Below are 57671 nucleotides of genomic sequence, written 5' to 3'. Positions count from 1 at the left end.
CCAGGAGTGCGGCCCCTGCGTCGAGTGCACCGCCGCCGGCCGGGTCTGCTGGCACCAGGCGCGGATGGTCGTGCTCCTCGACGGCTTCGACGAGCTGCTCCAAGCGACAAACATCGCCCAGTCCGGCTACCTCGACGACGTGCGGACATTCCAGAAAGACGCCCGGGTGCTCGGCGTGCCGGTCGCGGTGGTGGTGACGAGCCGCACGGTGGTCGCCGAACGCGCCGAGATCCCGAAGGGCGCGCCGATCGTCCGCGTCGAGCGGTTCGACGAGGCCCGGATCGAGCGCTGGACGGAAGCCTGGAACACGGCCCGCGCCGGCGTCGACGGGTCCGTCGCACTGTCCCCCGAAGCCTTGCTGGCGAACGACAGCGTGGCCGAGCTCGTCCGCGATCCGCTGCTCCTGCTCATCGTGGCCGTCTACCTGGCCGAGCTCGGCCGGCCGGGCTTCGACGGCGAGGAGCTGACATCCGCGCAGCTGTACCGGCGGCTGCTCGACACGTTCATCGAGCGCCAGGTCGCGAAGGAACACGCCGAGATCTCCGCCGCCGAACGCACCCGCCGGCAGGACCGGCAGCGCCGCGAACTGCAGCTGACGGCGTTCGGCATGTTCAACCGCGGCCGGCAGCACATCACCCACGAGGAGCTCGACGACGACCTCGGGGCGCTCATCAAGGCGCCGAAACGTGAGACGACGCTGGCGGAGCAGCTCACCGAGGCCCGCCGGGTGCTGAGCGAGTTCCTCTTCCTGCACCACGCGGCGATCCACGACCACCGTGGCGTCTACGAGTTCCTCCACGCCACGTTCGGCGAGTACCTGGTCGCCGAGCTGATGACGTCCGAACTGGCGCGGCTCGCGCGGCACTGCGAGGTGGACGCGGACGCGCAGCTGGACGACACGCTGCTGGTCTCGCTGCTGGCGCACGAGCCGATAAGCCAGCGGGCGCCGATCCTGCGCTTCGCCCGGGAGCAGGCCGGTGGCTGCCCGTCCGAGGTCCTCGAAAAGCTCATCCGCGACGCCCGTGACCGACCGGACACCGCGGAGGGGCGCTATCGCCCGGTCCGCTACGACCCGGTCCGCCGCCGAGCCGCCTACCTGGCCAACCTGGTACTCCTGCGCGTGCACCTCGACACCGAACCGGTGCCGATCAGCGCGATGGCCGAGTCGCCCGAGTCATGGGCCGCACTGGTCCGCCTCTGGCGAGCCGGCCTGTCCAACGAATCGTGGTTGACTATCACGGGCGTGCTTAGGCGCACGTATCATGACGATACAATTTTTGTTGCCGACATCGCCGGAGAATTGCCTTATCGCATGGACTCGCGTGAGGCCGTCCTTATTGGTGACCGTCAGACTGCGGCTTCTCGTATTATGGGTGAGCGATTTATAAGGCCGGATGAAACGTGGTCCGGTGACGATGTCACCGTGCATGAGAAGGTGGGAACGCTACTGAAATTCCCAACGACGGCCCACACGACCGGTCATATTCTGCCCTACGATCTTGAGTTTCTTAAGAGCACGATCAGAGACTGCGATGCGGCATTGAAAATTAACTACTCCACTAAACAGCAGCTCGGCAGAATCCTCGCGCGTGACGCTCGCAACCTCTCATTTGATGTTGTGAAGCGGCTTGCGACTCATGCGATACCAGGTGCCGGGTCGTTGGATCTGGCAGCGGCCGTATCCGCTCATCCGCAACTCCTGGATCAGATTCCAGATTTGAGAGGCCTCCTCGCGCTTGATACGCCACATTTCAGCGCCGTGGTCGCAGCCCTCTGGATGGCGGAAGGTCGGGCGTCTATGGAGGACGTAAATCGACTTAAGGAGTGGCGGCAATTTATTGATAGGATTATTGCGGCGAATCCCGAGGCTAGTATTGAGTTCGACTGGTTCGATCCATCGTATTTGACCTATTTGCGACTCGAGCGACCCGGGTACTGGACGGATCTTACTCGACTGAGAAGTAGGATCAGTGGGTTTGGAGCTCACAATATTCGCTATGTAGAACCGGATGATGCCGTGTTCCTGGCCGGCGATGATGGCGCTTATTTTGCCGGACTATATCTCGACGGCCGGGGGGTTGTGTTTGAAGAAGGCGGGGAGATTGCGGCTTTGCGGGCGTATGCGGAGCGGGCTCAGGAGGGCTGAGTCACTGTGACGCGGCTCGGGCGGCCTGTTCGATTTTGTCGTGGAAGGCTTTGAATTCTTCATCCGTGGCGAAGGCCAAACTGTCCTTGCCCGGGCGCCAGCCGACGGCGCCGTCGATGGTTTCGCGGAGGATGTCGGCCTGGCCGCAGTGGCGTTCCACGTCGGCGATCACGTGGATCATGATTTGGGCCAAGGTTACGCCCGGGTCGTCGGGGCTCCACCACGGGACCCGGCCCGTTGACTCCAGGTCCAGCGCGTCGAACGTCTCGTCGGCGTGGGCCCAGACGCGCTTGTAGAGGCCGATGATGTCGGCGCGGGACTCGTCGGGGGTCGTGTACATGTCGAGGTTGACTTCGGCGTCGGGGTCGTCGAACCAGGGGAGGGGTTCGGGGAACTTGCGGCCGAAGGTTTCGCCGAAGTAGCCGGCCTCGATCGAGGCGCAGTGTTTCACCAGGCCCAGCAGGTTGGTGCCGGTCGGGACCATGGGGCGGCGGATGTCGTACTCCGGGAGGCCGTCGAGCTTCCACAGCAGGTTGTCGCGCGCCACCTGCAGGTAGTGGCGCAGGTGGGACTTGGTGGTGGTCACGGGCGCCACCGGGCCACGAGGTCGTCCATCAGCTTGTCCATCGTCTCGTTGACGGTCTGGCGGGCCGGGTCGGCGTCGAACCAGGCCGCGATCTCGGTGGCGCCCTGGTGGAACGGGATCGTGGCGCGCCAGCCCGGGACCAGCTCGCGGATCTTGCTGTTGTCGAAGACCATCGAGTGGGTCTTGTCGCCCAGGAGGCCGGCGCCCCAGTCCGCGTCGGCGGCGGCGATCGCGTCGGAGGGGACGTGGACGATCTTCGCCGTGGTGCCCAGGGCGGACGCTAGCTGCTCGGCGATCTGGTTCCAGGTCAGGTAGTCGTCGCTGGTGATGTGGAAGACGTCGCCGATGGCCCGCGGGTGGCCCAGGAGCGGGACGAAGGCGCGGGCGAAGTCCTCGTGGTGGGTCAGCGTCCACAGCGAGGTGCCGTCGCCGTGCACGACGATCTCCTTGCCGGCGCGCATCCGGGCCGGGACGGTCCAGCCGCCGTCGAACGGGACCAGGGTGCGGTCGTAGGTGTGCGACGGGCGGACGATCGTCGCCGGGAAGCCCTTGTCGCGGTACACCTGGACGAGCAGGTCCTCGCAGGCGATCTTGTTGCGGCTGTATTGCCAGAACGGGTTGCGCAGCGGCGTGGACTCCAGGACCGGCAGGCGGGCCGGTGGGGTCTGATACGCGGACGCGGAGCTGATGAACACGTACTGCCCGGTGCGGCCCCGGAACAGTTCGATGTCGGCGCGCACGTCGTCGGGGGTGAACGCGACCCAGTCGACGACGGCGTCGAACGACAGCCCGGCGATCGCCTCGCGCACGGCGGCCGGGTCGTGGATGTCGGCCCGCAGCAGCTTCGCGCCCTCGGGGAGGGGGCGTTGCCTGGACTCGCCGCGGTTGAGGACGTAGAGCTCGAGACCGTCGTCAACGGCCTGCTGCGAGCAGGCCGAGCTGATGATGCCGCTGCCGCCGATGAACAAGACCTTCACGCCGAAGACCCTAACCGCTTCCCGCTTCCGCACCTACGGCGCGGCGGGGGGTTCCCACCCGCACCCCCATGCCCGCAAGCGGGCACTCGAGCCGGCCGGCTCAGCTTTCCACCCAGCCGTGGCTGCGTGCGAACGCGACCAGGTGCTGGCGGGCCTGGGCGATCTGGGCCCCGGTGAGCGTCGGGACGTGCTGGATGAGCAGCTCGGTCACCTCGGCGGTGAACTCGCGGCTGGACAGCACGTCGCACAGGCCGTCGTCGTCGCCACCGCCCGGGGTGTGGTCGGTGACCGGGGTGAACGGGGCCGCCGCCGAGGCCACCGTGCGGGTGTGCTCGCGCCGCGGCGGGGGCGGGGTGTCGAGGATGCGCACGCTCGAGACCTTCAGGCCGCGCTCGCCCTCCTCGACTTCGTATTCGACGCGCATGCCGGGATGGACCAGGTGCCGCTGGTCGCCGAAGTCGTTGGCGTGGACGAACACGTCCTCGCCGCCCGCGTTGGGCGCGATGAACCCGTAACCCCGCACCTCGTCGAACCGCAGAATCCTGCCCGTCTCCACCACAGACCACCCACCCACACAAGAAACGTCCGGCCTACAGCATAGGGCCGGACAGCCGTTTCTTCTGCACCTTGCCCATGGCGTTGCGCGGAAGGGCGTCGACGAAGTGCACGGCGCGGGGGCGTTTGTGGACGTTGAGGTGGGCGGCGACGAAGTCGATCAGGTCGCGTTCGGGCACCGCGGAAGCGGCGACGACGTATGCGGTGACGGCCTCGCCGAGGTCCTCGTGGGGCACCCCGACGACGGCGGCCTCGCGGACCGCGGGGTGGGCCAGGAGCGCGTCCTCGACCTCGCCGGCCCCGATGCGGTAGCCGCCGCTCTTGATCAGGTCGGTGGAGGCCCGCCCGACGATGCGGTGCCAGCCGTCGGGCGCGATGCGGGCGAGGTCGCCGGTGCGGAACCAGCCGTCCGGGGTGCGGGCGGATCCGGCGGGCTGGGCACGGTACCCCCGCAGCAGCATTGGTCCTTTGACGACGAGCTCGCCGATCGTCTCGCCGTCGCGCGGTGCGTCGGTGCCGTCCTCGGCCAGCAGGCGCGTCTCGACGCCGGCGACGGGGGTGCCGACCTGGCCCGGGCGGCGTTCACCGTCGGACCGGCTGGAGATCGTGATGAGGGTTTCGGTCATGCCGTAGCGCTCGACGGGGCGGTGGCCGGTCAGGGCGTACAGCCGCTCGAAGACGGGCACGGGCAGCGGCGCGCTGCCGGAGACGAGGAGGCGGGCCGGGCGCAGGGCGCGGGCGGCGGCGGGCTCGGCGCAGACGCGGGACCAGACGGTGGGGACGCCGAAGTAGAGGGTGCCGCCGGCGGCGGCGTAGGCGGCCGGCGTGGGGCGGCCGGTGTGGATCAGGGGCGAGCCGACCCGCAGCGCGCCGAGGACGCCCAGGATCAGGCCGTGGACGTGGAACAGCGGCAGGCCGTGCGCGAGCCGGTCCTCGGGGGTCCAGGCCCAGGCCTCGGCGAGGGCGTCCAGGCCGGCCTCGACGGCGCCGTGGGTGAGCTCGACGCCCTTCGGGGCGCCGGTGGTGCCGCTGGTGTACATGACGAGCGCGACGTCGTCGGGGGCCGGGGCCGGCACCGTGAAGTCCGACCGCCGATTCGGGTCGATCGGCGTGGCACCGGGCAACCGGTTGCTCAGGATGACGGTGGCGCCGGAGTCGCGCAGGATGTGCTCGCGCTCGGCCGGGCCGGCGTCGGCGGGCACGGGCACGACCGCGGCCCCGGCCAGCAGCGCCCCGGTCACGGCGACGACCGTCTCCAGGGTGGGGGTGGCGTCGACGGCGACCGTGGCCGCACCCTGGACGTCGGCGGCGACGGCGTTCGCGGCGGTGCGTAACCGCTGCGCGGACAGACCGCGACCGTTCACACTGACGGCGAGTCGATGGCCGGTATCGTGGGCGTGCAGACCGTTCAGCAGGCGCATGGGGCCCATCGTCACACGAGCTTAGCGTGGGGAAACGGCCGGATCACGATCCGATAGCTCGTCTTGACACCCCTCTTTGTGAGCGTTAACACTGTGCCAGCAACGCCCCAGCAACAATTTCGAAACCGCGTCGGTGGCAGCGTTCAACACCCTAACGTCCCGCTAGCCGACCGCTGCACGCTGCCCTGAGGGGGAGAAGTGAAGTTCGCACGTATCGCCGCTTCAGCGATCGGCCTGGCCGTCGCCTTCAGCGTCGTCGCCTGTGGTTCGTCGGAGAAGACGGCCGACAAGGACGCCACCGCGCCCGGCAACAACGCCGGAGCGCTGGTCGGCGTCACGATGCCGACCAAGTCGTCGGAGCGCTGGATCGCCGACGGCAACAACGTCAAGGCGGCGCTGGAGAAGCTCGGCTACAAAGTCGACCTGCAGTATGCCGAGAATGACATCCCGACCCAGGTCAACCAGATCGAGAACCAGATCACCAAGGGCGCGAAGCTGCTCATCATCGCGTCGATCGACGGCACGGCCATCACCACCCAGCTGCAGGAGGCGGCCGACAAGAAGATCCCGGTCATCGCCTACGACCGGCTGATCCGCAACTCGCCGAACGTCGACTACTACGCCACCTTCGACAACTACAAGGTGGGCGTGCAGCAGGCCACCTCGCTGCTGGTGGGCCTCGGCCTGAAGAAGGAGGACGGCTCGGACGGCACCGCCACCGGCCCGTTCAACGTCGAGCTGTTCGCCGGTTCGCCCGACGACAACAACGCGACGTTCTTCTTCAACGGCGCGATGGACACCCTCAAGCCCTACATCGACAAGGGCACGCTGGTCGTCAAGAGCGGTGAGAAGGACTTCAAGACGGTCGCGATCCTGCGCTGGGACCCGGCGACGGCCCAGAAGCGCATGGAGGACCTGATCACCAAGGCCTACGGCGGCGGCGCGAAGGTCCAGGGCGTCCTGTCCCCCTACGACGGCCTCTCGATCGGCATCCTCTCGGCGCTCAAGAGCGCCGGCTACGGGACCGCCGGCCAGGCCTACCCGATCGTCACCGGCCAGGACGCCGAGGTCGCGTCGGTCAAGTCGATCATCAAGGGCGAGCAGTACGCGACGATCTACAAGGACACCCGCAAGCTCGCCGACGTCACGGTCAAGATGGGTGACGCCGTGCTCAAGGGCGGCAAGCCCGAGGTCAACAACACCAAGGACTACGACAACGGCAAGAAGGTCGTCCCGTCCTACCTGCTCGAGCCGGTCGTGGTGTACAAGTCCAACTACAAGTCGATCCTGATCGACGGTGGCTACTACACCGAGGACAAGCTGAAGTAACACCCGCTCCACCGGGCCCGGGTGTCACGGCACCCGGGCCCGATGGGCCCTGAGGGAGATCAAGCATGACCGAGGCGCTCCTGCAGATGCGGGGCATCACCAAGACGTTCCCGGGCGTGAAGGCCCTGGACGACGTCAACCTCACCGTCCGCCGGGGCGAGATCCACGCCATCTGCGGCGAGAACGGCGCCGGCAAGTCGACCCTGATGAAGGTCCTCTCCGGTGTGTACGGCCACGGCTCCTACGAAGGCGAGATCCTCTTCGAGGGCGAGCCCTGCCACTTCGCCGGCATCCGGGACTCGGAGCGGCGCGGGATCGTCATCATCCACCAGGAGCTCGCGCTCATTCCCCACCTGTCGATCGCCGAGAACATCTTCCTCGGCAACGAGCGGGTCGGCCGGGGCCTGATCGACTGGAACCGCACCAACGACGACGCGGCCAAGCTCCTGGCCCGGGTCGGGCTGCAGGAGAACCCGGTCACGCCGGCGATGGACCTCGGCGTCGGCAAGCAGCAGCTCGTCGAGATCGCCAAGGCGCTGTCCAAGGAGGTCCGGCTGCTGATCCTCGACGAGCCGACCGCGGCGCTCAACGACGAGGACTCCGCGCACCTGCTCGGCCTGCTGCGCGGGCTGCGCGACCAGGGCGTCACCTGCGTGATCATCTCGCACAAGCTCAACGAGATCGAGGCGATCGCCGACTCCACGACGATCCTGCGCGACGGGCGGACCATCGAGACGCTCGACATGCACGCGCCGGGCGGGGTCAGCGAGGACCGGATCATCTCCGGCATGGTCGGCCGCGACCTCGAGCACCGGTTCCCGCCGCACGAGCCGAAGATCGGCGAGGAGGTGCTGCGGGTCGAGCACTGGACCGTGCACTCGCCGACCCAGCCGGGCCGCAAGGTCGTCGACGACGCCTCGCTGACCCTACGGGCCGGGGAGATCGTCGGCCTGGCCGGGCTGATGGGGGCCGGGCGCACCGAGCTCGCGATGAGCGTGTTCGGCCGCAGCTACGGCGTGGACATCTCCGGCCAGGTGTACAAGAACGGGCGGCCGATCCAGCTGCGCTCGGTGCAGGAGGCGATCGGCCACGGCATCGCCTACGCCACCGAGGACCGCAAGCGCTACGGCCTCAACCTCATCGAGGACATCCAGCGCAACGTCTCCGGCGCCGCGCTGAACAAGCTCTCGGGCCGGGGCGGCTGGGTCGACGACAACCGGGAGTACGAGGTCGCCGAGCGCTACCGCGGCAGCCTCAACATCAAGGCCAAGAGCGTCGGCACCATCGCCGGGACGCTGTCGGGCGGCAACCAGCAGAAGGTCGTGCTGGCCAAGTGGATCTTCACCGACCCGGACGTGCTGATCCTCGACGAGCCGACCCGCGGCATCGACGTCGGCGCCAAGTACGAGATCTACACGATCATCAATCAGCTCGCGGACCAGGGCAAGGCGATCCTCGTCATCTCCTCCGAGCTGCCCGAGCTGCTCGGCATCTGCGACCGGATCTACGCTCTGTCGGCCGGGCGCGTCACCGGCTCGGTCGAGCGGGCCGAGTTCTCCCCGGAGCGTTTGATGCGCCTCATGACCAGGATCAAGGAGTAACCCGTCCATGACCACAGTGGTCGAACCCGCGGTCGAGCCGACCGTCACGCCCCCGACGCGGTTCTCGGTGAACCTGCGCCAGAGCGGCATCTACATCGCGTTCGCGGCGATCATCGTGTTCTTCACGATCCTGACCAACGGCGCGCTGCTCGAACCGCAGAACCTGTCCAACATGGTCATCCAGAACTCCTACGTGCTGATCCTCGCCATCGGGATGATCCTCGTCATCATCGGCGGCCACATCGACCTGTCCGTGGGCTCGGTCGTCGCCGTCACCGGGGCACTGTCCGCGGTGCTGATGGTGAAGGCCGACATTCCGTGGCCCCTGGCCATCCTGCTCACGCTGATCGCGGGCGGGCTGATCGGGGCGTGGCAGGGCTTCTGGATCGCCTACTTCGGCATCCCCGCCTTCATCGTCACCCTGGCCGGCATGCTCATCTTCCGCGCTCTCACCATGACGACGCTGAGCAACCAGGGCATCGGCCCGTTCGCCGAGGACGTGCGCACGCTGTCGAACGGCTTCATCCCCGGCTTCCTGAACAATGTCGGCCTCGGCCCGCTCGGCGGCGCCGATCTGTTCACGCTGCTCGTCGGCGTCGCCACGGTCATCGGCATCGTGGCGGTGCAGTGGCGGGCCCGCCGCGGCCGGATCGGCTACGGCCAGGCCGTCGACTCGGTGCCGGTCTTCTGGGCCAAGCTCGTCGGTTCGTCGCTGGTGCTCATGTTCGTCATCGTGCAGCTGGCCCGGTTCAAGAACCTGCCGTGGGTCCTCGTCCTGCTGGCCGTGCTCGTGCTGACCTACACGCTGGTCTCCCAGCGCACCGTCTTCGGCCGGCACATCTACGCCATCGGCGGCAACCTGCAGGCCGCGAACCTCTCCGGCGTGAAGGTCAAGTCGGTCACGTTCTGGATCTTCGTCAACATGGGCGTCCTGTCGGCGATCGCCGGCATCATCTTCGCCGGCCGCCTCAACCTGGCCGGCCCGACCGCGGGTAACGCCTTCGAGCTCGACGCGATCGCGGCCGCGTTCATCGGCGGCGCCGCGGTGCAAGGCGGTGTCGGCAAGGTCGTCGGCGCCATCACCGGCGGCCTCATCATGGCCGTCATCAGCAACGGCATGTCCCTCAACAGCGAACCCACCGAGCGGGTCATGCTGGTCAAGGGCCTCGTCCTGCTCGCCGCCGTCGCCTTCGACGTGTGGGCCAAGCGCCGCGCGGGCCGCTCCCGCTGAGAGCGCCCGGCCGGGCGCTCACTGAAGCTTCTCTTCGGTATCTGGTGAGAAAAGAGAGGGTGGACCGCCTTCGGGGCGTCGGCGGTCCACCCTTTCACCTTTGCCGCTAGTGCTTCTCGATGAAGTTCCACAGTGGAGCGATGAGGGCCTCCGGGCGCTCCAGCTGCGGCAGATGCCCCGTCCGCTCCAGCAGCACGAAGTCCGCCCCCGGCATGGCCGCCGCGAACGCCCGCCCATACTCCGGCCCGGCGATGCCGTCGCTGTCACCCCAAACCACAAGAGCCGGCGTCGGTACTCCCACAAGCCGCCCCCGCAACGTCGAGTCCACCATGGACGACGCGCCCGCGTAGTGCTTGAGCGTCTCCCGGTTGGCCGCCATCAGCTTCTGCGCCGCCTCCGGCATGGCGCTGGGATCGATGACACGCCCGGTGGGATCGTAGTAGCTGGCCGCGGCGATCTCCGGAAACGTCAGCCCGAAGAAGTCGGCGACCGGCTGCCCCTCGACCTCGATCCCGACCCCGTCGACGACCACGAGTCCGGCGACCCGCGCCGAGCCGAGCAGGGCGAGCTCCGCGGCGATCCAGCCGCCGATCGAGTTCCCGACGACCACGACGTCCTCGAGCTCGAGCTCGTCCAGGAACTCCCGGTAGGCCGCGGCGAGGTCCCTGACGCCGCCGATGCTCGCCGGCCGCTGCGTCCCGTCGAACCCGGGATGCGTGGGGGTGATGACCCGGACCGGGTGCTCGGCCGCGAACCGGTCCGCGAACCCGCCCACCGACGCCGGCCCGGCGCCGCCGTGCAGGAGCAGCACGGTCCGGCCGGTGCCACGCTCGGTGTAGGTGATGATGCTCATGGGTCGTGCTCCTTCTCGAAAGGTGCGCTGGCTCGATATGTCGGGCGCTCCGCGCCGTGCTGGCTCGATATGTCGGGCGCTCCGCGCCGCGCTTCGCTCGACATATCGGATATTTCGTATTTTTAGGGGTTTGAGACGGGTTGGTGGGCATAGATCAGGCCGGATGCCACGACCGCGGTGGCCAGCAGGGCGACGGTCAGCACGGCCGCGAAGGCGTGCACCGCCGCGGCGATGGTGGCGGTCCCGCGGGCGGCCAGGACGGTGCCCAGCACCGCCGGCCCGAGCGCCGCGCCGATCTGCCGCACGCCGTTGCTGGCCGCCCCGGCCAGCCCCGCGAACTGCGGCGGCACCGACTGCACGGCCACCGCCGAGCTCGTCGCCATGACCAGGCCGGCGCCGAGCCCGAGCCCGGCCAGCCGCCAGGCGAGCTCCAGCGCCCCGCCCCCGCCGACGGTGAGCAGTGACGCCGCCCCACCCCCGGCGACGACCAGCCCGGCGAGCAGTACCGCCCGCCCGTCCAGACGCCGCTGCAGCCACCCGGCCAGGACGCTGCCGAGCGCGTTCCCGGCGAACAGGCACCCGAGCCGCAGCGCGATCCCGAGCGGCCCGACGTGCTGCCGGCTCAGCGCGAGGCTGAGGAAGAACAGCCCGCCCCCGATCGCGAACAGCACCACGGTCGCGGCGAGCGCGGCCGCCGCGAACCCGCGCGAGGCGAACAGCGGCGGCGGCAGCAGTGGCGCGACGGCCCGCCGCTCGATCAGCCCGAGGGCCACGAACGCGAGGGCGGCGACGGCGTACCCGTACCGGCCGGCGATGCCTCCCTCGATGACCGCGAAGACCAGGGCGGCCACCCCGATCGCGGCCGCGATCTGCCCGGCGACGTCGACGGGCACCCGCTCGCCGGTGGGTTCGTCCCGCGCGGACAACCCGAGCGCCGCGGACGCAACGGCAAGGAAAGCGATCGGGGGGTACAGCCACCACCAGCTCGTCACCGCCAGCACCGCACTGGTCAGGAACGGCCCGCCGCCCAGCCCGCCGACGGTCGCCGCGGCCCAGAACGCGATCCACCGGGCCCGGACCCGCGGATCGGGCGCGGCCGCGGTGAGGAGGGCCAGGGTGGCCGACATGACCGCCGCCGCCCCGATCCCGGCGACGGCCTGAGCGGCCCAGAGCAGTGGCACGGAGCGCTGCTGTCCGGCGAGGGCGCCGAGCAGTGAGCCCAGGACGGTACCGCCGAGCCCGACGATCGTGACCCGCCGCGCCCCGGCCCGCCCGGCGAGCGCCCCGGCCGGCAGGACGACCGCCGCGAGCGCGACGGCGAACGCGTCGGAGACCCACTGCAGTCGCAGCGTGCCGGCCCCCGTGTCCGCGGCGATCGCCCCGAGGGCCCCGTTGACCGCCGAGAACGGCAGGTAGGACACGAGCATCGCCGCGGCGGAGAACCCCACAACCCGGAATTTCATGTAAGGAACCTTATATCAGCATGTTGATACAAGCAACCTGAGATACCATGGCGGGCATGACGAGGGCGATCGGGGAAATCGGGTTGTCGGTCAAGCGCCTGCAGATGCGCCATCACCGCGAGGGCAACGCGGCCCTGGCCCCGCTGGGGGTGTCACTGGTGCAGTGGGACGCGCTGCGGCACCTGCACCGCAACCCGGAGGCGTCGCTGCACGACCTGGCTCAGCTCACATTCCAGACCGACCAGTCCTTCGGTACGCTCGCCGCCCGCATGATCGACAGAGGTCTGATCGAACGCATGCCCGGCCCGGGCCGCGCCATCCGCCACCGCCTGACCGACAAGGGCGACGCGATCCGCGCGGAGGGCCAGCAGCTGCTGGGCGAGGTCCTGGAGCGCTCCTTCGCCCGCCTGACCCCGGACGAGCTGGCCACCTTCGACGCCCTGCTGATCCGCCTGCTCAGCTGACGCCCACGCCGCCGCGCAACGTCAGGCCTCCGCGTCGAACTCCATCGGCGACACGGTATCGGAAGGCGGACTCACAGGGGTGTAATTCGATGCGGGCCGTAGCCGATCGAGAACCGTCTACGCCATGATGGGTCCATGGCCGGCCGGCGCAGGTCCACGGCATTGGTCGCCGCGCTGGTGTCGGCCGTGTTCCTGGTGCTGGCCCTGGTGCTGCACCAGCAGGGGCTCGATCGGGCCGACAAGCTGTCCAGCGTCATCGGCGCGTTCAGCGGGATCTTCGCGATCCTCCTGACCATCCTGCAGTCGATCGGCCCCGGCGCCGAGCCGCGGCCGGCCGATCCGGCGATCGCCGAGAGCGGGGCACCGGCACCGGGCGGCCGGGGCCGGCGGTGGCCGGAGCGGCTGCTCACCTTGACCGACCGCCTGCTCGGCGGCCCCGAGCGGCGCGTACAGCGGCTGACGGAGCGGCTCGCCCGGGGCTTCCAGTCGGACGAGGCGTCGCCGTCCCTGGCCCGGCTGTACCGGCGCGCGATCCGCCTGGCCCTCCGGCTCGACCCGGCGGCCGCGCGGTCCGTGCACACGGCCTATGACGACCGCATTGCGGAGCCGCTGTACACGGCCGCCTTCACCGCTCGCGACGCGGCCTGGCTCGGTGCCGCGGTGCCCGCCGGGCCGGCCGATGCGCTGCGGGTCGTCGTCGACATCGCGAACCGCCTGGGGCTGCGGCGCGTGCGGGACGACGCGCGCGACCGGCTGGTGATCGTGACGGCCGAGGGCGCCGACCCGGCCGCCGTGATCGACACGCTCGAGCACCTGCGCCGCCGGAACGTGCTCGACGAGCACACCGTGCGCCGGGCCGTCACCGTCTACGGACGGCGCCGATCGCTGGAAGCCGAGCGCGACCGGTGGTCGCGCCTGTTCCTGGCCCTTCCGGCGCCGCTCGTGCCCGATCTGTTCCCCGTCGCGCTGCTGCTCGACCGGATGGACGATGCGCACCGGCTGATGGCCACCCCGGCGGAGCGGGAGCAGTTCATGGACCGCTGCCTGCGCTCGTCCGACCCGGCGACCGTCCGGCTCGCCCTGGACCAGCCCTACCGGCCCGAGCACGAGGCCTCGTTCCGCAAGCTCAACATCCACATGGGTGCGCTGCTGCTGGCCCGTCACCAGCCGGCCGACGCGCTGCTGTACATGCGCGAGGCCGGTGACACCGCGGGCCAGTCGATCTGCCACGAGCAGCTCCGGCAGTACCGCGAGGCCATCGAAGCCTGCCCGGACGACCAGCCCGACCGGATCGCCGAGCTCGTGGGCCGGCGGCTGGACGAGTTCGACGACATGCTGCGGCGACGGCAGTTCACCGAGGTGGCCGAGGAGACCGTGGCGTTGCGGAAGCGCCTGCGCCAGGTGAAGCCGAAGACGGAGGGGCTGCTGCGCTGCCGGCGCTATCTTGCCCGGCACCTCGAGCAGGTCGTCGCGGCCGGGCGCGGCTACTTCCGGCGCCGGCTCGACGATCAGCCACGCGACGGGCGCGACGAGGTGTATCGCCAGTGGAGCCTGTTCGAGGAGGCGGCCGGCGAGCTGGACGCGGCCGCCGAACGCGCGGTCGACGGCAACCTCGCGCGCCGGGCCAGCGGCCTCTATCGGCGCAACGACCGCTACGGCGACGCCGAGCGCGTCCTGCGGGGAGATCGTTCACCGGAGAGCCTCCGGGAGCGCGCGAAGGCGAGACTCGCCGGCAACGATGTCGTCGGGGCGGCCGAGTGTCTGGCCGAAGCCGGCGACTGGAGCGAGGCGGTCGACCTGTTCATCCGCGACGACCGCCGGTCCGACGCGAAGCAGCTGCTGGTCGACGCGCTCGGCGACGACGCGCTGCAGGATCGGCGGCTGGCCGAAATCCTCCGCGCGAATGCCGAGTTCCGCGAGCTGGCCGAGCTCTGCCTGCGCGGGCTGGCCCGGCCCGACCTCGCCGCCACGGCGACCGGCGAGCTGCGGCGGCTGAGCCGGGAGCGGGCCCTGCCCGACACCGTGCAGCAGCGGGTCGACGAGGCGCTGGACACCATCGACGGCCGCGGCCGCCAGGCGTTCGAGACCAAGGTCGCCGGTTACGTCGCCCGCGCGCGGACCGAGATCGGCCGGGAGTACTCCGACATCTTCGGCCTGGACCTCGGCACCAGCACCTGCGTCGTGGCGATCTACGGCGGCGACCCGCCGGGCGTGCACCTCTGCCGGTGGCGGGGCCGGGACCACTTCCCGTCGACGATCAGCATCGACCGGGACGGCAACGAGCACACCGGCCTGTCCGGCGAGGAGCTCGACGCGAACGGCATCGTGCAGCACTTCGCCGAGACGAAGATGGAGATGGGCACCGATGTCATGCTCGACGGCCGGCCGGCCGGCACCGACGAGCCGGTGAAGGTCAGGTACCGGCCGGAGGAGGTCGCGGCCCGGCTGATCACGCACGGCCGCACCGTGGTCGAGACCTTCCTGGCCGGCCGGGTCCGGCAGCGGGTCGCCGAGCTCGCTACGGCCGACATCGGCGAGGCCCGGCCCGACTGGCTCGGCTGGATGGACCAGAACTACCAGCTCACCGTCGAGCGGAGCCGGGCCATCGTCACGGTGCCGGCGCGGTTCCCGCTGAAGGCGAACAAGGCGACCCGGGACGCCTGCCGGATCGCCGGCGTCGAGCTGGTCCGGCTCATCCACGAGCCGACCGCGGCCTGCCTGGCCGCCACCAGACACGGCGAGAAGGTGGACGGGCGGGTCGTGCTGGTCGACTTCGGGGCGGGCACGCTCGACATCAGCCTCGTCGAGGTCAGTGAGAACTTCTATGACGTGCAGAAGATCCTCGGCCAGTACCGGTTCGGCTCCCGCGATTTCAACCGGGCGATCGAACTCGAGCTGACCCGGCAGCTGGAGCGGCAGGGCCTGCAAGGGCTCGACGCGCAGTCAGTGAAGCGGGCGGTGACCCTCGCCGCGGAGCGGTTCAAAATCCAGCTCTCGAACGTCGAGCGGGTCGAGAGCCCGATCACCGGCCCCGGCGGCACCGCGATCGTGCAGCTGACCAGGGCCCGGCTCGACCAGATTCTCGGCACCGACTACCGGACCCTGCGGTCGTACTGCCGGGAGGTCGAGCACCGGCCGGGCGACCGGATGATCCTCGTCGGCGGCCCGATGCACGCGCCGCCGATCCGGGCGGTGGTCAAGGACGCGCTGGGCATCCAGGAGCTGCCGATCGGCGAGTGGCGCACCGCGGTCGCCTGGGGCGCGGCGCTGCAGGGCGCCGTCCTGTCGCGGCGGCTGCGCACCATCCTGCTGCAGGACGTCACGCCGCTGCCGCTGGGCATCGCGGTCGCCGACGGTCAGGACGGCCAGCGGTTCACCACGCTCGTCGAGGCCAACTCCCGGATTCCGCTGAAGCGCACGCAGGTGTTCTCGACCCACGCCGACAACCAGACGAGCGTCGACATCCAGGTCTACAACGGCGACCTCGAGCCGGAGACCCGGATCGGCTCGTTCGTCCTGGCCGACATCCCGCCGGCCAAGCGCGGCGAGCCCGAGATCGAGGTCGCCTTCGACATCGACGAGAGCTGCATCCTCACCGTCACCGCGACCGATCGCAAAACCAGGCGGGAGCGGTCCGTGCAGTTCACGGACACGACCCTGCTCTCCCCGCCCGACGTGGACGCGATGCGCGACCGGCTGCGCCGCGCCCGCCGGGAGCGCGAACAGCGGGACAAGTTCCGGGAGCTCGCGGCCGCGCTCGGGGCGCTCGCCGACCTGGCCGAGACGTCCCGCGCGGGCCAGGCCTGGCTGGAGCTCGAGGGCCGGCGCGCGCGCTTCGTCGTGCCCCGGACCTCGCGGCCGGCCGAGGTCCAGCGGGAGCTGGCCGCCCTGTTCAACGAGGGCGCGGCGCACAAGGCGCGACTGGACGCCGCCGTGGCCCGGCTCGACCGGTACCGGGGCGACGTGCGCGCGTTCCTGACGGACCGGCCGGCCGATCCCGACCGGGCGCTCGCGACCGGCGCCGCGCTGCTGGAGCAGACCACGGGCGCCCACCAGGAGTTCACGAAGCTCCTCGCCCGCGTCGTCGCCTGGAACCGGCTGCTGGCCCAGGAAGCGGCCGTGAACACCGGGTCGCGGCAACGCTTCCGCCAGCTCCACGACGTCGGCGACTACCGCCGGGCCCTGGAAGGCGTCGACTACGCCCGGCTCGGCGAACCGGCCGATCTCGAGCGGGCCCTGCACTGCCTGGCCGAGACCAGGCAGGCCGCCGAGTACGAGACGCTGCTGCGCCGGTGCGCGGCCGCCCTCGGCCACGTGCTGCTCGACCCGGACCGGCCCGCCGACCTGCTCGCCGAGCGCCCCGCGCTGGTGCTGGCGGTCCGGGCCGTGCGGGCCGACGGCGTCAGCGTTCTGGGCACCGGCACCGCCACCGCCGATCGCACGGCCGTCGTCAGCGCGCACTGGCTGCGCACGGCGGCCGCGGGGGTGGACGGAGCCGAACCGCGGCTCAAGGCCGGCCTCCGGCGCGGCGGCCCGGTCGCCGCCACGCGGCGCGACGGCGGGCCGCCCCGGACCGCCGTGCTGGAGCTCGAACGGCCGCTCGGGACGCCACCGCCGCGCGTCGGATACCACGCGACGGTCCGGGTCGGTGACCGCATCTGGGTGCCGACGCGCGGCAACGGGTCGGCCGACTGGACGGTGGTCAGTGGAATCGTCGACACCTTCCGGCACGACCCGGGCCACGACCGTCCCCTGTACGGGCTGGAGATCGAGCTGTCGCCCCGGTCCCAGGGCGGGCCGCTGATCAACGACCTCGGCGAGGTCGTCGGGCTGGTCGTGGCCGAGGGCGGCAGCGACCGGGCCTTCGCCGTCGGGCTGCACCCCGGCGACTTCCCGGCCGGGACGAGAGGACAGCGGCGATGACCGACGCGGCGGCACTCGAACGGCTCCGCGCCGCGATCCGGCGGCTCGACGGGCCCCGGACCGCCTTCGAGCTCGACCGCTGCGAGGCGGTCCTCGCAACCGACGCCTGGTATCGGTCGGTCGCTGAATACGCGCGGCGGCGGCTCTGGCAGCCGGAGGGCGGGCCCGGCGGCGACGGCGGGCTGGCAGTGGGGCCGTTGCAGCGGGTCCTGCGGTGGCTGCTGCGCGAGGAGATCGAGCTGGCGACCCGGCTGTTCGCGGACGGCCGGTTCGCCGAGACCCGGCAGGTCTGCGAGCGGGCCGCGCGGATCGACGGGCACTGCGCGCCCCTCGCGCTGCTGCGTGGCATGGCGATGGTACGGGAGCACCCGGACCGGTGGGCGACGCTGATCGAGGCCCGCCGCTGGCTGACGGTCGCGGCCACCGATCCGGCGCTGGAGGCCGAGTGCCGGCGGGCCGCCGAGTGGCTCGACGAGGCCCTGGAGCGGCGGGAGCGGGCCGAGGTGACGAGCCTGACCGAGAACTACACCGGCATCCGGAAGGTCTACAACCGCACCACGCTGTACTACGTCGAGGCCGTCAACATGCGGGCCTCCCTGGTCGCGCTCGGCGGCAAGGCGGAGCGCGCCCGCAAGAAGGTCCGGCCCGGCACGCCCGCGGCCCGGTCCCTCGACGCGCTCATCCGGGCGATCACGTCGGACATCGCCATGCTGCGGGCCGCGCTCGGCCTCTGAGCGGCGACCGGCTAGCGGAAGTCGGCGGCGTGGTCGGTGGCCCACCGGGCGAACGTCCGGGCCGGGCGGCCGGTCAGCCGCGGGACGACGCCGGCCCACGCGTCGTCGACGGGGGCGGGGTCGCGGGCGGACCCGGCCCACATGGCGAACATCCAGTCGACGAACGGCTCCGGGTAGCCGTTGCCGATCCACTCGGCTCGGGCGGTGGCCGGTTCCAGGTCGTCGAAGCGGACCGTGGCACCGATCGCCCGGCCGATCGCGGCGGTCTGGGCGGCGATGGTGAGGGCCTCGGGCCCGGCCAGGGTGTAGACGTGGCCGGCGTGGCCGTCTTCGGTGAGCGCGGCGACGGCGACGGCGGCGATGTCGGCCTCGTGGGTGGGCTGGGTGACCGCGGCGCCGTACGGCCGGCGAACCGCACGGTGTTCCCGGATCGACGGCGCCCAGTCGAGCCAGTTCGCCGCGAACTCGCCCGGCCGCACGTGGGTCCACTCCAGACCGGAGTCCTCGACCGCGCGTTCCACGGCCCGGTAGCCGTCGGGACTGTCGTCGGTGTCGGCCAGGGCCCCGGACAGCACGACGATCCGCCGCACACCGGCCCGGGCCGCCGCGGCGGAGACGGCCCGCGCGGCCCGGCCGACGGGGAACAGGTAGAGACGGTCGACGGCCCGCAGCGGCACGGAGTCCGGGTCGGTGAGGTCACCGCCGACGACCTCGACACCGTCCGGGAACGCCGCGGCCGCGGGGTTGCGGGTCAGCGCGCGGACCTGATGCCCGGCCGAGGCCAGCGAGGCGACGACGTGCCGGCCCACCAGGCCGGTGGCCCCCGTGACCAGGATCCTCATGCGGCGCCCCGGAAATCGGCGGCGTGGTCGGCGGCCCACTGCGCGAACGTGCGCGGCGGCCGCCCCATGAGCCGCTCGTAGGTGTCCGTCGGGGGCAGCGTTCCGGCCCCGTCGACCGCGTCGGCGAGGAGCGCGAGGACCCAGTCGGGGGTGTCCGCGGTGGCCGGGTCGAGGGCCTCGAACCGCACCGGCGCCCCGATGGCGGCCCCGATCGCGGCCGCCTGCTCGGCCTGCGTGACCTTCGCCGGCCCGGTGATGGTGTAGGCGGCACCGACGTGGGCGGCGCTGAGCAGGGCCGCCGCCGCGACGTCGGCCACGTCGGCCTCGTGGACCACCGGATACCCGGCCGCCGGGTACGGCTCCCGCACCACCCGCTCCCGCCGGATGCCGTCCGCCCACCGCAGCGCGCCGGCCGCGAGCAGCCCCGGCCGCACGTGGGTCCACTCGGCGCCGGATGCCTCCACCGCCAGCTCGAGCCCGCGGTGGGCGTCCCGCTCCTCGGCCAGGTGCCGCCCGAGGACACCGTCACCGCCGGTCCCGGCCGCGAAACCGGCCGCGGCCGCCGAGTGCACGACGAACCGGCGGACACCCGCCCGGACCGCCGCGGCCACGAAATCGGGGCCCGCGAACGGAAACAGGTAGACCGATCGGACCCCGTCCAACGCCGCCGCCCACGTCTCCGGCCGGGTGAAGTCGCCGCGGACGTCGCCCCCACCGGCCGGCCGCCGGGTCATCGAACGCACCGCCGGCCCGGCCGCCGCCAGCCGAGCCACCACATGGCGGCCGATGTTGCCGGTCGCGCCGGTCACCAGGATCGTCACCCTCCGCACGGTAGGCGGAATCCGCGAAACCCGCACATCGTACATACGTTCTATCCGTCAGATGGCTGCCCCCTACGAACGAGGGCTCTCATCACCGGACGATTTTGCGGGCCTGCCGGGGGGTGGGGGTGTCGGTGGCGAAGGGGTCGAGTTCGATGGCTATGCGGGCGCCGCGTAGGGGGCTGCGTTCGATGATGAGGCGGCCGCCGGCGGTTTCGGCTACGCGGCGGACGATGTCCAGGCCCAGGCCCGTGGAGCCGGCGCCGCTGGAGCCGCGGCGCAGGGCGGCGGCCGGGTCGGCGATGCCGGGGCCGGCGTCGTCGACGTAGAGGCCGCGGGCGGAGACGTGGACCTCGAAGCCGGTGCCCTCGCCGGTGTGCTGGAAGACGTTGCCGAGCAGGCAGTCGACGGCGGAGATGAGGTCGGACTCGGAGACCGGGACGTACACGGGCTCGCGGCCGCCGGTGACCCGCCACGGGCGGTTCTGGTCCTCGGCCAGCACCGACCAGAACGCGAGCCGGTCGGCGACGACCTCGACCAGGTCGTTGGTCTCGGGGCGGCGGTCGGTGACGGACCGGCGGGCCTGGGTGATGATCTGCTCGATCTCGTCGTCGAGCGCGTCGAAGGCCTGGCGCATCCGCTCGCCGATCGGGCCCGGCGGCATCGCGTCGGCGTCCAGGCGCAGCGCGGTCAGCGGGGTGCGCAGGCGGTGGGACAGGTCGGCCGCCAGCTCGCGTTCGGCGTCGGCGAACGCGACCATCTGCTCGGCCATCCGGTTGAAGCTGCGGGCGGCGTCGCGCAGCTCCGCCGGGCCGTCCGGCTCGACCCGGGCGTGCAGGTCGCCGTCGCCGAACGCGCGGGCGCCCTCGGCGAGCTGCCGGGTCGACTTGACGATCCGCGTGCCGAGCCGGTCGGCGACCAGAGTGGAGCCGGCGACGAGGACGACGGCCAGGCCGGCCAGGGCGAGCCAGGCGGCGCCGACCCCGCGGGACAGTTCGTCGTCGGAGACGTAGACCTCGACCACCGCGGTGCGGTCGCCGTCGAGGACGACCGTCTGCAGGTAGGCCAGGCCGCCGGGGGCCTCGACGGTCTGCGAGCGGCGCTGGTGGGCGGTGCGGTCGACGTCGGCGGCGAGGGCGTGGCTGGTGCCGACCGTCGGTTGCCCCGTCAGGTGTACCGCCAGCCGCCCCGACTGCCCCGCCGGGAGCGTGACCACGGCCCGGACCAGCGACGCCGACGTGTCACCGGGGGCGGACGCGAGCGCGGCGACCATCGCGTCGGCCTGCGAGCGGGCCTCGGCGAGGGCGCGGTCGTGGGCGATCTGCTTGGTCACGTAGGCGAGAGGGACGAGGAACGCCAGTGCGATCATCGTGGTGATCGCGAACGACAGGCGCCACAGGGCCGACCTCATGCCGGTGGCTGCGCCGGGTCGACGAGCATCACCCCGACCCCGCGGAACGTGCGCAGGTACTTCGGCTGCGTCGCACTCTCGCCGAGCTTGCGCCGCAGCCAGGACACGTGCACGTCGATCGTCTGGTCCTCGCCGGAGCTGTCCGGGCGCTGCCACACCTCGGTCAGCAGCTCGCGCCGGCTGACGACGCGGCCGGCCCGGGCCGCGAGGTATGACAGGAGGTCGAACTCCTTCTTCGTCAGCTGCAGCGGCCGGCCGTCCAGGGCCGCGGAGCGCTGCTGCGGGTTGACGTGCAGGCCGCCGACGGTGACCCCGGCGGGCGGCTGGGCCGGGCCGGGGGTGCCCTGGCCGCGGCGGAGCACCGCGTTGATCCGGGCCGACATCTGGGCGCTGGAGAACGGCTTGGTCACGTAGTCGTCGGCGCCGGCGTCGAGGAGGCGGATGATGTCGCGCTCGGAGCGCCGCGCGGTGGCCACGATGACCGGCGCGTTGGAGATGCCGCGGAGCATGCGCAGCACGTCGAGGCCGTCCATGTCCGGCAGGCCCAGGTCGAGGATGACCAGGTCCGGCGGGTCGGTGGCGATGACGCGCAGCGCCGAACCGGCGTTGCCGACGGGTCGGACGACGTGGCCGGCGTCGGTCAGCGCCCGCGACAGGGCGCCGGAGACAGCGACATCGTCCTCGACCAGCAGGATCAGCGGCATGCGGGCACCCTACTGCACGACAAATCCCCGCCCAATGGACGTTAAGGCCCCGCTAATTGCCGATTTTGGTGACCTCGCCGTGCGGGCCGCCCTGCCACCACAGGCAGTCGACGAGGTAGGCGGCGCCGCCGTTGCCGTTGACGAACTGCACGACCATCCGGCTCGGCTCGGTCTGGGCCTGTGACACCGAGTAGCCCTGGCGGGGCGTGGCGGTGACGACGGAGACGACCTCGGCCCGGATGCGCATCACGGCGTCGCCGCCGTCGGAGCGGAACGACTTCAGGTAGACGTCGACGCCGTCGTCGCCCGCGGTCACGGTCCAGCCGTCGACGATCCGGGGCGCGGCCGTGGTCTTCTGCGCCGGCGGGGACGCGCTGGTGGTCTTCGCGCCCGCGGTCGTCGGCGGGGCCGAGGCCGTCGACTTCGGGTCGCCGGGGGCCAGGGTGGGCGGCTTGGACGTGGCGACGGCCGGTGGCGGGAGGGTCTGGGTGGTCACCGGCCGGTCGCCGCGGCTGTCGTCGGCCGCGACCGGGATGGTGTCCTGCGGCACGGCGGTGCGCAGGACGGGGCGCAGGGCGAGCGTGGCCACGCCGATGCTCGCCGTGGTGGCCAGGCACCACAGCAGGACCGGCACCGCGCCCTTTTCAACCCGCACCGCGGCATTCTTGCACTGTCGGGTCTCAGCCCGCCATGTGCCGCCGGAACCGGCGGACGGTCGCGGCGTCGGCCACGGCCCCGGCCAGCCCGAGCAGCAGGGTGTAGACGGCGAGGACGGGGACCAGGACCCGGCCCGCGGCGAGCGCGGCGTCGGCCGGCAGGCCGAGGTGGTGCCGGCCGGCCGCGTAGACCGAGGTGGTGAGCGCGCCGACGGCGAGGGGCAGGGCGGCCACGATCGGCCAGGGCCGGCTGGTCAGGCTGCCGAGGGTGCCGGTGACGACCAGTCCGCCGACGACCGCGGCCCCCACCGCGACCGCGACGTCGTCGGCCAGCCAGAGGAAGCCCAGCGCGTAGGATCCCAGGGCCCACATCGCGGCGAACACGAGCACGATCGGGACCCGGAGAAGACGCAGCACGAGATCATTTTCAGGCATTTGCAGCGGCGGCCGTGTCGGGCGATCGGACGGTTCCCTGAAATCCGCTTTAAAAGCGTTATTCGTCGTCGCCGAAAATCATCGGCACAACTTAATGCGGATCTAATAGAACGGGCCCGGGCCTGGCCTTACCGTCGAGCGGTGACCCAGGATGGCGGCGAACCCATCAACGGAGCCAGCGTAGCGCTGTCGAGCGATCCGGCGCCGGAAGAACCGGCCACGGAATCGTCACCCCCAGCCATCGAGCCCGAGCCCGAACCGGCCGGGGCGGGGGTGGAGGCGGAGCCCGAAGAACCCAAACGGGATCTCTGGCGGCGCATTCTGGCCGTCATGGTCGTCGTCGTGGCCGTGCCCGCCGTCGTCGTCCTGTGGGCCCGGCCGGCGCACGAGCCCGCCGCACCGAAGGCCGACGCGGTCAGCACCCTCGAGCCGAACGTCACCAGCTCGCTCAACCCGACCGACCTGGCCTTCCTCAACCTCATGATCTCCCTCGACAACAGCGCGCTGCCGCTGTTCGATCTGCTCAAGGACGACCCCGCGGTCGCCGGCGTGGTGGCCACCGCGGCCGCCGGGCACCGCGACGAACTGGCCGACCTGCGCAAGGCGATGGCCGCCGGTGGAGGCGTCGAGAACGGGGCCGAGCACGCCGGGCACGACCTGCCCGGGATGGTCCTGGAGGAAGACCTCGCCGCGGTCCGCGACGCGCCCGCCGACCAGCGGCCGGCCAAGGCGGTCGCGGCACTGCGGGACCATCTGACCGGCACGACGCATCTGGCGACCTCAGAAGGTACCGCCGGATCCGACCCTGCTTCCAAGGCGGCGGCGGCCAAGATCCTCGACGCCCACAACAAGCTGCTGGCCGCGCTGCCAACAGTGTAAGTTTCGGTCGGCTGTACCGCGCTGAGCGGCGGAAATGCGAGATCGCTCCACGCGGGAAGTGCGGCCTGTGACATGTCTCAATAGAACTTCCCGGCATGAGGAGACTCTGGGCCGCCGTCGCGGCCAGCAGCATGGCACTCGTCGGCGCCGTCGCCGTGATCGGGCTCAACAGCACGGCGAACGCGGCCACCGGCGGCACCGGCTCCGGCTACCTGAGCACCCAGGGGGCGCAGCTCGTCGACGCCTCCGGGGCCAAGGTGCGGCTCACCGGCATCAACTGGTTCGGCATGGAGACCGACAACAAGACCTTCCACGGCCTGTGGGCGCGGCCCTGGAAGGACCACATCGACCAGATGGCGAGCCTCGGGTACAACACCATCCGGGTACCGTTCTCCGAGGACGCCCTCAAGCCCGGCGCGCAGGCCAACAGCGTCGACGGCTACACCAACGCCGACCTCGTCGGGCTGACCCCGCTGCAGATCCTGGACAAGGTCGTCGACTACGCCGGCAGCAAGGGCATGCGCATTCTGCTCGACCGGCACCGCCCGACGTCGGCCGGGCAGAGCGCCCTGTGGTACGTCCCGGCGACCCCCGAGGCGACCTGGATCAGCAACTGGCAGTCCCTCGCCCGGCACTACGCCAACAACCCGACCGTCATCGGCGCCGACCTGCACAACGAGCCGCACGCCGACGGCACCGACCCGAACGGCACCGGCGCCTGCTGGGGCTGCGGCGACGTCAACCGCGACTGGCGCCTGGCGGCTGAGCGGGCCGGCAACGCGATCCTCGAGGCCAACCCCAACTGGCTCATCGTCGTCGAGGGCGTCTCCTGCACCAGCGGCGGCAACGCCAACGCCTGGGACAACATCCCTGACGAGCCGTGCGGCTGGTGGGGCGGCAACCTGTCGAAGGCCGGCGAGTTCCCGGTGCGCCTGAACAAGCCCGGCAAGCTCGTGTACTCCGCGCACGAGTACGCCAACAGCGTGTACCACCAGGCCTGGTTCGACGACCCGAACTTCCCGAACAACCTGCCGGGGATCTGGGACCAGTTCTGGGGCTACCTGCAGAAGCAGAACGTCGCGCCGGTACTGCTCGGCGAGTTCGGCAGCACCCTGCAGAACCCGCAGGACGCCGTCTGGCTGCAGAAGCTCATGGACTACATGGGCACCGGGGTCACCGGCATGAACTTCACGTACTGGTCGTGGAACCCGAACTCGGGCGACACCGGCGGCATCGTCGGCGACGACTGGAAGACGGTCAACCAGCAGAAGCAGTCGATCCTGCAGCCGTACCTGATCCCGCCCGTCGGTGGCGGCACGAACACGGGCTCACCGTCGGTGTCGGTTTCCGTGTCGCGCTCGGCGTCGCAATCGCCCAACCCGACCGGCGGCTGCACCGCCACCGTGAAGATCGACAACGCGTGGCAGGGCGGCTTCCAGGCCAGCGTCACCGTGAAGAACACCGGCACCGCGGCCGTCAACCCGTGGTCCGCCACCTTCACCGTCCCGTCCGGCGTCACGCTGCAGAGCGGCTGGAACGCCACCGTCACCCAGTCCGGCACCACGTTCACCGCGGCCGCCCCGACCTGGGCGCCGGCCCTGGCCGCGGGCGCGTCCGTCACCGTCGGCTTCACCGCCAACGGCCCGTCCACCCCGGCCCCGTCCGGCGTCAAGCTCAACGGCGCCACCTGCGCATAACAGGGGGGATCCCCGGCCGGTCGGGCGACGCGCCCGACCGGCCGGACCGCGCAGAACTGCACTGCGCTCAGGCCAGGTAGAGCTCCAGCCCCGACAGCTGACCAGCGGCCTGGACGGAGTTGGCGGTGAAGACGACGCGGATGTACCGCCACTGCGTCCCCGGCAGCGTGAGCGTCGCCCGCTGGCTCGAGGCGTCGTCGAAGGTGTATGTCGCCGGGCCGGCCACGGTCGTGAAGGTCTTGTCGTCGGTGCTGGCCTGGACCTCGATGCGCTGGGTGCGGGCCGGCCACGAAGCCGGCAGCCGCAGCACCGCTCGGCGGGGCGCGGCCGGGCTGCCCAGGTCGACCTGCACCCAGGCCGGGAACGCGTTGCTGCGGCTCTCCCAGTAGGTGCCCGGGTCGGCGTCGGCGATGTTGCCGGAGCCGTAGACGTCGGCGTGGCCGCTGTCGCGGGTGGCCTTGCCGGCGGCCAGGTTGAAGATGTTGAGGTTGAGCCCGGACTGGTTGGGGCCGGCGCTGGTGCCGCCGTCGGCCGAGGGCGGCGGGGCGGGCGGGGCCGAGGTCGAGGCGCTCGGGCGGGCCGACGAGCGGCTGGCCCGGGCCGAGGCCTGGCCGCGGGCCCCGTTGGCCGAGCCCGACGCGTCCGGTGCGGCACCGGGCCCGGTGTAGCCGTTCGCGGGGGCGCTGCGCTCGCCGTCCCCGGTCGCGCCGTGCGGCCAGACGGCGGCCACGGTCCCGGCGCCGAGGGCGACGACGATCGCGGCCGCGCCGATCAGCAGGCGGCCCGGCCGGCGGCGGCGTGCGGGCTCGTCGGCGGGCACGACCGGCAGCACGACCGTGGCCGTGTGGCTGCCCCCGTAGCGCTCGGCGAGCTCGGCCGCGGCGGTCCGGCCCCACGTCGTCGGCTCCCCGGCCACCTCGATGAGGACCTCGCCGGGCAGGCCGTTGAGCGCGGTGATGAGCAGCGCGGACAGGACCGGCCACACCGGGTCGTCGACGGGCTCGCCGGGCCGGCCCACCACGATCCGGTAGGGCGCGCCGGGCCTGGGTTCGTAGGGTCCGGGGGCCGGGACCGCCGGGCCGGCCGGCATCGCGTGCAGGCCGTTGCCGGAGACGCGGACCAGCCAGCCCTCGTCGAGGGCGTAGGTGGCGGCGTCGATCGCGGCCAGGCCCGGCTGCGGCGGGGTCGACGCCACGACCTTCTCCCGGCCGTCGGGCAGGCACCGCAGCACCGACGCGGGGTTGGTCCAGCCGTCGGCCGGGGTGGTGCGCAGGGTCACGGACTCGCCGAGGTCGGCGGCGGCCTGCGCGGCGACCACCCGGCCGGCGTCGCGGCCCGGGCCGCGGGCGACCACCTCGACGACGGCCGACACCTCCGGCGGGAGGCCGCGCAGCGCTGCGGCGAGTTCGGGTCCGGTGACGGAGGGTTCGAACGTCAGCCGTGGATGGTCCGGATTGGCCGCGTCGTTCGTCAGCTCCCAGCCGGTCGTCACCGGGGCACCCTACCGCGTGGGAAGGGTGCCCCATAATGGACCCTTATCTGACGTAGATGACCGGTTGTTTCGGGGCGGCCATGCCGGAGCCGATGAAGTACGACGGGTGCGGCGGCTGGTTGTACGCGGTGTTCTGCCACGCGATCGCCTGGCGATACTGGCTGTCGTGCATCAACGTGTACAACTTCGTCGTCGTCGGGGTCGTCGTGCTGTAGATGCGCAGCGCGTTGTTGGCGGTCGTGGGCCAGATGACCTCTTCGCGCCAGTCGCCGAACAGGTCGGCCGACAGCGACGGCGTCGACTTCGTGCCGTTGTTGGAGTGCACGTCGGCCCCGGTGAGCAGGCGGGTGTCGCCGCTCGTGCCGTACTTGTCGATGTGCGTGCCGTCGAGGAGCTCACGGGTCGTGTCGGCGTCCCACCAGATCGTGAAGTTCGTCGATCCGGGTTTGCGCGAGGACACCACCGCGCCGCTGGGGGAGCGCACCCCGTCGGCCGCCGACGACCACGACTCGGCGCCGGGGCTGCCGGACCAGATGTCGTCGGAGACGCCGCGGCCGTTGTCGCCGTTGGCCGGGGTCGTCCACAGCACCTGGCCGGTGCGGGCGTCGGCCATCCAGCTCGAGGGCTTGGAGCCGTCCTCGTCGACCTTGAACTCCTCGAGGCCCGGGCGGGACGGGTCGAGGTCGCCGACGTGCATGGCGTCGCCGTGGCCGTTGTTCGTGTTCCAGAGCCGGCCGCCGTTGTCGTCGACGGCCATCGACCCGTAGATGATCTCGTCCTTGCCGTCGGCGTCCACGTCGGCGACGGACAGCTGGTGGTTGCCCTGCCCGGCGTAGGCGCTGTTGCCGGAGGCGTTGCTGTCGAACGTCCAGCGTTTCGTCAGTGACCCGTTGCGGAAGTCCCAGGCGGCGATGACGGAGCGGGTGTAGTACCCCCGTGCCATGATCAATGACGGTCGCTTGCCGTCGAGGTAGGCGGTGCCGGCGAGGAACCGGTCGACCCGGTTGCCGTAGCTGTCGCCCCAGGAGGAGACCGTCCCGCGCGGCGGGTCGTAGCTGACCGTCGACAGGGCGGCGCCGGTCTGCCCGCTGAACATCGTCAGGTACTCCGGGCCGGACAGCACGTAGCCGGAGGAGTTGCGGTAGTCGGCGTTCGCGTCGCCGATGACCCTCCCGGTGCCGTCGGTCGTGGCGTCGGCCGTCTTCATCGCGACCTCGGCCTTGCCGTCGCCGTCGTAGTCGTACACCTGGAACTGCGTGTAATGCGCCCCGGCCCGGATGTTGCGGCCGAGGTTGATCCGCCACAGCCGGGTCCCGTTGAGCTTGTACGCGTCGACGTACACGTTGCTGGTCACGCCGGACTGCGAGTTGTCCTTGGCGTCGGACGGGTCCCACTTGAGGACGATCTCGTACTGCCCGTCGCCGTCGAGGTCACCGACGGACGCGTCGTTGGCCGAATAGATTGATCCAGGACTCTGAATTGGTACGTCGAGATAGGCGCCGCCGGTGAAGCGGAGCGAGGCGGGGGACGAGGCCTGCTCCGCGCCGTTCACGACCGCCCGGACCGTGTAGGAGGCGTCGGCCGCGGCCCCGCTGTCGAGGTAGTTCGTCGAGTTCGTGACCGATGCGATCCTGGTCCCGGCGCGGTACACGTTGAAGCTGGTGTCGAACGCCTCGGTGCCCAGCAGCCGCCAGGACACCAGGTTGCCGCTGCCGGAGCGCACCGAGATCAGGCCCCGGTCCAGCTTCTCCAGCTGCCGCCCGTTCTCTCCCGCCGGTGGGGGTGAGGTGCTTGTGGAAGGCGTCGGGGAGGCCGGCCCGGTGGTCGGCGTCGTTGTCCCCCCATTGCACGCGGTGCCGTTCAGGGCGAAGGCGGTCGGCACCGGGTTCGTGCTGGTGAACGCGCCGTTGAACCCGAAGGAGACGGTCGCGTTCGTGGCGATGGCCGCGTTGTAGCCGGCGTCCTTGGCGCTCACCGCCGTGCCGCTCTGCGTCACCGTCGCGTTCCACGCCTGGGTCACCGACTGGCCGCTCGCGAACGTCCACGTCAGCGTCCAGCCGTTGATCGCGTCGCCGAGGTTGGTGATGTCGACGCTCGCGCCGAAGCCGCCCTGCCACTGGTTCGTCACCGTGTAGTTGACCCGGCACCCGGCCGCCGCGGCGTTCGCCATCCGCACTGCCGCCACGGCACCGGCTCCGGCCGCCAGAATCGCCGCCGAGGCGGCCACTGCTCTTCGCACCTTCGCTCCTCGTCCACCCAGGGCCTTGTTTCGGCGGACGGTAGACCGGGTCGCGGAGGTTTCGAAAGTGGTCGATCCCGGGGCCGCGCAGGACGGCTCCGGGATCGTGAAACTTACGGGAAAGCGTTTACCTGTGTGCTTTTATTGCAGCCGGAAGGACTGCGCGCCCGTGCCGTTGCAGGCGTACTGCACCAGCTGCACGCTGTCGGCGGTGGAGGCGCCCGGCGTGTCCAGGCACTTGCCGGTGGCCCGGTTCACGAGGTGGTAGTACCCGCCACCCTCCGCGACCGGCTGCCACTGCTGGTTGGTGCCGCCGCTGTACGCCCACAGCTGGATCGGCGCGTTGTCCGCGGTGGACTTGCCGGTCACGTCCAGCGACTGGGCCGGGTTGCCCTGGTTGTCGACGCGGTAGTAGCCCGAGTCGGTGCTCTGGAACCGGTAGTGCTGCGCGTTCGTGCCGTTGCAGGCGTACTGCTGGATCGCCGTGCCGTTCGCGGTCGCGGCCGCCCGCGCGTCGACGCATTTACCGCTGGTCTTGTTCACCAGCTGGTAGTACGTGCCCGGCTGCAGCGGCCCGGTCGACGTGGGCGGCGTCGAGGTCGGCCCGCCGGTGGTGGGCGGCGTGGTCGTGGCCCCGGCCAGCCACTGGATGCCCTGCAGGATCCAGCGGTTCTGGTTCGCGCTCTCGAACGTGCTCGACGTGCGCGTGTTCGTGCTGTAGTTCATGCCGTTGTGGCCGAAGTTGGCGTACAGCATCTTGTAGTTGCGGTTCGTCCACAGGATCGGGTAGTAGCCGCTGTACCACGACTGGTTCGGGTCGGTGCCGACCGGGAAGCTGCTCGGGTCGACGGACGCCAGGATGTCGATGTTGGGGTTCTGGCGCAGGTCGTTGCTCCACGAGTACCACTCGGAGACCGCGGAGGAGAACGTCGCCGGCAGGCCCGCGGTCGAGGGGTGGTTGCGGTCCTCGACCTTGTAGGTGATCTTCGTCGGGCCCCACGTGTTGGTCTGGAACGACCCGGAGCCGAGGAACGTGTTGTAGTACCAGCTCCAGGAGCCCGGATCGGTGGTGAACGCGGACACGTGGAAGCCCATCCACGCCCCGCCGTTCTGCATGTACTGCTGGAACGCGGCCCGCTGCCCGCTGGGCGGGGCGTCGTCCAGGAACATGATCACCTTGTAGGCGGCCAGGCTGCCGGTGTTGAGCCGGCTCCAGTCGGTCGTCGCCTCCCACGTGAACCCGTTGGCGGCCCCCTGGGCGGGGAACCACTCCTTGGCCTCTTTGTCGAAGTCGATGTGGGCGGCGTCCCAGGTGCCGTTGTAGAACGCGAGCACCTTGAACGGGGTGGCGGCGGCGAGGGCAGGGCGGATCACGAGAAACGCGCCTACCGCCGTCAACAGGGCAAGCGCGGCCAGCGCCAGCTTTCTGCGCACGGGTGAGGTCCTTCGGGTGTGAGGACGGATGGAGGGATGGGCGGATCCGCTCCGTCGCATCATCGGCCATCGATCACACCCAGCACAAGGTAAAGAACCCTAATAGTTAAAGTAAGTCGCCAATTAACTGTCTGTTATGGAAAACCGCAGGTAGTCGGGGCCTACTTCGATCACGCTCGGTCCGGCGAGGGCCACCGCGGTGCCGCCGTCCGCCGCCTCGGCGTCGTACTCAAGGCCGGCCGCACCCCAGACCTGCAGCCGCCCGTCGATGAGCAGCGCGAGCCGCTCCCCGTCGAGGTCGGCCCCCGCAACCACGGGCACACCGGGGATCGCGCGGAGGAGCTCGGCGCCGGCCGTCACCAGGGTCGCGCCGGCGTCGGTGAGCGCGACCAGGCGGCGGCCGTCCGGGCTCCAGTGGACGCTCATCGCCGCGGTGCCGGGCAGGTCGTACAGGCTGGTGCCGATGGACAGGCGCAGGCCGTCGACCTTGGCCAGGGTGCGGCCGTCGGGCGCGAACGCGGCCGGCGCGGCCCACGGCGCGGTCGAGAGCTCCCCGGAGACGACGTCGAGGACGTGGACGGCGTGCCCGAACCCGGCGATCCGGGCGCCGTCCGCGCTCCAGTCCAGCTCTTCGAGGGGTACCACACCCTGGTCCTCGGTGGCCGGACCGACCCCGGCGGCCGGGCCGAACCCGTCGGCGCGCACCTCGGCCAGGAACAGCGGCACGGCCGTGCCGGTGTAACACGACACGGCGATCCGCGCGCCGTCCGGGCTGAAGCACCAGGCGGGCCCGCGCCCCCATCCGTCGGTGAGGTCGAGCGCGTCCAGGGGCTCCGAACTCGACCCGAACGGATCGAACAGCCCGACCCGGTTCGTGTCGAACACCGCCCCGACGAGCCGCCCGCCGGGGTGCCAGCGCAGCCGCCCGGGCAGCTCCCGGTCGCTGATGAAGCTGATCCCGCCGGGGATGCCGGACAGCGTGTTGACGAGGGTGCCGGTCGCGGTGTCCCACAGCCGCAGCTCACCGCCGGTGTAGTAGTCGTCGCCGGGGTCGGTCCCGACGGCGAGCAATCGGCCGTCGGGACTCACCGCGTGCGCCAGGATCTCACCCATGTGCCCTTTCTAGCCGACGGCGGCGGCCGAACGGCACGGCGACGGGCAGACCACCGCGGGTGGCCGGTCAGGGCGGCGCCGGTGTGGACGCGGAACTGGTGGCCGCGGTCGCGCCGGCGCAGCAGGCCGCCGCGGAAGCCGGATATCGGTCGTCGGGAAGGCGGCCCGGCTGGGATGATCCGGTCCGTGGTGTCGATCGAGGTGGTGCGGGCGCTCGTCGGATCGCAGTTCCCGCAGTGGGCCGGGCTGGCGGTGTCGCGGTTCGCGTCGACCGGGACCGACAACGTGATCTTCCGGCTGGGTGAAGAGTTCAGCGTGCGGCTGCCGCTCGGGGACAACGGGGCCGGGCAGATCGAGCTCGAGCGGCGGTGGCTGCCGGTGCTCGCCCCGCACCTGGCGACCGCGGTGCCCGATCAGGTCGCGGTCGGTGTGCCCGGGCTCGGGTTTCCGTATACGTGGGCGGTGTACCGCTGGCTCGACGGCGCCAACCCTGACGGCCTGGACGATCTGGTGCCGGACCTGGCCGATTTTGTCCGGGCACTGCGCCGGATCGACGCGACCGGCGGCCCGGCGGCCCGGTTCGGCGGACGCGGCGGCAGCCTGCGCGGGCGGGACGTGTCCGAGTGGATCGCGCAGCTCGCGGAGGACTACGACCCGGGCCGGCTCACCGCGGTCTGGCAGGCCGATCGGGACGTCGAGGAGTGGGGCGGGCCGCCTGTGTGGGTGCACGGGGATCTGCACCCGGCGAACCTGCTCGCGTGCGACGGCCGGTTGCGTGCGGTGCTCGACTGGAGTTGTCTCACGATCGGGGATCCGGCCATCGACCTGATGCCGGCCTGGCTCGCGATGGGGCCCGCGACGCGTGCGGAGTTCCGCGAGCGGGTCGGGCCCGATGCGGCGACCTGGCGGCGGGCCCGGGCGTGGGCGTTCAGCTTCGGGCTCGGCGCGTTCGCCTTCTACCGGGAGACGAATCCGTACTTCGGCGTGATGGGGAAGCGCGCGATCGACCAGGTGCTAGCGGATCTCGCCTGAGCCCCGGGGGATGAGGCGGGTCGGGACCACGTGGGTGGCGGGGTCCCAGGCCTCGCCGTCCAGGCGGCGGAAGATGAGCTCGGCGGCCAGGCGGCCCATCGCGTAAGGGTCCTGGGCCACCACCGTCACCGCCGGCTGCAGCAGGTCGGCCAGGGGGAAGTCGTCGAAGCCGACCAGGGCCACCGACGTGTGCCGGTCGCGGCGGCGCAGGGCCCGGATCGCGCCCAGGGTGACCAGGTTCTGGGCGCTGAAGCAGGCCGTCGGCGGGCGCGGGGCGTCGAGCATGCGCAGGAACGCGGCCTCGGCCTCGTCGGCGGTGTGCAGGTCGTGGGCGACGTGGGCGGGGGTGCGGCGGATGCCGTGCTCGGCCAGGGCCTCGCGGTAGCCGGTGAAGCGCTGCCGGGCGGTGGCGATCGTGCGCAGGTCGCCCAGGTAGGCGATGTCGCGGTGGCCGTGGGCGACGAGATGGTGCACGGCGGACGCGGCGCCGGCCTCGTTGTCGGCCAGGACGGCGTCCGCGTGCAGCCCGACCGGCGGGCGGTCGACGAACACGACCGGCGTGTCGGGGTTCAGCTCGCGGGTGAGGTAGGCCTGGTCGTCCCCGGCCGGGACCATGACCAGGCCGTCGGCCTGGCGCCGGGCGAACTCGTGGACCAGGGCCCGCTCGCGCTCCGGGTCCTCCTCGACGCTGCCGGCGAAGATCAGCACCCCGCGCTCGCGGGCGACGTCCTCCAGGGCCCGGTGCAGGGCCGAGGAGAACGGGTTGGCGATGTCCTCGAGCAGGGCGGCGATCGCGGCGGTGCGGCCGTCGGCGCGGCGCAGGCGGCTCGCGGTCATGTTGGGCCGGTAGCCCAGCTGCTCGATCGCCCGCCGGACCCGGCCCTGCTTGACCTCGCTGACCCCGGACTCGTCGTTCACGACGCGGGACACGGTCTTGGGGCTGACCCCGGCCAGCTGGGCCACGTCGCGCAGAGTCGGTCGGGCATCCACGGTGGCCCAGCGTACCGGGAAACCACTTTGACAACGTTGTCGTGATGAAAGCTTCGTGTCCAGATTGTTACTTGAGATCTTGGAGCAGGTTGTATTGACAATCGTCATGACCCCTGACGAAAGTGTTTGACAACGTTGTCAAATGGAGGAGACACCATGCGCAGAGCCTTTGTCGCGCTCACCGCCGTGCTCGCGGTGCTGCCCCTCGCCGCCTGCGGCGACGACCAGGGCGGCGGCAGCAAGAGCGTCTCGGTCGCCCTCATCACCAAGAACTCCACGAACCCCTTCTTCGTGACCATGCAGGACGGCGCCAAGCAGGCCGCCGCGGCCGAGGGCATCAAGATCACCATCGCCGCGGGCAAGGCCGACGGCGACGAGGCCGGCCAGGTCCAGGCCATCGAGGACGCGATCGCCCGCGGCGACGCCGGCATCCTCATCACGCCCAACGGGCCGGGCGTCAACCCGGCGATCAAGAAGGCCCGCGACGCCGGGCTGTACGTAATCGCCCTCGACACCCCGCCCGACCCGGCGAACACCGTCGACATCACCTTCGCCACCGACAACTTCAAGGCCGGCGAGCTCATCGGCAAGTGGACCGCCACCACCCTGGCCGGCAAGCCCGCCGTCATCGCCCTGCTCGACCTGTTCAACGACAAGATCGTGTCCGTCGACTACAACCGCGACCAGGGCTTCCTCACCGGCATGGGGATCGACGCCAAGGACAAGAAGCGCAACGGCGACGAGGACAAGACCGGGAAATACACCGGCGGCACCTACACGATCGCCTGCAACGAGCCCACGAACGGCGCCGAGGACGGCGGCCGCACGGCGATGGAGCGCTGCCTGACGAAGAATCCCGGCATCAACGTGGTCTACACGATCAACGAGCCCGCGGCCGTCGGCGCGCAGAAGGCCCTGAAGGCGGCCGGCGTGCAGAACCCGATCGTCGTGTCGATCGACGGCGGCTGCGACGGCGTCCAGCAGGTCAAGGACGGCCTGATCAACGCCACTTCGCAGCAGTACCCCCTGAAAATGGCGGAGCTCGGCGTCAAGGCCATCAAGCAGATCGCGACCGGCGGGCAGAAGCCGCAGGTGACCGGTGGCCTGGACTTCTACGACACCGGGGTCGCGCTGGTGACCGGCAAACCGGCGACCGGAGTGGACTCGATCGACGTCGCGAAGGGCACCGAGCTCTGCTGGGGCAAGAAGTGACGACGGCGGCCGAGCAGTTCGCCCTGCGCCGCCAGTCGCCACTGCAGCGCGTCCAGCACCTGCTGCACGCGCACCCGGCGATCAGCCCGCTGCTCGTCCTCGTCGCGGCGGCCGTCGTGTTCTCGCTCATCAATCCGCGCTTCGCCGCGGCCAACTCCCTTTCACTGGTACTGCAGCAGGTCGCCGTCATCGGAGCGCTCGCGGTCGGCCAGACCCTGGTCATCCTCACGGCCGGCATCGACCTGTCGGTCGGCGCGATCACCATCCTGGCGATGATGCTGTCGGCGAAGCTCGCCGAGGGCAACGGCCTGCCGGGCCTGCTCGCGGTGCTGGTCGGGATCGCCGTGGGGGTGGCCGCCGGGCTGCTCAACGGGGCCCTGGTCACCAGGATCGGGCTGCCGCCGTTCATCGTCACGCTCGGCACGCTGAGCGTGTTCACCGCCATCGGCCTGCTGTACTCCAAGGGCCAGAGCGTCCAGCAGACCGACCTGCCCGCGTTCGTCAACTGGACCGGTGAGACGTTCAGCGTCGGGCGCTTCCACATCACCGTCGGCGTGGTGCTGGTCCTGGTGCTCTACTGCATCGTCGGTTTCGCCCTGGCCAACACCGCCTGGGGCCGCCACGTCTACGCCGTCGGCGACGACAAGGAGGCCGCCCGCCTGGCCGGCATCCGCGTCGACCGGGTCCTCGTCAGCGTCTACACCCTGGCCGGGGCCATCTACGGCCTGACCGCCTGGATCCTCATCGGCCGGGCCGGCGCGGCCAGCCCCAACGCGATCGCCGACGCCAACCTGGAGAGCATCACCGCCGTCGTCATCGGCGGCACCAGCCTCTTCGGCGGCCGCGGCGCGGTCCTGGGCACCTTGCTGGGCGCGCTGATCGTGGGCGCGTTCCGCAGCGGCCTGTCCCTGGCCGGCGTGGACGACCAGTACCGTGTCCTCGCCGTCGGCCTGCTGGTGCTTCTGGCGGTCGCGGTCGACCAGTGGATTCGGCGGGTGAGGGCATGACACCAGTGCTGTCCGCGCGGGGGCTCGTGAAGACCTTCGGCCGGGTGGTCGGGCTCGACGGCGTCGACATCGACCTCAACCCGAGCGAGGTCCTCGCAGTCATCGGCGACAACGGCGCCGGCAAGTCGACACTCATCAAGTGCCTCACCGGTGCCCTCGTCCCGGACGCCGGTGAGATCCGGCTGGACGGCCGGCCGGTGCACTTCCGCCGGCCGCAGGACGCCCGCGAGGCCGGCATCGAAACCGTGTACCAGACCCTGGCCGTCGCGCCGGCCCTGGACATCGCCGGCAACCTGTATCTGGGCCGGGAACGCCGCCGCCCGGGCGTCCTGGGCTCGGTCCTGCGCATGCTGGACAAGAAGGGCATGCGCGCCGACGCCGCCAAGGCCCTGTCCGAGCTGGGCATCGGCACCCTGCAGAACACGGCCCAGCCGGTCGAGACGCTCTCCGGCGGCCAGCGCCAGGCGGTCGCCGTTGCCCGCGCGGCCGCGTTCGGCAGCAAGGTCCTCATCCTCGACGAGCCGACCGCGGCACTGGGCGTGCGCGAGTCCAACCAGGTGCTCAAGATGATCGGCGAGGTCCGGGCCCGCGGCCTGCCGGTCATCCTGATCAGCCACAACATGCCGCACGTCTTCGAGGTCGCCGACCGCATCCACATCCAGCGCCTCGGCCGCGGCGCCGGCGTCATCACCCCCCACACGCACACGATGTCCGAGGCGGTGGCCATCATGACCGGCGCCACGACCCTGACCGAAACCCCGGGCCGCTGACACCGCCGGGGCCGGACCCGCACGATCCGGCCCCGGTGCGTCAGGCCCGCACGTCGAGGCGGTCGCCGCGCTCCGGCCGGCTCTCGGGCTCGTCCGTCGACCGGTCCACCGCCTTGGCCACCGGCTCCAGCGCCCTGGCCGGTTCCTGTGCGGGTCCCGGGCGGCGCTCCGGCCGCTGGGTCGCCGGGAACCGCACGCTGTATGCGCCTGAGATGGCGCTGATGCCGCTGATCGAGGTCATCGTGGTTCGCTCCGTCCGTGGTGCTGTGGGGGCCGGCTCGACCAGGCTATCGGCGGCGTGTGCCGGGGTTTGCCAGCCGGGCGGGCAGGACTGTGGTGCGCAGCGGGTGCGGGCGGGTGCGCGACGGGTGCGGGGGCTTGTAGGTTGAGGCCGTGCTCGAGTGGGGCGAACGGGACACCGGCGATGTCGACCGGGGCGGGCTCGAGGTCGCGGCCCGGCTGGCCCGGGCGCGGGGTGGGGCGTCGCAGCTGGTCGTGGTGCGCGACGGGGTTGTGGTGCTCGATCGGGCTCAGGGCTGTACCCCCGAGGCGCTCTTCTGGATCTTCTCCGCCAGCAAGCCGTTCACCGCGCTGCTCGTGCACCGGCTGATCGAGCGGGGTGCCGTCGGCATCGATGAGCCGGTCGCGCGCTACTGGCCCGAGTTCGCGGCCAACGGCAAGGACGCCATCACGGTGCGGCACGTGCTGCAGCATCGCTCCGGGGTGCCGGTCGCGCGGTCGCAGCTGCGCGACGCCCTCGCCATGGGCGACTGGGGCGCCTCCGTGCGGGCGTTGGAGCGGGCCCGGCCCCGGTTCCCGGCCGGGGAAGGCCCGGCCTACCAGTACATCAGCTTCGGGTTCCTGCTCGGTGAGCTCGTCCGGCGGGTCACCGGCACGCCCGTGCGGGAGCTTCTCGCCGAGGAGATCCTGCGGCCGCTGTCGCTGCGGGACACCTTCCTCGGGCTGCCCGACGCCCACTGGGGCCGGCACGTGCCGCTGCGGGCCCGGGTGCCGGCGCAGCGGCCCGTCGCCGCCTACCTCAACCGGCGCTCGATCCGGCGGGCGGTCATCCCGGCCGCCGGGGTCTCGACCACTGCCCGGGACCTGGCCGTGCTCTACGCGCTGCTGGTCGCCGGGGGCGGGCTCGGCGGCGTGCGGCTGATCAGCCCGCAGACCCTGGCCGTGGCCACCACACCGAGCAGTGACGGCACCGTCGACGCCCTGCTCGGGCTGCCGGTGCGCTGGTCGCACGGGTTCCAGCTCGGCGGGCCGGGGCTCGACCCGGACCGGGACCGGCCGATGGGGCGTTCGAGCAGCCCGGCCACGTTCGGCCACAACGGCAGCTACGTCTGCGTCGCGTGGGCCGACCCGACGCGGCGGCTGGCGGTCGCGTACCTCACGGACCAGCTCACCTCCCGCAGCGCCGGCGGCCGGGCCCAGAACGCGGTCGCCGAGGCCCTGCTGGCGGCCTGCCCGCCGGTTTGAGATTTTTCAGAAACGGGCCCCGTAAAGGTCGCGCAGGACACCGATCTCGCCGCCGTGGTGCATCGTTTCCCGGTTCACGTGCACGATCAGGGCGGCCATCGGTTCGGCCGAGAAATAGGCGCCCTTCGGTCCGAGCGGGGTTCGCATCCCCTCGTCGTCCAGCGCGGCGATGTGGCCGTGCCATTGCCGGTAACTGTCGTGCAGGAACGCCACGCCGCCGGCCGCGGTGTGCGGCAGATCACCCGGGACGTGACGGGGGTCGAACATGCCGGCATCCGGGTCGTCGCCGGGGCCCGGGAAGAACGCCGCGCTGCGGATCGCGAAACACCCGACCGCGATGTGCATCGTCCGCCACGCGATCGTCGTCACCGGGGGCGGCGACTGCTCGGTGGTGACACCGTCGGGGCGGAATCGGCCGTCCCGCCCGGCTCGGATGTTCCAGCTCCCGGGCACCGGCTCCCAGAAATATTCCTCGTCGGTGAGGCCATTCAGCCGCGGCCACAGGTGCGCGTCCCAGTAGAACTCCAGCTGGCCTACGAGCAGGCGACCCCAGTCCAGCGGCGGTGCGCTCATCCGGTCAGCCTAGACCCGGGCCGGGAGACCCGGGCTTACCCCGGTTGCCGGTAATTGAACCGACACGAACGGTGATGAACTCTTTTCTCCAGCTATCTGGCGTGAAATCAATTGATTGGCGATACTGTTTCCACGGGCAACCGTTTCCCAAAGTACGTCCCAGTCGCTCACGGGAGGTCGGCCGGCATGGCCAAGCGTGTCATTCAGGAACTGATCGACGATCTGGACGGTAAGCCCGCCGATGAGAGCGTGACGTTCGGCCTCGATGGCGTGCAGTATTCGATCGACCTGTCCAAGAAGAACGCCGAGAAACTGCGCGGCGCGCTCAAGCCCTACATTTCCGCGGGCACCAAGGTCGGTCGAAGCGCAGTCGTTGGGGCCCGAACTGCCGCGGGCCGGGCCCGGGGCACCACACGCGGAGACCGGGACCAGAACCGCGCCATCCGGGAATGGGCCCAGGGGGCCGGATTCCAGGTTTCCGACCGGGGCCGCATCAAGCAGGAGATTGTCGACCAGTATCACGCGAACGCCGGTCGCTGATCCGGACCGGCCGGCGGTTTCGTTAAAGCCGCCCGGCCGGACGCCGATCGGGCCGGTGTGAACCTGGTCGCGGTGCTCATCGTCCGGGACGAGGCGGGCAACCTCCCCGGTTGCCTGTCCTCGCTCGGCGGGATCGTCGACGGCATCCACGTCCACGACACCGGCTCCACCGACGACACCGTCGCGGTGGCCCGCTCGTTCGGCGCGGCCGTCAGCGCGGGGGAGTGGCACGACGACTTCGCCGCCGCCCGCAACGCCGCCCTCGACGCGGCCGGGCGCCCCGAGTGGGTCCTCAGCCTCGACGCCGACGACCGCGCCACCGCCGACCCGCCCCGCCTGCGCGGCCTGCTCGCCACCACCCGGGCCGACGCGTTCCTGGTGCCGATCGACAACCGGCACGACGAACTGCCCTACACGTCGCACACCCCGCGGCTCTTCCGGCCCGCCGCCGTGCACTGGGAAGGCCGCGTCCACGAGCGGCTCGTCCCCGAGCGTGGCACCTGGCCCGCCCTGCCGAGCGAGGCCCTGCACCTCACCCACCACGGCTACGAGGACCGTGCCGTGCGCACCCGCAAGGCCGTCCGCAACGCGGCCATCGGCGAGGTGACCCTGCCGGGGACGGCCGGCGACGAGCGCGCCACCACCCTGCTCGACCTCGGCCGCAGCTACGTCGGCGCCGGCCGGGCCCAGGCCGCCGTCGACACGTTCGAGCAGCTGCGGGCCCAGGCCCCGGCCGGGTCGCGGCCGTGGATCCTCGGCACCGACGCGCTCGCCCGGCTGCTGCTCGGCGCCGGGCACGACGACGCCGTCGTGTTCCTCGCCCGGCAGTTGCGCGACCGGGGTGTCGAGCGGCAGTACTGCGACTGGCTCGAGGCGCAGGCGCTGGCCCAGCTGGGCCACGCGGGGGAGGCCTGGCAACTGCTTTCGGGGGTACAGGCAGTCGTCGATCCGGCCGGTCGCGTCTACCCGCCGCAGCACCTGGCCGAGCTCAAACGGCTCCTCGGCGAACTCGCCGGCGTCAGCCACTGATCAGAGGTCGGGGCCCGGGCGGTCGGTCATCAGGGGGCGGATCGAGACCGGGCCGCCCGCGGCGGTGGCGATCTCCACGGCGCGCTCCATGGAGTCGACGTCGATCAGGCAGTACCCCCGAAGCGGGCCGGAACCGCAACCACCGCGGACCTGGACCGTGAGGCTGGGGTCGGCGAGCCGGCCCGCGTCGAGCAGCTCGCCGCCCAGATTCGCCGGCGGCGCCGACCCTTCCCCGTGGAGCAGCAGGAACTTCGTCATGCCCCAGGGTCGGAGCCGGGCGCCGGTTCTCTACACGGTGCGGGGCTCGCCGCGGTAGGTGCCGAACGACCACAGGTTGCCCTCCGGGTCGCGGGCCGCGAAGCCGCGCGAACCGTAGTCGGTGTCGTGCATGTCCTGCCGGATCTCCGCGCCGGCCGCCTTGGCCCGGGCGAAGAGGCCGTCGGGGTCGGCGGTCACCACGTAGCAGCCGAACGTGCCCGGCCGCAGGGTCCAGACCGAGCCGTCGTCGCGGTGGCTGCCGAGCATGATGCCGCCGCCCTCGGGCCAGGCCAGCTCGGCGTGGTGGATGATGGCGCCCTCGCCGTGGGCGGCGACCTCGACGAAGCCGAACGCGTCGACCAGGAACGTGATCAGCGCGCGGGCGTCATCGGCGCGCAGGGTCGGCCAGACGGTCGGCGCCGGAATGTTGTCATCGCTCATACGGCCGAGTCTGCCCCGGCCAGGGCCTGCGGGGATTGCACGTTTCGGAACTCCTCGGCCCACCAGCGCGCCGGTGGCAGCCCGGCCAGGGCGGTGAACTCGCGGGTCAGGTGGGCCTGGTCGTAGTAGCCGCAGGCCACGGCGAGCGCGGCCAGCGGGTAGCGGCCGTCCGCGTCCTGCAGCCGGCGGCGGGCCTGGTCGAAGCGGGCCACCCGGCCGGCGACCTTCGGGGTCAGGCCGATCTCGACCCCGAAGCGGCGGGCCAGGTAGCGCCCGCTCCAGCCGGTCTCGCCGGCCAGGTCGGCCGCGCTGAGCGCGCCGCCGGTCGCGCACAGCCGCCGCCACGCGAACGCCACCTCCGGCGCCGGGGCCTGCTCCGGCGCGGCCCGGCGGGTGAGCAGCTCGTCGACGATCCGGAACCGCTCGGCCCAGCCGGCCGCGAGCCCGACCCGTTCGTGCAGTTCGGCCGCGAGGGGGCCGAGGACGTCGGCGCCGTCGAGGTCGGCCCCGGCCAGCACGCCGGCCGGCAGCCCGAGCAGGGCGCGGGCGCCGAGCGGCGACAGGGCCACCTGGATGCCGGCTTCGCTGCCGTCCTGCTCGATGAGCGCGGGGACGACGTGCAGGCCGCCGACGATCGTCCGGTACTGCGCGGGCGGCGCGGCCGGGTCCGGGTGCGTGACGACCCGCAGCGGGCGGCCGATCGTGATGATCAGCGTGAGGTATGGCGACGGCAGGCCCCGGTGCCGGCTGGGCGGGAGGCCGTGCTGGGCGTAGCCCGTGTACCAGGCCGCGTAGGGGCGCACGGCGCGCGCCGGGCGCCAGGCGACGTGCTGCGACTCCACCCGCCGATTATGCGCTGCGGCGCTCGGTGCGGTTGATCGGCCAGGCGGTCGCGGCCGGGGCGGTGTCGGGCGCGGTGATGATCGCGCCCTGGTCGTCGTCGAGCGCGGCCTGCACGGTGGTGTATGTCGCGATGCCGGACAGCGTCCCGCACTCACGCAGCGTGTGCACGACCTGCGCGTTGGGCCCGGCCAGGACCAGCGCGCCGCCCTGCTCGGCGGCGATGCCCGCGGTCACGCGGAGCATCATCACGCCGGTGCAGTCGATCGCGGCGACGGCCGCCAGGTCGACGACGATCCGGAGCTCGGGCCGCAGCAGTGCCTGCGACAACGCGGTCTCCAGTTGCATCGCGCTGGCCGCCACCAGCGCCCCGTGACAGGACAGCACCGTGGCGGCAGCGAGTCGTTCCACCGCGAGGGTCAGGGCTGCCATGCTGCGACGATACGGTCCGGCGTGACGGTCAGTGAACCGCTGTCCAGCCGGTAACCCCATCCGTCCGGCCGGTCCACCCACCACCGGACGTCGCGGTGGGTGATCGTCGAACGGGTAACTCTGATCGCCCGGCCGGGTTAATCCGCGACGATTTGCTCCCGGTGTGCAACCCGATGCCCGGTTCAGGCGTCAGCCCAAAAGAGTGACTGCGATCGACCTGTCACATTCCGTGCCCGCCGCTGCCCAAATATTGATGATTATCTCGGTTCGGCGACGGATGGCAACATCGGCAACCCCTTGCGTGGACCCTTCCGCACCCGCAGTGCTCCCCGTCGATATGGACGGCGACGATAGTGTGCGGTGTCAATACGATCCCGCACTCGGCGCCCGGGCCCCGGCGGTCACCCCCGCCCGGTCCCGCGCGCCGTCGTAGAGGAGGCTTCATGCTGAGAAAAGGCCTGGCTGCGGCCACGGTCGCCGCCTTGGCCATCCCGGTGCTGGTCGCGCTGCCGGCCGTGCCGGCGCTCGCCGCACCGGCGAAGGCCCCCGCCAAGGACACGGCGGGCGCGTCGGATGTGCAGAACGGCCTGGCCCGCCGGTTCCTCAAGCTGGACGGCAAGGTCATCGACATGAAGAAGGGGGCGAGCCAGAAGGCGCAGAAGCGCTCGACGCTCGCCGCGGCGGCGACGCCGCCGGTCGGAACCGTCCGCACGTGGCTCGGCTCCGACTCCGCCCTCGGCATCAACTACCCGAAGGACTACGTCCTGCGGGGCGTGGGCGAGCACATCGAGATGTGGGTCGCCCTGGACACCGCGTTCCCGGCGGGCGACTGCCGCAACGCCGTGCCCAACACCACCACGGTGACCGATGCCCAGGTGACGAGCTTCATCCACGAGTTCGACACCAACATCTACCCGAAGGAGACCGCGGCCTTCCGCACGCCGGAGAGCCGGGACGGCACCAACGCCACGCAGGCCGGTGACTACCGGGGCGAGGGTGACAACACGGTCGCGCTCATCGACAACATCCGGGACCCCAACTACTACAACTTCCCGGCCGCGTCGGGCTACACCGGCGGCTTCTTCTCCGAGGCGCTCGACGACATCTTCGACCGCAACGTCATGACGATCGACGCGTACGACTGGGAGCACCGCACCGGTGTCAACCCGCCGGACAACCCGTCGTCGGACGTCTGCGTCAGCCGCCCGGCGCGCCCGAACCAGTACGAGGGCACGTTCGCGCACGAGTGGCAGCACCTCCTCGACTCCTACTCGGACCCGAACGAGGGCGTGTGGCTCAACGAGGGTCTGTCCGACTTCGCGCAGACGCTCACGGGCTACGTCGACGCCACCAAGATGATCACCGAGCGGGGCAACGACAGCCACATCAACTGCTTCCAGGGCTGGGGCATCGTCCAGACGCCCTACAACCCGAACCCGCGTGACTGCGGCGGGGCGCAGAACTCGCTCAACCTCTGGGGTGAGGGCGGCACCAGCAGCAGCGTGCTGGCCGACTACGGCAACGCGTATGAGCTGATGCTGTACCTCTACGACCGCTTCGGCCAGGACATCATCACGCGGCTGCACAAGGACACGCGGGTGGGCATCGCCAGCGTCGACGCCGCCGTGAAGGCCGAAGGGGCCAAGGACGTCTACACGGTCCTGCACGAGTACCAGAGCATGGTGCTGCTGGACCGGATCGTCGGCGACTCCCAGTGGGGCATCGTCCTCGGTGCGGACAAGCGCAAGGTCACCTCGAAGAGCCTGCGCTCGACGGTGAACCTGGCCAACCCGCAGTCGTACAACGTGCCCGGCGCCGCCCCCAACGGCGCGGACTACGTGCTGCTGCAGAAGAACGGCCAGCCGATCGCCGGCAAGGACCTGCGCTCGCTGAAGTTCAGCGGCGTCAAGCAACTGCCGATCGCACCGCTGGCCTGGACGCTGGACAGCTCGGACCCGGACCGCGCCGGCAACTCGGTGCTGTTCTCGGGCAACGCCGACAACCTCGACGTCTCCGCGGTCACCCCGGTGACCGTGCCGGCGGCGGACCCGACGCTGACCTTCCTCGCCAAGTACGGCGCGGAGGCCACGTACGACTACGGCTACGTCCAGGTCTCGACCGACGGCGGCGCCACGTACACGTCGATCCCGGGCGACAAGACCGTCCCCGGCCCGCTCGGCCCCGGCCTCAACGGCACCACCGCCGGGTTCCAGCCGCACTCCTTCGACCTGTCGGCCTACGCCGGCCAGTCGATCCTGGTGGCGTTCCGCTACGTCAGTGACGGCGGCACCAGCGAGGGCGGCCTGAAGATCGACGACGTCAAGGTCGGCGGCACCCTGATCAGCGACGGCTCCAGCCTGGCGCCGTTCAAGTCGCCCGGTCAGGTCCACCCGATCACGGTGCAGAACTACAACGTGAAGCTCATCGGCATCGACGAGCAGCACGCGTTCGCCTGGCAGTTCGAGTTCAACGGCCAGACGAACTTCCAGCTCAACTGGATTCAGCTGGCGCTGCTGTCCCTGTTCCCGAAGGTCGTGGCCGTCGTGGCCTACGACGAAGCCACGGAGCAGGTCCAGCAGTACGCGCTGTACACCCTCACGGTGAACGGTGTCGTCCAGCCGGGTGGCGGCGGAGCGTAACGGTAATCGCTGTGCACGGCGGCCCCATCGTCCACTTCGGACGATGGGGCCGTCACGTTACGATGATGTTGTGTGACCCGTGGTAGTGTCTGATCGACTTTAGTCGATACCGTCCATCGGGAGAGGCCTCATGACCGCGACGACGGAGGCGGCCCCGCGGCTGCCGTTCGACCGCCCCAACATCCTCGAGATCGCCCCGCTCTACGACGTGCTGCGCCGCGAGGCCCCGATCACGCTGGTGACCACGCCGGCCGGGGACCCCGCGTGGCTCGTCACGGCCTACGCCGAGGCCCGCCAGATCTTCGGCGACAAGCGCTTCGGCCGCTCCCACCCGGCCCCCGAACAGGCGTCGCGGATCACCAACGCCGCGATCCAGGAGGGTCCGATGGGTGACATCGAGACCGAGGAGCGCGAGCACGTGCGGCTGCGCCGGCTGCTCGCCCCCGCGTTCTCGGCGGCCCGGATGCGCCGGCTCGGCACCCGCATCGAGGAGCTGACCGAGCGCTGCCTCGACGACCTGCAGGCGGCCCGGGACGCCGACCCGGGCACACCGGTGAACCTGCACGACCACCTCTCGTTCCCGCTGCCCGTCCTGGTCATCTGCGAGCTGCTGGGCGTGCCGTGGGAGGACCGCCACCGCTTCCGCGACCTCTCCACGCGAATCGGGCGCATCGACGGCGGCGCCGACGCGCAGCGGGCGATGTGGGAGTTCCGGGAGTACACCTCCGGCCTGGCCGAGGCCAAGCGCAAGGACCCGACCCCGGACGTCATCTCCGACCTGGTGACCGCGCAGACGACCGACCCCACGCTCACCGACGACGAGGTGGCCCGCCTGGCCGCCGGGCTCATCTTCGCCGGCCACGAGACCACGTCGACCCGCATCGACCTCGGCACCCTGCTGCTCCTGGCCGACCTGGAGCGCCGCGACCGGTTCCGGGCCGACCCGGAGGCCGAGGTCGCGGCCACCGTCGAGGAGATCCTGCGCATCACCGCCCCCGGCGGCCTCGGCCTGCTCCGCTACGCCCACGACGACGTCGAGGTCGGCGGCACCACGATCGCCCGCGGCGACGCCGTCATCATCTCCATCAGCGCGGCCAACCGCGACGACACGGTCTTCGACGACCCGGCCGGCTTCGACGTGGACCGCAAGCCCAACGTCCACCTGGCCTTCGGCTACGGCGCGCACGTCTGCATCGGCGCCAACCTGGCCCGCACCGAGCTGCGCACGGTGTTCCCGGCCCTGTTCCGCCGCTTCCCGGACCTGCGCCTGGCGGTCGGCGTCGACGACATCCGGGTCCACGACGACCGGCTCACCGGCGCCCTGGACGAGGTCCCGGTGATCTGGTGAAGGTCAGCGCGGACACCGGCGTGTGCGTCTCCTCGGGCATGTGCGTGATGCACGCGCCCGAGGTGTTCGACCAGCGCGAGGACGACGCCGTGGTCGTGGTCCTGCTCGCCGAGCCCCCCGCCGAGCAGCGCGACGCGGTCCGCCAGGCCGTCCTCGGCTGCCCGTCCGGGGCGCTGGCGATCGAGGACTAGGTCGGCGGGGCGTGCCGGCCGCGGGATGCCGAGGCGACCGCGGCCAGCAGCGTCCTGATGAACCTGCGTTTAGAAACCCACGGCTACGAGGAGGTACTGCGGGTTGCCGTGGGACACGAACGAGGACTGCCCGGCGTAGTCGTCGTAGGGGAAGCCGTAGGCGAGCTTGTTGATGGCGTGGTCGTGCCAGAACTTGGCGTAGTAGTTCGCCGGCGCCGCCTGGTAGTACAGGCTCGGCGTCGACCAGTCGGACTGCGGCAGCTGGCGCACGTGCCGGTTGAGCGCGGAGCAGTTGCCGGAGTCGTTGGCCAGGACCCCGGCGCAGCCGAAGATGTCCGAGGTGGCGGCGTTGATGCCGAACTGCTGGGCGTAGGCGGTGAAGTAGTTCGCGTTCACGCCGCCGGCCCGGAACGTCGGGTCGCTGCCCGGTGCGATGATCCGATACGGCGCCTGCGACTGGGCCAGGACCTTGAACTGCTGCGGCACCTCGGCGACGAACTTGGCGAAGGTGGCCTCCCGCGACTCGGTGAAGGTCTGGTAGTCCTCGCCGACCTGCACGTCGTAGCCGTCCTTGGCGTGCAGGCGCATCGCGAGCTTCAGGCCGAACGCGTCGACGCGGGTCGTGTTGCCGTTGAACACCGCGGGGCCGACGGTGAACTCGATGAAGTCGAAGTACTGCCCGTTGGGCTGGCCCACGTAGAAGTACATCCGGCCGGCGCTGTTGGCGGGCATGTCGAGGTACGGCTGCTCGGCGATCGAGTGCGTCTGCCCGTTGAAGCTCCAGTAGACCTGGCTGTCAGGGTAGCGGCCGTTGGTGCGGTTGAGCACCTTCACCATGACCACGTTCTGCGCGGCCGGGATGCCGGCGGTGTCGCCCCAGAACTGGTCCGGGGGCGGCGGGCTGGTCGGCGGCGGGCTGCTCGGCGGTGTGGCGGCCGAGACGCGGACCCCGAACTCATACAGCGAGTAGCCGTAGGCGGTGCCCCGGGCGGTGCCGTACATCCGGACGTACCGGCCGGAGCCCGAGACGGTCAGGTTCTGCACCCCGCCCGCGCCGGTCGTCGTGCTGTAGATGCTCGTCCAGGTGGTGCCGTTGGCCGACGTCTGGATCGAGAACGCCTTGCCGTAGGCGGCCTCCCAGGTGAGGTCGACGCCGCAGATGGTGGCGGTCGCGCCGAGGTCGACCTGAAGCCACTGCGGGTCGCTGAACGCGCTCGACCAGCGGGTGCCGGTGTTGCCGTCGAACGCGGCCGACGCCGGGCTGGCGTCGTTCTCCGTCGACGACGCGGTCGCGGGCTTGCCCTGGGCGTAGTTCGCCGTGCCGCAGCCGGCCGGGCCGGCCGTGCCGAAGACCTGGAACTCCCACAGCGAGTAGCCGTAGGCGGTGCCCCGGGCCGTGGCGTTGACCCGTACGTAGCGGCCGGTGCCGGAGACGTTGAGGGTCTGCACGCCGCCGGTGCCGGTGGTCGTGCTGTAGACGTTCGTCCAGGTCGTGCCGTCCGGTGAGGTCTGGATCTGGAAGGACTTCGCGTAGGCGGCCTCCCAGTTGAGCACCACCTGGTCGACGGTGGCGCTCTGGCCCAGGTCGACCTGGATCCACTGGGGGTCGCTGAACGCGCTGGACCAGCGGGTGCCGGTGTTGCCGTCGGTGGCGTTGGCGGCCGCGCTCGCGGCGTTCTCGGTCGATGAGGCCGTCGTTGGTTTGCCCTGGGAAAGCAGGGTACTGGCGGCGCTGGCGGTGCCGATCGAGAAGGCCGCGTAGCCGAGCAGCAGGACCGCTGCGGAAAGCGTGCTCACGAGGAGTCCGCGGCGGTGTTTTCGGGTGTTTCCGGGCATGGTTGGACTCCCTGGCGCTGGCGGGCGATGGGGTTGGCGGCGGGCAAGAGAGCGCTCTCTCGATGTCAGCGTCGTCCAGATGGGGGTTGCCGTCAAGTGGCGGGTTTTGATGTCTGACGCTTCGGGCACGTGGCTTCACAGACGGGCACGTCGTCGTGCCCGATGGCGCCTGGGAGGTGCACATTGGCTGACACGCAATCCGCATCGGCCTCGACCGGCGGGGTCATCCGAAGTCTGATCCCCGCCCGGATCGACCGCCTGACGTGGGCGCCGTTCCACACCCGCATGGTGATCGCGCTCGGCACCGCCTGGGTGCTGGACGGCCTCGAGATCACCATCGCCAGCGCGGTCGGGGCCGTCCTCAACAAGCAGGAGACCCTCGGGCTCTCCAGCACGCAGGTCGGGGCCATCGCCACCGTCTACCTGCTCGGCGAGGTCTTCGGCGCGCTGCTCTTCGGCCGCCTCTCCGACGCCCTCGGCCGCAAGAACCTCTTCATCGTGACCCTCGGCGTCTACCTCGCCGGCAACGCCCTCACGGCGCTGACCTGGGGCAACGACGCCTTCGGCCTGATCTTCCTGTACCTGACGAGGTTCATCGCCGGAGCCGGCATCGGTGGCGAGTACGCCGCGATCAACTCCGCGATCGACGAGATGATGCCGGCCAAGTACCGCGGCCGCGTCGACATCGGCGTGAACGGCACCTACTGGGGCGGTGCCATCATCGGCACGCTCGGCACGTATGTGCTGCTCAACCACATCTCGCTGAACATCTCCTGGCGGCTGGGCTTCCTCATCGGCCCGATCATCGGCCTGCTGATCTGGAACCTGCGCCGGCACCTGCCGGAGAGTCCCCGCTGGCTCGTCATGCACGGCCGCGAGCAGGAGGCCGAGGCGTCGATCAAGTCGATCGAGGACGACGTCGAGCGCTCCGGGCAGACCCTGGCCCCGGTCGACGACCGCGATGCCATCGAGGTCAAGCCCGCCTCCGGGCACGGGTACCTCGCGCTGATCAAGGTGCTCTTCACGCGGCTGCCGGCCCGCTCAACACTGTCGGCCAGCCTGATGATCACGCAGTCGTTCCTGTACAACGCGATCTTCTTCACCTACACGCTGGTGCTGTCGAAGTTCTACAACGTCGACGCCGAGAAGACCCCGATCTACCTGATCGCCTTCTGTATCGGCAACCTGGCCGGCCCGCTGCTGCTCGGCCACCTCTTCGACACCATCGGCCGGCGCAAGATGATCGCCGGCACCTACATCCTGTCCGGGGTCCTGCTCGCGATATCGGCCTGGATGTTCAACGCCGGCATCCTCAACGCGTTCACGCAGACGGTCGCCTGGTGCATCATCTTCTTCTTCGCCTCGGCCGGTGCGAGCTCGGCGTACCTCACCGTCTCCGAGATCTTCCCGATCGAGATCCGGGCCCAGGCCATCGCCGTCTTCTTCGCCATCGCCCAGTGCTTCGGCGCCATCGGCCCGATCTTCTACGGCTGGCTGATCGGCGAGGGCACCGACCCGGGGCAGCTGTTCATCGGCTACCTCATCGGCGCCGCCGTCATGATCGTCGGCGGCCTGGTCGAAGTGTTCCTGGGCGTGGACGCGGAGGGCAAGTCCCTCGAGCACGTGGCCACGCCGCTGACCGCCGTCTCCGTCGGTGGTCAGCGCATCGAGGAGTAGCCGTCCGTCGAGTCAGGCGGCGCCCGGTCCTTCCGGGCGCCGCCCGCTCATGCGGTGAGGAGATATCCGAGCAGGCCGTCGAGCATGAACCACAGCAGCGCGGCCGGCACCAGCGCGACGACGCCCATGACGCGCTCCGCGACGCCGCGCAGCGGGACGACCGCCACGAGCACCCCGAGCACCGCCATCACCAGCGCCGCCCCGGCGACCTGCGCCACGAGCAGGTGCAGCGCCGCCCCCAGCAGCGCACCGCCGAGGACTGCCGTCAGCAGCGTCCGTAGTCCGCGCGTCGTGCCCCGCCACCAGCCCAGCACACCCACGTGCGTCGATTCCGTGCCGCCATGGTCGCAGATGGCAACCAACCTCACAGCCCCGTCACAGGTTCACGATGGCACTGCGTGTCATGATGGGCGGATGGCGAGTACTGAAGCGGTTCCCGGGCCGGCTGTCCGGCGGCGGTCGATCCTGCGGTCTCTGACGTTCGCGGCGACGGTCGGGCTGGTGCTCGCCCTGCTGTTCGGCGTGCCGTGGTGGTCGCTCGTCATGGCCGGCAACGACTGGCCGGTCGGCGTGCAAGTGGCCGGGACCGTTGTCTTCGTGGCCGCGCTTGTCGCGTTCCCGTTCACGATGTTCCTCGGGCACGGCCGCGGCGTCGACTGGGCTGCCCGCACCGGCGACACCATCCTCGGCGCGATCTGGATCGTGTTCGTGTGGGCCGTCATCGGCGACGTGCTGCGGCTCGGGCTGCTCGTCGGGGGCGTCGAGGACCCCGTGCGGTCCCGCGTGGCGGCCGGCTTCACCGCGGTCGTCGCGCTCGGCCTCGGCCTGTGGGGCTACCGCGAGGCGATGCGGGTCCCGCGGGTCCGCCGGGTCGAGGTGCGCATCCCCCGCCTCGGGGCCGGGCTCGACGGCCTGCGGATCGTGCAGCTCACCGACACCCACTACGGGCCCATCGACCGGGTCGCCTGGTCGAAGGGGGTCACGGAGGTCGTCAACGGCCTCGGCGCCGACATCGTCGCCCACACCGGGGACATCGCCGACGGGACCCCGCGCATGCGGACCGCGCAGGCGGCGCCGCTCGGTGACATCCGGGCCGGGCTGGCACGGGTCTACGTCACCGGCAACCACGAATACTTCGGCGAGGCCCAGGGCTGGCTCGACCACATGCGGGGCCTCGGCTGGGAGCCGCTGCACAACCGGCACATCGTCGTCGAGCGCGGCGGCGACCGGCTCGTCGTGGCCGGCGTCGACGACCGCACCGCCGCCGGGACCGGCCTGGAAGGGCACCGGGCCGACCACGAGCTGGCCCTCGACGGCGCCGACCCCGATCTGCCGGTACTGCTCCTGGCCCACCAGCCCAAGCAGATCGACGGCGCCGTGGCCCACGGCATCGACCTGCAGATCTCCGGGCACACCCACGGCGGGCAGATCTGGCCGTTCCACTACCTCGTGCGGGTCGACCAGCCGGTCGTGCAGGGCCTCACCCGCCACGGCGACCGGACCCAGCTCTACACCAGCCGCGGCACCGGCTTCTGGGGCCCGCCGTTCCGCGTCTTCGCCCCCAGCGAGATCACCGAGATCACGTTGCGCGCCGGGCAGTGACCTACGCCCACCCCCTTGGTACCGTTAAGTACCAAGGGGGGGTGGCGCATGCTGGTAGGCACCGCGGTCCGGTGGGGCACCAAGCACGGGCTGATGCGGGCCGGCATCCGGTCCGCGGCCCGCAAGGGCGACGCGCAGGCCCGGTTCTTCAACGACCCGGCCGTGCGAGCCGACCCCTACCCGTTCTACACCTCGGTACGCGAGGCCGGGCCGGTCGTGCGCGGGCGGCTCATGTGGGCCACCGCCCGCCACGACCTCGCCGCGGCCGTCCTGCGCCACGACGCGTTCGGTGTCGGGTTCTCCGACCGGGCGATGCCGGGCCTCGTCGGCGCCGTCTTCCGCTACAGCCGGCGCAGCTCGCCCATCGGCCCCGTGGACCCGCCGTCGATGCTGGTGACCGACCCGCCCGACCACGGCCGCTACCGGCGCCTCGTCTCGAAGGTGTTCACCGCCCGGGCCGTCGAGGGCCTGCGCCCGCGGATCGAGCGGACCTGCGCCGAACTCCTGCGAGACAAGCCGGCCGACCTGGTCGCCGACTACGCCGCGCTGCTGCCGGTGACCGTGATCGCGGAGCTCCTCGGCGTCCCGCTCGACATGCGCCGGCAGTTCCTGGCCTGGGGCAACGCGGCCGCACCGACGCTTGATCTGGGACTGTCCTTCAGGACGTACCGCCAAACCGAAATCAGCATCAAGCACGTCAACGACTGGATGCGCGGCCACTTCGCCCGCCTGCGCCGCGAACCCGGCGACGACCTGCTCAGCCAGCTCGTGCAGTTGGACGACCTCAATGAGGACGAGCTCCTCGCCACCGCGGGCCTGCTGCTGGCGGCCGGGTTCGAGACGACCGTCAACCTGCTCGGCACCGGGGCCTGGCTGCTCATGCGCCACCCCGAGCAGCTCGCCGTCCTGCGCGACGACCCGCGGCGCTGGGCCAACGCCGTCGAGGAGGCGCTGCGGTACGACTCGCCGGTCCAGGTGACGGCCCGCGTGTGCCGCAAGCCGACCGAGTTCGGCGGGGCGCGCATCGAGCCCGGGCACGTCGTGATGGCGATGCTCGCCGGCGCCAACCGGGACCCGGCGGTCTTCGCGAACCCGGACGAGTTCGACGTGACCCGTGCGAACGCTCGCGAGCACCTGTCGTTCTCCGGCGGCGCGCACTACTGCCTCGGCGCGGCCCTGGCCCGGCTGGAGAGCGAGATCGGCCTGCGGATGCTGTTCGAGCGATACCCCGACCTGCGCATCGACGGCGAACCGCATCGACGCACGACCCGGGTCCTGCGCGGATTTGCGTCGCTGCCGGTCACGATCTGAGCAAGGGCGTGTTTCCGGATGGGTCATCCGGCCGCACGGTTGTACATTCCTGAATTGCTGGAAACGGCGCCGAATCAGGGTTGTGACCGCGCATTCGTGGAATCGGCACGGGCGCATCACACGGCGGGCCCAACATTCTCGGCGTGCGCAAAACGCTGCCGTTCATCCTCGTGCTGGCGCTCGTCGCCGCGGTGCTCGGGCCAACGCCCGCGGCCCGGGCCGCGACCCCGGCCGGGTTCGCGACGCAGCTGGTGGTGGGGTCCGGGCTGGACGGACCCAGCGGGTTCGAGATCGCTCCGGACGGGCGGATCTTCATCCTGGAGCGCACCGGGAAAATCAAGATATACAAGGACGGGCAGCTGCTGGCCCAGCCGTTCGCGGACCTGCCGTCGGAGGCGTCCGGGGACCGCGGCCTGATCGGCATCGCGTTCGATCCCGGGTTCGGCGGGGCCAATCACTGGGTGTACTTCTATTACACCGGGCACGACCTGCGAAACCATCTGGTGCGATTCGACGCGTCGGGCGATGTCGGCACCGAAGGCCCCTACACCATCTTCGAGACCCAATCTCCGTCGCAATTGTTACACGTCGGCGGGAGTATTCGGTTCGGTCCGGACGGGAAGCTGTACTTCGCGGTCGGCGACAACGGATACCCGCCGAATGCGCAGGACTTGTCCAATCCGCACGGCAAAATCCTGCGGATCAACCCGGACGGGTCGATTCCGGCCGACAACCCGTTCTACGGGCAGGCCGGGAAGCTCGGGGCGATCTGGGCCTACGGGTTCCGCAACCCGTGGCGGTTCCAGTTCGACGCCGCCACCGGCCGCCTCTACGTGGGCGACGTCGGCGACTACACGTGGGAGGAGCTCAACCTCGTCGTCAAGGGCGGCAACTACGGCTGGCCCGTGCACGAGGGGCGGTGCGCGAGCAACTGCGCCGGGTACACCGACCCGATCACCGCCTACAACCACGACGGCGGCAGCGGCGCGGTCACCGCCGGGCCGATCTACCGCGGGTCGCAGTTCCCGGCCGAGTACACCGGCAGCCTGTTCTTCGGCGACTACTCCCGCGGGTTCATCAAGCGGGCCGTGCTTGACGACGCCGGCCAGGTGACCAGGGTCGAGGACTTCGACCTCGAGGCCGGCAGCGTCGTCGACCTCAAGGTGGGCCCGGACGGGGCCATGTACTACCTCACCTACTTCCCGGGCCAGCTGTACCGGGTCTCGTACAGCCCGGCCGGCAGCGCGCCCGTCGTGCACGCCGCCGCCGACGTCACCGGTGGCGCGGCCCCGCTGACCGTGCGCTTCTCGTCGGCCGGGACCAGCGACCCGGACGGCGACGAGCTGCACTACACGTGGAACTTCGGCGACGGGAGCAGCAGCACGGCCCCGAACCCGACGAAGGTGTACCCGGCCGTCGGGGTCTATCCGGCGACGCTCACGGTCTCCGACGGCAGCACGACTGTCGCCTCCCGGCCGATCGTGATCCAGGTCGGCACCCCGCCGGTCGTGCGGATCGCGGCGCCCGTGGACGGCAGCGCGTACAACTCCGGCGACACCGTCACCTACAACGCCTTCGGTAACGACGCGGCCGGCTACGACGTGTCCGACGGCGACATCAAGACCGAGGTGTTCCTGCACCACAACACTCACGTGCACCCGTTCGTCGGGCCGCTGACCGGGCGGGTCGGGCAGTTCACGATCCCGGCCACGGGGGAGGCGTCGGCGAACACCTGGTTTGAGATCAAGGTGACGGTCACCGACCGCAACGGCCTGTCGAGCACGAAGTCGGTGTCCATCCACCCGCGCACGTCGACGATGACGTTCGCGACGAGCCCGCCGGGGCTCGGGCTGACCCTCGACGGCGTCCCGATCGCCACGCCCGACCCGGTGCAAGGCGTGGTCGGCTTCCAGCGCGAGCTCGCCGCCCCGCCGACGGCCACGGACGCGACCGGCGACGTCTACCACTTCACGGGCTGGTCCGACGGGGGCGCGATCCGGCACTTCGTGACCACGCCGGCCGCCGACGCGACCTTCACCGCGACCTACGCCCCGTCGGCCCCGTTCACCGGCGAGTACTTCAACAACGCCAACCTGACCGGGTCACCGGCTCTGGTCCGCGCCGACAAGAGCGTCGGCTTCGTATGGTCGACCGACTCGCCTGGGCCCGGCGTCGACGCCGACCACTTCTCGGCCCGGTGGACCAAGACCGAGTACTTCGCGTACGGCCGCTACCGGTTCACGATCGCCTCCGACGACGGGGCCCGGCTGTACATCGACGGCGACCTCGTCATCGACCAGTGGCACGACCAGGGGCCGACCGCCTACGACTACGTCGCCGACCTCGGCGCCGGCCCGCACGCGATCCGGCTGGAGTTCTACGACAACGTCGTGGATGCCAGCGCCCGCCTCAGCTGGGACACCACCCCGGACCAGCCGCGCAACGTGTTCACCGCGCAGTACTGGAACACGCCCGGCGTCGGCGACCAGCCCACCATGCCCGCGACCCCGCCGACGCTGCAGCGCGACGACGCCGAGGTCGACTTCGACTGGGGTGACGGCAGTCCCGGCCCGACCGTCGACGCCGACCACTTCGCCGCCCGGTGGTCGCGAGCGCTGACCCTCGCGGCCGGCTACTACGACTTCACCACCACGACCGACGACGGCGTGCGGTTGTGGGTCGACGGGCAGCTCGCCGTCGACCACTGGGGCGATCAGGGCGCCACCGGCTACACGGCCCGCCTGCCGCTCGGCAACGGCGCGCACACGATCGTCATGGAGTACTACGAGAACGGCGGCGGCGCCCTCGCCCGGCTGCGGTGGACCCGGACCGGGGACCTGCCGCCCGCGTCGCCGTGGCTCGCCACCTACACCGGGGCCGGGCACGAGTTCACCGGCTTCGAGTCCACCGTGGACCACGAGTGGGGCGACGGCGGGCCCGGCAACGGTATCGGCGCCGACGACTTCTCCGCACGGTACACCCGCAGCGTCGTTCTTCCGGCCGGGCTCTATCGCTTCTCGGGCGCGTCCGACGACGGTGTCCGCGTGTATGTCGACGGGCTGCCGATCGTCGACCAGTGGCGCGACCAGAACGAGGCTTTCAGCGCCGACTTCTCCCTGCTCGGGGGCGTCCACGACATCGAGGTCGAGTACTACGAGCACGCCGCCGGCGCCCGCCTGCACTTCGGCTACCAACGCGTCGGCGACGTCGCCGCACCGTCCGGGTGGTCCGGGGCCTACTACGCCGGGCCCGACCTGAGCGGCGCCCCGGCGATGCTGCGCACCGACGGCGCCATCGACTTCGACTGGGGGACCGGCTCACCCGGGCCGGCCGTCCCCGCCGACGGGTTCTCCGTGCGCTGGACCAGGACCGAGCACCTGGCCGCCGGCACCTACCGCATCACCGCCACCAGCGACGACGGCGTCCGCGTGCTCCTCGACGGAGCCGTGGTCGTCGACGGCTGGTCCGAACACCCACCCGCCACCTTCACGTACGAAACCACCCTGCTCGAGGGCGACCACACGATCACGGTCGAGTACTTCGAGCGCGGTGGCGGCGCACTGGCGCGCTGTTCGGTCATCCGGTTGTGATGCACGTCGACACCGAGGAGATTCCGTGACCATCCCACGGGCCACGATCGTCATTCCCTGCCGGCATGAGGAGGAGAACGTCGGGCCGCTGATCGAGCGGCTCGCGGCGGTTGTCACCGATGTCGAGCTGCTCTTCGTTGACGACAGCGACGATGCCGGTACCGTCGAAGCGATTGCCGCTGTGGCTTCGCCCTTGAGTGTCCGCGTCTTCCACCGCAGCGGGGCCGAGCGCGTCGGCGGGCTGGCCGGGGCGGTGACCGACGGCTATCGGCGGGCCCGGGCCACCAAGGTGCTGGTCATGGACGCCGATCTGCAGCATCCGCCGGAGCTGGTGCCGGCGATGCTGGCCGCGCTGGACTCCCACGATCTCGTGATGGCCAGCCGGTACCGCGAGGGCGGCAGCAGCGGCGGGCTCGACGGGCCCTTGCGGCAGGTGGTCTCGACCGGGTCGACGCTGCTGGCGCGGGCGGCTTTTCCTTTCGCGCTGCGGGGTGTGACGGATCCGATGACCGGGTTCTTCGGGGTGCGGCTGGACAAGGTCGACCCGGATCGGCTGCGGGCGCGTGGGTTCAAGATTCTGCTGGAGATCCTGGCCCGGTATCCACGGCTGCGCCGCACCGAGGTGCCCCTCGAGTTCGGGGCGCGGGTGGCGGGGGAGAGCAAGGGGGATCTGCGCCAGGGGCTCCTGTACCTGCGGCAGCTGCCGGCCTTGCGGGCCGCGACCTGGTTCGCCACGCCGGTCGCGCGCTGGGGATCGCTCCTGGCTCTGGTCGCGGCGATCACCGCCGGGCTCGTCGTGGCGCCGTTGTCGGCCGCGGCGGTCCTGGCGCTGCTGGTGACGCTGGTCGCCGTCTACAACACC

49 protein-coding genes (2 of these 49 cut by a window edge) are annotated in these 57671 nt (G+C 71.3%); 24 read left to right on the top strand and 25 right to left on the bottom strand.

Going from position 1 to position 57671, the window contains the following annotated elements; translation table 11 throughout:
* Window positions 1–2146 carry the 3' portion of an NACHT domain-containing protein gene (locus ACIA8L_RS21355; RefSeq protein WP_395907023.1) on the top strand. Its footprint begins 1151 nt before the window's first position, so 2146 of the gene's 3297 nt are visible here — the last part of the coding sequence; its start codon lies beyond the left edge, outside the window; it ends in the stop codon at window positions 2144–2146.
* Between the two features lies 1 nt (window position 2147).
* On the opposite strand, the gene ACIA8L_RS21350 is transcribed toward ACIA8L_RS21355, so the two are convergent.
* The 4 genes from ACIA8L_RS21350 to ACIA8L_RS21335 form a co-directional block, all read right to left on the bottom strand.
* A complete protein-coding gene (locus ACIA8L_RS21350; protein WP_395907021.1) occupies window positions 2148–2732 on the bottom strand; it encodes a DinB family protein in 585 nt (194 codons plus the stop codon).
* Window positions 2729–3709, bottom strand: coding sequence for an SDR family oxidoreductase (locus ACIA8L_RS21345; RefSeq protein WP_395907019.1), 981 nt, complete (start codon window positions 3707–3709; stop codon window positions 2729–2731). Before ACIA8L_RS21345 ends, ACIA8L_RS21350 begins: the two co-directional genes overlap by 4 nt.
* A 100-nt stretch (window positions 3710–3809) precedes the next feature.
* Window positions 3810–4265, bottom strand: a complete 456-nt coding sequence (locus ACIA8L_RS21340) for a cold-shock protein (protein WP_395907017.1) — start codon at window positions 4263–4265, stop codon at window positions 3810–3812.
* A gap of 34 nt (window positions 4266–4299) precedes the next feature.
* Complete coding sequence (locus ACIA8L_RS21335; RefSeq protein ID WP_395907015.1) at window positions 4300–5685, bottom strand: acyl-CoA synthetase; 1386 nt, start codon at window positions 5683–5685, stop codon at window positions 4300–4302.
* Window positions 5686–5883: 198 nt separating this feature from the next.
* Between ACIA8L_RS21335 and chvE the strand changes: the two genes are divergently transcribed.
* From chvE to mmsB, 3 genes are all read left to right on the top strand, one after another.
* On the top strand, window positions 5884–7014 hold the full coding sequence (gene chvE / locus ACIA8L_RS21330; RefSeq protein WP_395907013.1) for a multiple monosaccharide ABC transporter substrate-binding protein: 1131 nt from the start codon (window positions 5884–5886) through the stop codon (window positions 7012–7014).
* A gap of 65 nt (window positions 7015–7079) precedes the next feature.
* Window positions 7080–8615, top strand: coding sequence for a multiple monosaccharide ABC transporter ATP-binding protein (mmsA, locus tag ACIA8L_RS21325; RefSeq protein WP_395907011.1), 1536 nt, complete (start codon window positions 7080–7082; stop codon window positions 8613–8615).
* A gap of 7 nt (window positions 8616–8622) precedes the next feature.
* A complete protein-coding gene (gene mmsB / locus ACIA8L_RS21320; RefSeq protein WP_395907009.1) occupies window positions 8623–9846 on the top strand; it encodes a multiple monosaccharide ABC transporter permease in 1224 nt (407 codons plus the stop codon).
* 106 nt (window positions 9847–9952) lie between these two features.
* Here the strand turns inward: mmsB and ACIA8L_RS21315 are convergent, their stop codons facing one another.
* Window positions 9953–10699 carry an alpha/beta fold hydrolase gene (locus ACIA8L_RS21315; RefSeq protein WP_395907007.1) on the bottom strand — a complete coding sequence of 249 codons (747 nt, stop codon included), beginning with the start codon at window positions 10697–10699 and terminating at the stop codon, window positions 9953–9955.
* Between the two features lie 122 nt (window positions 10700–10821).
* Window positions 10822–12162, bottom strand: a complete 1341-nt coding sequence (locus ACIA8L_RS21310) for an MFS transporter (protein ID WP_395907005.1) — start codon at window positions 12160–12162, stop codon at window positions 10822–10824.
* Window positions 12163–12218: 56 nt separating this feature from the next.
* On the opposite strand from ACIA8L_RS21310, the gene ACIA8L_RS21305 reads away from it, so the two are divergent.
* The 3 genes from ACIA8L_RS21305 (at window position 12219) to ACIA8L_RS21295 (ending at window position 18283) form a co-directional block, all read left to right on the top strand.
* Entirely contained in the window at window positions 12219–12626 is a 408-nt protein-coding gene (locus ACIA8L_RS21305) for a MarR family winged helix-turn-helix transcriptional regulator (RefSeq protein WP_395907003.1), read from the top strand.
* Between the two features lie 135 nt (window positions 12627–12761).
* The gene (locus tag ACIA8L_RS21300) at window positions 12762–17549 is read left to right on the top strand and encodes an Hsp70 family protein (RefSeq protein WP_395907001.1); all 4788 of its coding nucleotides are present in this window, start codon (window positions 12762–12764) and stop codon (window positions 17547–17549) included.
* Window positions 17546–18283, top strand: coding sequence for a hypothetical protein (locus ACIA8L_RS21295; protein WP_395906999.1), 738 nt, complete (start codon window positions 17546–17548; stop codon window positions 18281–18283). Before ACIA8L_RS21300 ends, ACIA8L_RS21295 begins: the two co-directional genes overlap by 4 nt.
* Before the next feature lie 11 nt (window positions 18284–18294).
* Here the strand turns inward: ACIA8L_RS21295 and ACIA8L_RS21290 are convergent, their stop codons facing one another.
* From ACIA8L_RS21290 to ACIA8L_RS21265, 6 genes are all read right to left on the bottom strand, one after another.
* On the bottom strand, window positions 18295–19125 hold the full coding sequence (locus tag ACIA8L_RS21290; protein ID WP_395906997.1) for an NAD(P)H-binding protein: 831 nt from the start codon (window positions 19123–19125) through the stop codon (window positions 18295–18297).
* Window positions 19122–19946, bottom strand: a complete 825-nt coding sequence (locus ACIA8L_RS21285) for an SDR family oxidoreductase (RefSeq protein WP_395906995.1) — start codon at window positions 19944–19946, stop codon at window positions 19122–19124. The genes ACIA8L_RS21290 and ACIA8L_RS21285 overlap by 4 nt, the downstream gene beginning before the upstream one ends.
* A 91-nt stretch (window positions 19947–20037) precedes the next feature.
* Window positions 20038–21357, bottom strand: a complete 1320-nt coding sequence (locus ACIA8L_RS21280; RefSeq protein WP_395906993.1) for a HAMP domain-containing protein — start codon at window positions 21355–21357, stop codon at window positions 20038–20040.
* Window positions 21354–22061 carry a response regulator transcription factor gene (locus ACIA8L_RS21275; RefSeq protein WP_395906991.1) on the bottom strand — a complete coding sequence of 236 codons (708 nt, stop codon included), beginning with the start codon at window positions 22059–22061 and terminating at the stop codon, window positions 21354–21356. The genes ACIA8L_RS21280 and ACIA8L_RS21275 overlap by 4 nt, the downstream gene beginning before the upstream one ends.
* Window positions 22062–22113: 52 nt before the next feature.
* On the bottom strand, window positions 22114–22716 hold the full coding sequence (locus ACIA8L_RS21270) for a hypothetical protein (protein ID WP_395906990.1): 603 nt from the start codon (window positions 22714–22716) through the stop codon (window positions 22114–22116).
* Between the two features lie 25 nt (window positions 22717–22741).
* Window positions 22742–23134, bottom strand: a complete 393-nt coding sequence (locus ACIA8L_RS21265) for a hypothetical protein (RefSeq protein WP_395906987.1) — start codon at window positions 23132–23134, stop codon at window positions 22742–22744.
* Window positions 23135–23293: 159 nt separating this feature from the next.
* Here ACIA8L_RS21265 and ACIA8L_RS21260 point away from each other — a divergent pair, with 159 nt between their 5' ends.
* Together ACIA8L_RS21260 and ACIA8L_RS21255 are read left to right on the top strand one after the other, a co-directional pair.
* Window positions 23294–24031 (top strand): hypothetical protein, encoded by a 738-nt coding sequence (locus ACIA8L_RS21260; protein WP_395906984.1) that lies wholly within the window; start codon window positions 23294–23296, stop codon window positions 24029–24031.
* Between the two features lie 95 nt (window positions 24032–24126).
* A complete protein-coding gene (locus tag ACIA8L_RS21255; RefSeq protein ID WP_395906982.1) occupies window positions 24127–25728 on the top strand; it encodes a cellulase family glycosylhydrolase in 1602 nt (533 codons plus the stop codon).
* Window positions 25729–25795: 67 nt separating this feature from the next.
* Here ACIA8L_RS21255 and ACIA8L_RS21250 read toward each other — a convergent pair whose 3' ends face one another.
* From ACIA8L_RS21250 to ACIA8L_RS21235, 4 genes are all read right to left on the bottom strand, one after another.
* Window positions 25796–27220 (bottom strand): discoidin domain-containing protein, encoded by a 1425-nt coding sequence (locus ACIA8L_RS21250; protein WP_395906980.1) that lies wholly within the window; start codon window positions 27218–27220, stop codon window positions 25796–25798.
* 43 nt (window positions 27221–27263) lie between these two features.
* A complete protein-coding gene (locus ACIA8L_RS21245) occupies window positions 27264–29459 on the bottom strand; it encodes a cellulose binding domain-containing protein (RefSeq protein WP_395906978.1) in 2196 nt (731 codons plus the stop codon).
* Window positions 29460–29600: 141 nt separating this feature from the next.
* Window positions 29601–30893: an RICIN domain-containing protein gene (locus ACIA8L_RS21240; RefSeq protein WP_395906976.1), complete on the bottom strand. Its 1293-nt coding sequence runs from the start codon at window positions 30891–30893 to the stop codon at window positions 29601–29603.
* Between the two features lie 123 nt (window positions 30894–31016).
* The gene (locus ACIA8L_RS21235; protein WP_395906974.1) at window positions 31017–32006 is read right to left on the bottom strand and encodes a WD40 repeat domain-containing protein; all 990 of its coding nucleotides are present in this window, start codon (window positions 32004–32006) and stop codon (window positions 31017–31019) included.
* Between the two features lie 186 nt (window positions 32007–32192).
* On the opposite strand from ACIA8L_RS21235, the gene ACIA8L_RS21230 reads away from it, so the two are divergent.
* Window positions 32193–33038, top strand: coding sequence for an aminoglycoside phosphotransferase family protein (locus ACIA8L_RS21230; protein WP_395906972.1), 846 nt, complete (start codon window positions 32193–32195; stop codon window positions 33036–33038).
* On the opposite strand, the gene ACIA8L_RS21225 is transcribed toward ACIA8L_RS21230, so the two are convergent.
* Window positions 33021–34028: a LacI family DNA-binding transcriptional regulator gene (locus tag ACIA8L_RS21225; RefSeq protein ID WP_395906970.1), complete on the bottom strand. Its 1008-nt coding sequence runs from the start codon at window positions 34026–34028 to the stop codon at window positions 33021–33023. The two genes, ACIA8L_RS21230 and ACIA8L_RS21225, sit on opposite strands and share 18 nt — an antisense overlap.
* 156 nt (window positions 34029–34184) lie before the next feature.
* On the opposite strand from ACIA8L_RS21225, the gene ACIA8L_RS21220 reads away from it, so the two are divergent.
* From ACIA8L_RS21220 to ACIA8L_RS21210, 3 genes are read left to right on the top strand one after another with little or no spacing between them, the layout of a single operon-like run.
* Window positions 34185–35240, top strand: coding sequence for a substrate-binding domain-containing protein (locus tag ACIA8L_RS21220; RefSeq protein ID WP_395906968.1), 1056 nt, complete (start codon window positions 34185–34187; stop codon window positions 35238–35240).
* Window positions 35237–36247 carry an ABC transporter permease gene (locus tag ACIA8L_RS21215; RefSeq protein WP_395906966.1) on the top strand — a complete coding sequence of 337 codons (1011 nt, stop codon included), beginning with the start codon at window positions 35237–35239 and terminating at the stop codon, window positions 36245–36247. Before ACIA8L_RS21220 ends, ACIA8L_RS21215 begins: the two co-directional genes overlap by 4 nt.
* The gene (locus ACIA8L_RS21210; RefSeq protein WP_395906964.1) at window positions 36244–37017 is read left to right on the top strand and encodes an ATP-binding cassette domain-containing protein; all 774 of its coding nucleotides are present in this window, start codon (window positions 36244–36246) and stop codon (window positions 37015–37017) included. The genes ACIA8L_RS21215 and ACIA8L_RS21210 overlap by 4 nt, the downstream gene beginning before the upstream one ends.
* A 40-nt stretch (window positions 37018–37057) precedes the next feature.
* Here ACIA8L_RS21210 and ACIA8L_RS21205 read toward each other — a convergent pair whose 3' ends face one another.
* Window positions 37058–37258, bottom strand: coding sequence for a hypothetical protein (locus ACIA8L_RS21205; protein ID WP_395906962.1), 201 nt, complete (start codon window positions 37256–37258; stop codon window positions 37058–37060).
* Window positions 37259–37410: 152 nt separating this feature from the next.
* Here ACIA8L_RS21205 and ACIA8L_RS21200 point away from each other — a divergent pair, with 152 nt between their 5' ends.
* Window positions 37411–38502 (top strand): serine hydrolase domain-containing protein, encoded by a 1092-nt coding sequence (locus ACIA8L_RS21200; protein WP_395906960.1) that lies wholly within the window; start codon window positions 37411–37413, stop codon window positions 38500–38502.
* A gap of 6 nt (window positions 38503–38508) precedes the next feature.
* Here the strand turns inward: ACIA8L_RS21200 and ACIA8L_RS21195 are convergent, their stop codons facing one another.
* Entirely contained in the window at window positions 38509–39075 is a 567-nt protein-coding gene (locus ACIA8L_RS21195; RefSeq protein ID WP_395906958.1) for a DinB family protein, read from the bottom strand.
* Between the two features lie 186 nt (window positions 39076–39261).
* Between ACIA8L_RS21195 and ACIA8L_RS21190 the strand changes: the two genes are divergently transcribed.
* Window positions 39262–39615, top strand: a complete 354-nt coding sequence (locus ACIA8L_RS21190; RefSeq protein ID WP_223093403.1) for an Lsr2 family protein — start codon at window positions 39262–39264, stop codon at window positions 39613–39615.
* Window positions 39616–39672: 57 nt separating this feature from the next.
* The gene (locus ACIA8L_RS21185) at window positions 39673–40644 is read left to right on the top strand and encodes a glycosyltransferase (RefSeq protein WP_395906955.1); all 972 of its coding nucleotides are present in this window, start codon (window positions 39673–39675) and stop codon (window positions 40642–40644) included.
* On the opposite strand, the gene ACIA8L_RS21180 is transcribed toward ACIA8L_RS21185, so the two are convergent.
* The 4 genes from ACIA8L_RS21180 to ACIA8L_RS21165 are packed head-to-tail and all read right to left on the bottom strand — an operon-like array spanning window position 40645 to window position 42615.
* Window positions 40645–40902, bottom strand: a complete 258-nt coding sequence (locus ACIA8L_RS21180) for a hypothetical protein (RefSeq protein ID WP_395906954.1) — start codon at window positions 40900–40902, stop codon at window positions 40645–40647.
* A 30-nt stretch (window positions 40903–40932) separates the two neighbouring features.
* Complete coding sequence (locus ACIA8L_RS21175) at window positions 40933–41343, bottom strand: VOC family protein (RefSeq protein ID WP_395906952.1); 411 nt, start codon at window positions 41341–41343, stop codon at window positions 40933–40935.
* Window positions 41340–42185: a helix-turn-helix domain-containing protein gene (locus tag ACIA8L_RS21170; protein WP_395906950.1), complete on the bottom strand. Its 846-nt coding sequence runs from the start codon at window positions 42183–42185 to the stop codon at window positions 41340–41342. Before ACIA8L_RS21170 ends, ACIA8L_RS21175 begins: the two co-directional genes overlap by 4 nt.
* 7 nt (window positions 42186–42192) lie before the next feature.
* Window positions 42193–42615, bottom strand: a complete 423-nt coding sequence (locus ACIA8L_RS21165) for an STAS domain-containing protein (RefSeq protein WP_395906949.1) — start codon at window positions 42613–42615, stop codon at window positions 42193–42195.
* A gap of 443 nt (window positions 42616–43058) precedes the next feature.
* Between ACIA8L_RS21165 and ACIA8L_RS21160 the strand changes: the two genes are divergently transcribed.
* The 3 genes from ACIA8L_RS21160 to ACIA8L_RS21150 all read left to right on the top strand — a co-directional run bounded on the left by ACIA8L_RS21160 (window position 43059) and on the right by ACIA8L_RS21150 (window position 46793).
* Window positions 43059–45254: a choice-of-anchor J domain-containing protein gene (locus ACIA8L_RS21160; protein WP_395906947.1), complete on the top strand. Its 2196-nt coding sequence runs from the start codon at window positions 43059–43061 to the stop codon at window positions 45252–45254.
* A 130-nt stretch (window positions 45255–45384) separates the two neighbouring features.
* Window positions 45385–46602: a cytochrome P450 gene (locus ACIA8L_RS21155; RefSeq protein WP_395906945.1), complete on the top strand. Its 1218-nt coding sequence runs from the start codon at window positions 45385–45387 to the stop codon at window positions 46600–46602.
* On the top strand, window positions 46599–46793 hold the full coding sequence (locus ACIA8L_RS21150) for a ferredoxin (protein WP_395906943.1): 195 nt from the start codon (window positions 46599–46601) through the stop codon (window positions 46791–46793). The genes ACIA8L_RS21155 and ACIA8L_RS21150 overlap by 4 nt, the downstream gene beginning before the upstream one ends.
* A 69-nt stretch (window positions 46794–46862) precedes the next feature.
* Here the strand turns inward: ACIA8L_RS21150 and ACIA8L_RS21145 are convergent, their stop codons facing one another.
* Window positions 46863–48629: a discoidin domain-containing protein gene (locus tag ACIA8L_RS21145; protein WP_395906941.1), complete on the bottom strand. Its 1767-nt coding sequence runs from the start codon at window positions 48627–48629 to the stop codon at window positions 46863–46865.
* Between the two features lie 183 nt (window positions 48630–48812).
* Here ACIA8L_RS21145 and ACIA8L_RS21140 point away from each other — a divergent pair, with 183 nt between their 5' ends.
* Window positions 48813–50306, top strand: a complete 1494-nt coding sequence (locus tag ACIA8L_RS21140; protein ID WP_395906939.1) for an MFS transporter — start codon at window positions 48813–48815, stop codon at window positions 50304–50306.
* 47 nt (window positions 50307–50353) lie between these two features.
* Here the strand turns inward: ACIA8L_RS21140 and ACIA8L_RS21135 are convergent, their stop codons facing one another.
* On the bottom strand, window positions 50354–50626 hold the full coding sequence (locus ACIA8L_RS21135) for a hypothetical protein (protein WP_395906937.1): 273 nt from the start codon (window positions 50624–50626) through the stop codon (window positions 50354–50356).
* Between the two features lie 94 nt (window positions 50627–50720).
* Between ACIA8L_RS21135 and ACIA8L_RS21130 the strand changes: the two genes are divergently transcribed.
* The 4 genes from ACIA8L_RS21130 to ACIA8L_RS21115 form a co-directional block, all read left to right on the top strand.
* Window positions 50721–51908: a metallophosphoesterase gene (locus ACIA8L_RS21130; protein ID WP_395906936.1), complete on the top strand. Its 1188-nt coding sequence runs from the start codon at window positions 50721–50723 to the stop codon at window positions 51906–51908.
* Window positions 51909–51956: 48 nt separating this feature from the next.
* Entirely contained in the window at window positions 51957–53219 is a 1263-nt protein-coding gene (locus ACIA8L_RS21125) for a cytochrome P450 (RefSeq protein WP_395906934.1), read from the top strand.
* Between the two features lie 143 nt (window positions 53220–53362).
* Window positions 53363–56809 carry a PA14 domain-containing protein gene (locus tag ACIA8L_RS21120; protein ID WP_395906932.1) on the top strand — a complete coding sequence of 1149 codons (3447 nt, stop codon included), beginning with the start codon at window positions 53363–53365 and terminating at the stop codon, window positions 56807–56809.
* 25 nt (window positions 56810–56834) lie between these two features.
* Window positions 56835–57671, top strand: partial view of a glycosyltransferase gene (locus ACIA8L_RS21115; protein ID WP_395906930.1) — the beginning only. 1239 nt of this gene lie beyond the right edge of the window; 837 of the gene's 2076 nt are visible here — the first part of the coding sequence; the start codon lies at window positions 56835–56837; its stop codon lies beyond the right edge, outside the window.

The sequence above is a fragment of the Dactylosporangium sp. NPDC051541 genome (genome assembly GCF_044454505.1).
Taxonomy (GTDB): Bacteria; Actinomycetota; Actinomycetes; order Mycobacteriales; family Micromonosporaceae; genus Dactylosporangium.
Note: the sequence above shows the minus strand (reverse complement) of the source record. Positions and strands in the feature narration are given on the sequence as shown.

Bases quoted from the DNA above. Each gene is read 5' to 3' on its own strand.
- ACIA8L_RS21335 (WP_395907015.1), bottom strand. From the start codon at position 5,685: ATGCGCCTGCTGAACGGTCTGCACGCCCACGATACCGGCCATCGACTC.
- mmsA (WP_395907011.1), top strand. From the start codon at position 7,080: ATGACCGAGGCGCTCCTGCAGATGCGGGGCATCACCAAGACGTTCCCG.
- mmsB (WP_395907009.1), top strand. From the start codon at position 8,623: ATGACCACAGTGGTCGAACCCGCGGTCGAGCCGACCGTCACGCCCCCG.
- ACIA8L_RS21315 (WP_395907007.1), bottom strand. From the start codon at position 10,699: ATGAGCATCATCACCTACACCGAGCGTGGCACCGGCCGGACCGTGCTG.
- ACIA8L_RS21310 (WP_395907005.1), bottom strand. From the start codon at position 12,162: ATGAAATTCCGGGTTGTGGGGTTCTCCGCCGCGGCGATGCTCGTGTCC.
- ACIA8L_RS21305 (WP_395907003.1), top strand. From the start codon at position 12,219: ATGACGAGGGCGATCGGGGAAATCGGGTTGTCGGTCAAGCGCCTGCAG.
- ACIA8L_RS21300 (WP_395907001.1), top strand. From the start codon at position 12,762: ATGGCCGGCCGGCGCAGGTCCACGGCATTGGTCGCCGCGCTGGTGTCG.
- ACIA8L_RS21295 (WP_395906999.1), top strand. From the start codon at position 17,546: ATGACCGACGCGGCGGCACTCGAACGGCTCCGCGCCGCGATCCGGCGG.
- ACIA8L_RS21290 (WP_395906997.1), bottom strand. From the start codon at position 19,125: ATGAGGATCCTGGTCACGGGGGCCACCGGCCTGGTGGGCCGGCACGTC.
- ACIA8L_RS21280 (WP_395906993.1), bottom strand. From the start codon at position 21,357: ATGAGGTCGGCCCTGTGGCGCCTGTCGTTCGCGATCACCACGATGATC.
- ACIA8L_RS21275 (WP_395906991.1), bottom strand. From the start codon at position 22,061: ATGCCGCTGATCCTGCTGGTCGAGGACGATGTCGCTGTCTCCGGCGCC.
- ACIA8L_RS21255 (WP_395906982.1), top strand. From the start codon at position 24,127: ATGAGGAGACTCTGGGCCGCCGTCGCGGCCAGCAGCATGGCACTCGTC.
- ACIA8L_RS21235 (WP_395906974.1), bottom strand. From the start codon at position 32,006: ATGGGTGAGATCCTGGCGCACGCGGTGAGTCCCGACGGCCGATTGCTC.
- ACIA8L_RS21220 (WP_395906968.1), top strand. From the start codon at position 34,185: ATGCGCAGAGCCTTTGTCGCGCTCACCGCCGTGCTCGCGGTGCTGCCC.
- ACIA8L_RS21210 (WP_395906964.1), top strand. From the start codon at position 36,244: ATGACACCAGTGCTGTCCGCGCGGGGGCTCGTGAAGACCTTCGGCCGG.
- ACIA8L_RS21205 (WP_395906962.1), bottom strand. From the start codon at position 37,258: ATGACCTCGATCAGCGGCATCAGCGCCATCTCAGGCGCATACAGCGTG.
- ACIA8L_RS21195 (WP_395906958.1), bottom strand. From the start codon at position 39,075: ATGAGCGCACCGCCGCTGGACTGGGGTCGCCTGCTCGTAGGCCAGCTG.
- ACIA8L_RS21190 (WP_223093403.1), top strand. From the start codon at position 39,262: ATGGCCAAGCGTGTCATTCAGGAACTGATCGACGATCTGGACGGTAAG.
- ACIA8L_RS21180 (WP_395906954.1), bottom strand. From the start codon at position 40,902: ATGACGAAGTTCCTGCTGCTCCACGGGGAAGGGTCGGCGCCGCCGGCG.
- ACIA8L_RS21175 (WP_395906952.1), bottom strand. From the start codon at position 41,343: ATGAGCGATGACAACATTCCGGCGCCGACCGTCTGGCCGACCCTGCGC.
- ACIA8L_RS21165 (WP_395906949.1), bottom strand. From the start codon at position 42,615: ATGGCAGCCCTGACCCTCGCGGTGGAACGACTCGCTGCCGCCACGGTG.
- ACIA8L_RS21160 (WP_395906947.1), top strand. From the start codon at position 43,059: ATGCTGAGAAAAGGCCTGGCTGCGGCCACGGTCGCCGCCTTGGCCATC.
- ACIA8L_RS21155 (WP_395906945.1), top strand. From the start codon at position 45,385: ATGACCGCGACGACGGAGGCGGCCCCGCGGCTGCCGTTCGACCGCCCC.
- ACIA8L_RS21145 (WP_395906941.1), bottom strand. From the start codon at position 48,629: ATGCCCGGAAACACCCGAAAACACCGCCGCGGACTCCTCGTGAGCACG.
- ACIA8L_RS21130 (WP_395906936.1), top strand. From the start codon at position 50,721: ATGGCGAGTACTGAAGCGGTTCCCGGGCCGGCTGTCCGGCGGCGGTCG.
- ACIA8L_RS21125 (WP_395906934.1), top strand. From the start codon at position 51,957: ATGCTGGTAGGCACCGCGGTCCGGTGGGGCACCAAGCACGGGCTGATG.